This window comes from Pedobacter sp. B4-66 (genome assembly GCF_018492665.1).
Classification (GTDB): Bacteria; Bacteroidota; Bacteroidia; order Sphingobacteriales; family Sphingobacteriaceae; genus Pedobacter.
This window is the reverse complement of sequence record NZ_JAFVME010000005.1, coordinates 346029-403699: the sequence shown is the minus strand read 5'-3', so window position 1 is coordinate 403699 and position 57671 is coordinate 346029. Positions and strand designations below refer to the sequence as shown.

The window sequence follows — 57671 nt, the reverse complement described above, 5'->3', positions numbered from 1 at the left end:
CCAAGCAAAAAGTGACTTTTTGGGTATTTAGGATGCGTTCCTATATAGGGCAAACCATCCTTAGTTTCACCAAAAGTACCCGCCCAGCAAAAATCTTCAATGAACGAGCTATCAGGAAAATATTTTTTTAATGTTTTTTCTAATTCCTCCTTTTTTCTATTCAAAAGCAGATCTCTTCTCAGAGCATTCTTAAAATTTTCATCTTCTCCGCCCACAAGAAGTCTTCCGTCTGCTGTTGTCCTCATGTATAAATACGGGGAATCCGTATTCCAAAACAAAGTTTCTGCACATGCTTCAGAGTGTCGATCTCCCTTTTCACTAACCATTGCATAAGTGCTTTTTAATTGCACTATCTTCTCGGGCATCATATTTTGAGTTTCATATCCCGTGCAATAGATAATATGTCTGGAAGTAATTTCAGCCTCTGTACTTAACCTGATCTTTACAAAGTTTTTTTCATAGCTTACTTTTTTAAGTTCAGTTTTATCAAATACGCTCAATCCTCTTTTAGAATTATAGTGCAGCAAATCATGGGTTAAACAAAACGCATCCACACTTGCCCCATCTGCAGATAGAATTGCCCCTTCAGCATCAACGCCATAAATAGTCCTTATTTCCTTTTTATCTAGCCATTTCACCTCAATACCTGCCGATTTACGTTCTTCATATTCCCGTTTTAACCATTTAACATCTTTACTCTTCCCAGCAAAATAAAGAGATTCCTTTTTTTTAAATCCACATAGCGAGTCAATCTCTTTCACAAGGCTTTCCAACTTATAAATAGAATCTCTGCATGCTAGATAGCTCGCTATTGCTCCCTGCTCTCCTATCAATTCCTTCAATTTATATAATGGAATATCAATTTCATATTGAAGCATAGATGTGGTAGCAGAAGTACTCCCGTTAGCAATCTCTCTCTTATCAATTAATATAGTTTCATACCCGTTAGTTACACAAGCATGTGCCATCAAGGCACCTGTAATTCCTCCGCCAACGACCAACACGTCGCAACTCGAATCTGTCCTTAAGGACGGATAGGAATGGATTATCCCATTTTTTACCAGCCAAAACGGCTCATTTGACCGAACGTCCATAAGTTTCAATTAATCAAACTATAACAATCTTGTTTGATATGTGTTTTAAACTCACAAAATTTAAACTTTCCGTAAGTTTAGCCCTATATTGAAATTCTCTTTGCGGTTATTATGAAAAAGTATTTATTAATATTATTTCTTTTTGTTGCTGGTCCTGTTCTTTCACAGAACATCCACAATACCCGTAAAATGGTAAAGGAACTTACTTCAAAAGCCATGTGGGGAAGGGGTTATACCAATAATGGAATGGACAAAGCAGCAGATTTTATTTCTTCTGCTTTTAAGTCCTACGGACTCAGCCCAATGAGCGGAGCTGATTTTAAACAGCCATTTTCTTATCCCGTTAACACCTTTCCTGGAAAGATGCGGGTTACCATTAATGGTAAAAAACTTAGCCCCGGTAAAGATTTTATTGTAATGCCCCAAAGCATCGGAAAAATCGCCAAGGGGAAATTTGAACAAAAAGACAGCATTACTTTTGCCGACACTAGCCAGCGCGTAGTTGCTGTACTTAAGGATAAACTTACCTGGTCTCCAGCCATTCTCCAAGATGATTTCACTGGCATACAAATAAATAAAAAAGCGATAAAAGGTTACCCTATTAACTTTGAAATCAACATTGAAAATTCATTTATTCCTGAATTTAATGCTGCCAATATCTGTGGAATAGTAAAGGGAACAGAAAAACCAGACTCAGTATTAGTTATTACAGCACATTACGACCATTTAGGCGGAATGGGTAGCAAAACATATTTCCCAGGAGCCAATGACAATGCAAGCGGAATTTCCCTTCTATTGTCACTTGCAAAGTATTACGCCGCTAATCCCCAGCCCTACACTATTGCATTTATTTGCTTTGCCGGGGAAGAAGCAGGATTACTTGGCTCTAAGTATTTCACAGAACACCCGCTCCTGCCTCTTGAAAAGATTAGATTTTTAATCAATGTAGACATGGTGGGTACTGGTCAAACAGGCATTACTGTAGTAAATGCAACCATTCATCCTAAAGAGTTTTCAATACTAAATCAGCTTAACGACAATAAAAAATACCTTGTAAAAATCAATTCAAGAGGTAAGGCAGCTAACAGTGACCACTACTTTTTTACAGAAAAGAATGTTCCTGCATTCTTTATTTATACTACCGGAGGAATCGATGCATACCACGACATTTATGACCGGGCTAAAACCCTTCCTTTAACAGAATACCAGGACCTCTTCAAGCTCTTTGTTGATTTCAACGCGGCATTAATGAACAAATAACCCCTATTTTTCATTTTATTGGCTTTACTTTAAACCAAATTCGCTTAATTTCGTTTTATAATAAAAACAACAACTTATGTTCGATAAATTAATGGCAGCCCAGCAGAAGGCTGATGAAATAAAAAAAAGATTAGATACAATTTCTGTTTTTGGAGAAGTTGAAGGTGGAGCAATACGTGTTACTGCAACTGCAAACAAAGCAATCACGGCAGTAGAAATCAGTGAAGAATTCCACAAACAAGCGGACAGAGAAGAGCTTGAAGAATTGCTATTAACAGCTATCAATAAGGCATTAACACAAGCAGATCAGGTTAGCGCTACCGAAATGCAAGCAGCAACCAAAGATATGTTTGGTGGATTGGGCGGAATGTTTGGTCAGTAAAATACAAAGCCCCGTTAATATGAAAAATCATGTTAACGGGGCCTTTTATAAGTTAAGAGATTAATGGGCAGCTAACCAGTTATCTCCCTCACCAATCTCTACTTCAATTGGAACAGTCGTTTTAATAGCTGTCTTCATCCTATGAGAAATAATCTTTTTCATCGCTTCAACCTCAGTCCTTAACACATCAAAAACCAACTCATCATGCACTTGCATCGTCATTTTTGATTGAAGTTTCTGATCATGAATGTCCTTATGGATGTTAATCATTGCTACTTTAATCATATCTGCAGCAGAACCCTGTATAGGTGCATTGATCGCATTTCGCTCAGCAAAACCACGTACAGTTTGATTGGCCGAATTGATATCTCTTAAATACCTTCTTCTGCCTAGAATAGTTTCTACAAATCCATTCTCACGCGCAAAATTCATCGTATCAGACATATACTTTTTAATGCCCGGATATTGCTCAAAATACTGATCAATAATCGCAGCAGCTTCTTTACGTGGAATACCCAAATTTTGTGATAAGCCAAAAGCCGATTGACCATAGATAATCCCAAAGTTTACTGCCTTTGCATTTCTACGCTGTGTAGAATCAACTTCTTCAATTGAAATACCATATACTTTTGCCGCTGTAGCAGTGTGAATATCAATACCTTTATTAAAAGCATCCAGCATATTTTCTTCTTTACTGATCTCAGCGATAATACGAAGCTCTATCTGAGAATAATCCGCAGATAGCAAAACATGGTCGGCATCTCTTGCAATAAATGCTTTGCGCACCTCCCTACCCCTTTCTGTACGGATAGGAATATTCTGTAAGTTTGGATTATTTGAACTTAACCTTCCTGTTGCGGCAACAGCCTGATTGTATGAAGTATGAACACGCCCAGTTTTAGGATTAACAAGCAATGGCAATGCATCAACGTACGTAGACTTCAATTTTTGCAACTGTCTGAAATCTAAAATATCCTGAACAATATCGCTTTTATGAGCAAGCGCTAATAACACATCCTCACCGGTTTGGTATTGACCTGTCTTTGTTTTTTTTGCTTTAGGGTCTAACTGCAACTTATCAAAAAGAACCTCTCCAAGTTGCTTTGGTGATGCCAAATTGAACTTAATACCGCATTTATCATAAACATTTTGCTCAAACTTTCTGATGTCCAGCTCAAGTTCCTTTGAATAGTTAATCAAGGTATCCATATCGATCCTAACTCCCTCCTTTTCAATATCTGCAAGCACATAAATCAAAGGATTTTCAACTTCTGTGGCAAGTTTCTCCGCGTTGAGTTGTTGCAGCAATGGTTTAAACACATTAGCAAGCTGTAAGGTTATGTCTGCATCTTCTGCAGCATAATCTACCACCTGCTCAACAGGAACATCGCGCATATTTCCTTGCGACTTCCCTTTAGCACCAATAAGCTTAGTTATTGAAATGGGCGAATAACTCAAATAGTTTTCAGCCAGCACATCCATATTATGACGTGTATCAGGATCAATCAAATAATGCGCAAGCATGGTATCAAATAGTTTCCCTTTTACCGATACATCATACCATTTTAATACAAGCATATCGTATTTAATGTTCTGACCTATTTTGGCAATATTTTCATTTTCAAAAACTGGCCTAAATTCTTCAACTATAGACTGAGCATCTGCTCTTTCAGCAGGTACCGGAATATAATAACCCTCACCTGGCTTTATGCTAAATGACATTCCTACAAGGTCTGCAAGATTCGCATCAGTACCTGTTGTTTCAGTATCGAATGAAATACTTTCCTGCTTTAAGAGTAATGCTACAAGCTCCTTATAAAGCTCCGGAGTATTTACTAATTTATAGTCGTGTTCAGTATTTTCAATGGTTTTGGATGCCACAACTTGCTCAAACACTTCCGAAACCGCAACTGTCGGCTTCGATTTGCTTTCAGGTTGATCTACCGCGTTACCAAAAAGATCAATTTGTTGTGATCCCCCGGTTTTACCTTCGTTTACACTAAATCCATCCCCAAAAACACGTTTACCGATTGTCCTGAACTCTAGTTCTGCAAACAAAGGCTCCAGTAATTCTCTGCTAGGTTCTTCAAGTTCCAAAGCCTTTTCATCAAAAGGGACAGGAACATCAAGTATAATGGTTGCCAGTTTTTTAGAGATCATTCCCTGCTCGGCATAGGTCTCTACATTCTCACGCTGCTTTCCTTTAAGCTCATGTGAGTTTGCAATAATATTTTCTACAGAACCGTATTGCTTAATTAACGACTTAGCCGTTTTTTCTCCAATTCCAGGAATCCCAGGAATATTATCAACCGCATCACCCCACAAACCAAGGATATCAATTACCTGCTTAACGTTCTCGATCTCCCATTTAGCCAACACTTCTTTTACACCTAAAATCTCCATATCATTACCCATTCTGGCGGGTTTATAAATGAAGATATTTTCAGACACTAACTGTGCAAAATCCTTATCAGGAGTCATACAATACACCTGAAAACCAGCTTTCTCAGCTTCTTTAGCTAAAGTTCCAATGATATCATCAGCCTCATATCCATCTTTTGTAATTACCGGAATATTAAAACCCTCTATCAGTTTAAAAATATAAGGAAGCGCAGCAGAAAGGTCCTCAGGCATTGATTCCCTATGAGCTTTATATGCTTCAAACTCTATATGTCTTTCAGTGGGTGCTTCTGTATCAAATACAACCGCTATATGCGTTGGCTTTTCCTTTTTAAGTACTTCCAGTAAAGTATTTGTAAAGCCCATAACTGCCGAGGTATTCACTCCTGTAGAGGTAAACCTTGGGTTTTTACTTAGTGCAAAGTGAGCCCGGTAAATAAGCGCCATGCCATCAAGAAGGAAAAGTTTTTTCATTGGTATCTGATTCAATTAATGATTGTGAAAGTTACTACTTTCAACATATCTCAAAGTTAATAATAGAGATCGGATTAGATAACAAACACAAAAGAAATTCCGTTATTTGAGTAATTATGAACAGAGCACTTAAAACCTTCGCTTTATTGACAATGCTTTTAGCAGCTGCATTGCACTCATCTGCACAGGATGCGGTAGTTATTGCTTCAGGAAATTTTGTTAGAGGAACAATACAGGGGACTGATTTTTCGACGGTTATTCTTAAGAATGATGACGAAACCATCTCTCAGTATAAGGCTAGCGACATTAAAGAGTTTTTATGGAATGGCGAAACTTATGTTAGCAAACCCATCGTAATCAAAAAGAAAATGGAACATAGGTTCTTTAAAATCATAGAACAAGGTGCTGTAAATTTATACGCAATTGGTGGCACTACCAGTATTGAACACCCACAGCCAAAACGAGCACGCATTAGACCATCTGTTGGCATTGGAACAGGAACCGGTGGCTTTGGAGGAGTAGGCGGCGGTGTTGGCATCTCATTTGGAGGAGGCAGAAGAAATGATTCTGAACCAACCAATCGCAACCTTCCAACTGCATATTTTATTGAAAAATTTGGAACAGGGCCAATGCAGGAAATTCCTGCGGATGGTGGTAATTCAGAAGGAAAAACACAGCTCATAAAAAGCATTTTACTTCAAAAACTTACCAACGACGAAGATCTTGCAGAGCGCATAAAAGCAACAGAAACTTTTGATGCCAAATTGATTAAAGCTTTTGTTGCAGCATACAATGATATGCAGAAAAAATAATCTTAAACTATCTGCTTATACACCCCTCCACATGATCGTTTACCATTCCCGTAGCTTGCATATGGGCATAACAGATTGTTGTTCCAAAGAATTTAAAGCCTCTCTTCTTCATATCTTTGCTAATCAAGTCTGAAATCTCAGTTCTTGGAGGTACATCCCCTAAAGATTTAACAGGGTTAAGAATTGGTTTTCTATCTGGCAAAAAGCCCCACATATAGTCGGAAAATGAACCAAATTCTTTTTGTATCCCTATAAAAAGTTTTGCGTTGTTTATCGCAGCATTAACTTTCAGTCTGTTTCTAATGATACCGGCATCATTCATCAACCGTTCCACATCAGCTTCTGTAAAAGCAGCAACCTTTTCTACATCAAAGTCGGCAAAAGCTTGCTTATAGCCCTCTCTTCTTCTTAAAATAGTGATCCAGCTTAAGCCAGCCTGAGCACCTTCAAGAATTAGAAATTCGAATAAAGTTTTATCATCATAAACAGGCTTACCCCATTCTTCATCATGATATTTAACATACAAAGGATCAGTTCCACACCAACCACATCTAACTATTTCTGCCATCATTTATAAACTAAGTTCATCCCAATATTAGCTAAAGCTAGAATTTCAATCTTATAATTCAATTAGAGGATCCCAGAAATGCTGTTTGAAATTCTGGATTTTATCATTCTTAACTATCACCCCCTCTTTCTCAAGCATTTCCTGCATCAAGTTAGGCTCCGGGAAGTGAAATTTACCGGTCAGCAAACCACTACTATTAACCACTCTGTGCGCAGGTATTGCCGGATGGGCCAGATGAGCATTACTCATTGCATAACCCACCATTCGGGCTGAGCCTCCGGCTCCAAGGCTTTTAGCAATTGCTCCGTACGAAGTCACTCTCCCTTTCGGGATTAACCTTACTAATTCAAAAACCTGGTCATAAAATGATTGCTCCATCTAATCCATTTATATTCAACCCTATATCAATCAAAAGAGAACTGAATGTAATTTATGTTCTTGTCGTGTTTCAGATAAATCCTTTCATAATGCGTTTTGATTGCTAAAACAGCATCTGCGAATTCCGATTTATATAACTGATCTGTACTTTTATGACAAATCAATCCCAGTTCTTTAACCGTCTCCACAGTATAAAGATACAAACCATCATTATCAGTTTTCAAGTTTATTTTGCCCCCTGGCTTTAAAAAAGTTTTGTACCTATCTAAAAATCCGGGGAAGGTTAAACGCTTTTTCTCGCGACTATCTTGTGGTTGCGGATCAGGGAAGGTTATCCAGATTTCGTCTACTTCATGCTCACCAAAGAAGTCCACGATATCTTCAATCTGAATCCTTAAAAAAGCAAGATTCGATATCCCCTCATCAACTCCAGTACGCGCACCACGCCAAATCCTGTTTCCTTTAAGGTCAACGCCAATAAAGTTTTTCTCAGGAAACATCTTCGCCAATCCAACGGAATATTCGCCCTTGCCGCAAGCAAGTTCTAAAACAACCGGATTGTTATTTTTAAAATGCTGAGACGCCCACTTACCCTTCAATTCCTTACCCGCATCAAGCTGATAAACATTAGGAAAGGTGTCTATTTCTGCAAATTTTCTTAACTTGTCTTTACCCACTACTAAAATTATTTTTATACAAACTTAGGCAAATTGTTATTCCATACACATTGTCCTCCTGAATTTATTTCAAGATTACTCATTTACCTGGTTGCTTTTTTCTTGGGGGATTCTGATCACAAAGAAACTGCGAAGCAAAATAAACCCCCAATTAAAGCTTTAAACAAAATTATCATTGCGCCTTATTTTTATTTTTCTTATATTTAATTTTCCCTTTCAACAGGGTTCTATTGATAGGAAAAATTAAATAGGAACTGCTACTTACCTAAGTTCCTATTCACTAAATATTGGGTCGTAAAAATGGCCGATCGGGAACCGATATCATAGTCGTCCCTGTCACCACCTTTAAACGCACTTCGTTCGTACCTCGTTCGACCAGTGTCGAACAAGTACCGAATGAGATAGGTACAAAAACCGACTCAGTTTTAGAACCCAAAAAAAATGTCATTTCATCCTCTTAGCATTTCCAATTCTAAGCCTTCAGGATGACCGCAGGATTTCGTACTTTTGCAACAATCATTAAAAATACATTGGAAAAGAACGCAAAAATATATGTAGCTGGTCACCGAGGTATGGTAGGCTCAGCCATTTATCGTAAATTGATTAAGGAAGGTTTTACAAATCTGATCGCCAGAACTTCGGCAGAATTAGACTTGCGCAATCAACAGGCGGTAACTGATTTTTTTGAATCAGAAAAACCTGAGTATGTATTCCTGGCTGCTGCTAAAGTAGGCGGCATTATTGCCAACAATACCTACAGAGCTGATTTTCTTTACGAGAATCTTTGCATCCAAAACAATGTAATTCACCAATCATATAAAACCGGTGTAAAAAAGCTGATGTTTTTAGGCTCAAGTTGCATCTATCCGAAGCTTGCACCCCAGCCTTTAAAAGAAGATTATCTGCTTACAGGATTATTGGAAGAGACCAATGAACCTTATGCTATTGCTAAAATAGCAGGTATAAAAATGGCCGACGCTTATCGTTCGCAGTATGGCTGTGACTTTATCTCCGTAATGCCAACTAACTTGTATGGTTATAACGACAACTATCATCCACAAAACTCTCACGTACTGCCTGCTTTAATCCGCAAATTTCATGAAGCAAAAGTCAATGACGCTCAGGAAGTTAACATCTGGGGTTCTGGATCTCCAATGCGCGAATTTTTGTTTGCTGATGACCTGGCTAATGCTTGTTACTTTTTAATGCAGGAATACAACGAGCCTGGTTTTGTAAATATTGGAACCGGAAAAGACCTGACAATAAAAGACCTTGCGCTATTAATCAAACGCATCGTAGGATTTGAAGGCGAATTAACCTTTGACAGTAGTAAACCAGACGGCACACCTCGCAAATTAATGGATGTTTCTAAATTACACGCATTAGGCTGGAAGCATGAAATAGAGCTTGAAGAAGGAATTAAACTAGCTTATCAGGATTTTGTAGAGAAGCATAGTTAAAATTGATATATTTGCTAAAGAAAATAAACTTTAGCTATATGACCTTAGTTCAACTAGAATACATAGTAGCGGTAGATACTTACAGAAGTTTTGTAGGTGCCGCCGAGAAGTGCTTTGTTACCCAGCCTACACTCAGTATGCAGGTACAAAAACTTGAGGAAATGCTAAATGTAAAAATCTTTGATCGCAGCAAACAACCCATCATTCCGACAGAAATAGGGGCTCAGATTATCGAACAGGCGCGCTTAGTTCTTCAGGAAAGTCATAAAATTAAAGAGATAATTAGTAGTCAGCAGCAAGATGTTGTTGGCGAGCTTAAGGTGGGTATCATCCCCACGGTAGCACCTTACCTTTTACCAAGGGTAATTGCCTCAATGATGGAAAAATACCCCGAACTGAAACTCCTGATTTGGGAATATACCACCGAGGACATCATTCATCATTTAAAAACCGGAATACTTGACTGCGGAATACTAGCTACTCCGCTGGGAGATAATTCAGTAGAAGAAACCCCGATGTATTATGAAAACTTTGTTACTTACATCAGCAAGAACAGTAAGCTATATAAAAAGAAAACGATAGATGCTGACGACCTGGAAGATGAAAACATCTGGCTATTAAACGAAGGGCATTGCATGCGATCTCAGGTGCTAAATATTTGCAGATCTACTAAGCAAAATCGTCTTCAGGGACTAACTTACAATACAGGAAGTGTTGAAACGCTTATCCGTATGGTTGACATGAATAACGGAGCTACTCTGCTACCAGAGCTTGCATTAGAAGAGTTAAGCAACAAACAACTAAGCAAAGTAAGGCATTTCAAATCTCCTGAACCTGTTCGCGAGATCAGTTTGGTTACCCATAAAAACTTCATAAAAAAGAGAATGCTCAATGCACTTAAGGAAGAAATCTTAGCTATTATCCCTAAAACAATGCGCCAGAAAAAGAAAAAGGATGTAGTAGGGATCTAAAAATATCTTACTGCTCCTAGTTAGGCTTTTAAACAGAAGAGGCCGGTGATCAATATCACCGGCCTCTTGCTTTATCAGTTTTTAAAAAACTAATTATGCTTTTTTGAAACGTTCTGCAACTGCATCCCAGTTAACTACATTCCAGAATGCTGAAATATAATCAGGACGTCTGTTTTGATACTTCAAGTAATATGCATGTTCCCAAACATCCATACCTAAAATTGGAGTGCCTTTTACTTCAGCGATATCCATTAATGGATTATCTTGATTTGGAGTAGAAGAAACTACTAATTTTTTATCAGCACCAACGCTTAACCAAGCCCAACCTGAACCGAAACGAGTTGCACCAGCTTCAGCAAATTTAGTTTTGAAATCAGCAAAAGATCCAAAAGCTGCATTGATTGCTTCAGCTAATTCACCTTTAGGCTCACCACCTTTATTTGGACCAATAACTTCCCAGAACAAAGAGTGATTGTAATGACCACCGCCATTGTTTCTTACCGGAGCTGGAAATTTAGAGATATTTTTAACGATTTCTTCGATGCTTTGGCTAGCTTCTGGCTTGCCTTCTAAAGCTTTATTTAAGTTGGTAACGTAAGCCTGGTGATGTTTACCATGGTGAATTTCCATAGTTTGTTTATCGATATGCGGTTCTAATGCATCTGTTGCGTATGGTAACGCAGGTAATTCAAAAGCCATATTATTTATGATTTAAGTTTAAAAAATATTTTCGGACAATCTCGGCCAAATTGTATTTCAAAAGTTCAGGATTAAACGCTGAGAATAACTAAAAAACAATTCAACTGAGCAAATATAACATTCGGAGGTTAAGTTTTGTTCAATTATTTGTCAATATTAACCCCTTTTATTTATAAAAAACCGTTTCATCAAATCTCCGCACTGAAGAGCCAAAATATTTCCTTTTAAAATTGTTTTGGGATGTAACAAGGCTGCTCCTTTAGTTGTAAATCCTCTTTTGGGTTCTGGCGCTCCGTAAACTATGCGGCCTATCTGCGTCCAATAACTTGCACCAGCGCACATTACACAAGGCTCAACGGTTACATAAAGTGTGCAATCTTTTAAATACTTGCCTCCTAAGGTTTGAGAAGCTGCTGTAAACGCTTGCATTTCCGCATGTGCAGTAACGTCATTTAACTGCTCGGTTAAATTATGTCCGCGACCAATTATTCTGCCCTTACAAACCACTATCGCCCCAATTGGAATCTCATCTGCATCAAATGCTTTTTGAGCTTCCTGAAGTGCTAAAAGCATAAAATGCTCGTCTTCTGCTGCTGGGTTCTCTTCTTCTGAAAAATTATAATAACTCATTTAGCACAATTTACTGCCATTAGGCACTTTGCCATTTAAGGCCGTTAACACAATATCTCCATTTTCGTCGGCAAAACCGGTCACTAAAAACTCGGACATAAATTTTCCGATCTGTTTTTTAGGAAAGTTAACCACGCCCACTATTTGTTTGCCAACCAACTCTTCTTTAGTATAATGTGCAGTAATCTGCGCGCTGCTCATCCTAATTCCAAGATCTCCAAAATCTACCTTTACTTTGTAGGCCGGTTTCCTCGCCTCTGGAAAATCAAGAACTTCAAGAATAGTTCCTGCGCGAAGTTCTACTTTTTCAAAATCATTCCAGGTTATTTCTTCCATAAAATATCATTCTGTATCATCATTTACAAAAGCCGTAAATTTATTAAATTACTTCGCAATCTACTAACCTCTTCGCTTTCCTCCACTACTCACCTTATCCTTTTCAACCTACTTATCCCCCATGTTTCACCTCCCTTACTGACCTCCCTGCTTTCCAAAAATTAGTATCACAGAACAGGCATTGTCAGGTTGTGCCCTCTTCGGGCACCTAGCTGGCGCAGCCTGTGAAGAGATTACTAATTTTTTCTATTACTTTTGCACCATGATTGATGTAATACTCAAAAAAGGTAAAGAAAAAGCGGCCATACTTCGTCATCCATGGATTTTCTCTGGTGCAATCGATAAAGTTAAAGGTAAGCCTTTAAATGGCGAAATAGTATCCGTATGGTCGGCAGAGAAGGAATTTCTTGCCTATGCATATTACAACGACCAATCAAGAGTAGCCTTACGCTTGTTAGAATGGGATCAAAATACTGAAGTGAACAAGGCATGGTACCAGCAAAAGCTTAGAAGTGCAATTGCATCACGCAAACATGTATTAAGCGAAAACACCAATACTTGCAGGCTTGTATTTAGTGAGGCCGACTTTTTACCAGGATTAATTGTAGACAAATATGCTGATTTTCTGTCTCTGCAAATTTTAAGTGCAGGCATAGAAACAGTTAAAGAAGATATCATCGATATTTTAAGGGAAGAATTAAATCCAACTGGAATATTTGATAAAAGCGACGCAGGAGCACGCAAACACGAAAATCTGGAAGCTACCCAAGGGTTATTATGGGGAGAAACCCCTCCGGAATTTATTGAAGTAAAAGAGAACGGAGTCGTTTACCACATCAATATAGCAGATGGACAAAAATCAGGTTTCTATTGTGATCAACGCGACAACAGATTAATTCTTGCTGAATATACCAAGAACAAGACAGTATTGGACTGTTTCTGCTATAGCGGCGGTTTTTCGTTGAACAGCTTAAAGCAAGGTGCTTCTCATGTAACAAGTGTAGACAGTTCTGCTCTTGCTATAGAGACTTTACAGCATAACCTAAGTCTCAACGGACTTGATCAGGATAAACAAACTAGCATCCAATCAGATGTAAACAAACAACTTCGTGTGTTTAAGGAAGAAGGTAAAAAGTTTGATGTTTTAGTACTTGATCCACCAAAATATGCGCCATCACGCTCTGCATTAGACAGGGCTGCCCGTGCATACAAGGACTTAAACAGACTTGGAATGCTTCTTTTGGAAAGTGGTGGCATACTTGCTACCTTCTCCTGTTCAGGCGCTGTGGATCTTGAAACATTTAAACAGATCATCGCATGGGCTGCATTAGATGCTGGCAGAGAAGTACAAATCATTAAACAATTTAGCCAACCTGAAGATCACCCTGTACGTATTTCTTTCCCTGAAGGCGAGTATTTAAAGGGATTGCTTTTAAGAGTATTGTAATATTTAACTATCGTTCTGCTGAAATAAATTCAGCAGAACGATAGTCTCACTAGTCTTCTGGTAGCTTATCATACTCCCCTTTTAAAGCATAATAGCCAAAAACAACAAGGCCTGCACTGATAGGGATAAAAATAAATAAGATAATGCCCCACTGCAAAGCGGTGTTTGTTTTTGCCACTCCTTCGGGTGCAAGTCCTACTTTTTCAATAGCCTGCATAAACATAAATATGATGGATGCCGGACCAAGTATGATCCAGAATATTCCTAATGCTTTTTTTAATCCGTTCATCGTAAATTTCTCTTTTATTTGATTTTAATGATCAGCCTCGCCATGATCCGGCTTTTTGTTCGATAAATAAATGGCTCCTATTACAAAACTTAATGCCGCGATCCCAATTGGATACCACAAACCAGATAATGGCGTAGAGCCCGAGAAACTAGCTATAAGCGTTGCAATAAAAGGCACCAGCCCCCCGAACACTCCGTTACCAACGTGGTATGGCAGCGACATTGATGTATACCTTATTTTTGTTGGGAACAACTCAACCAAGAATGCTGCAATTGGCCCGTAAACCATAGTTACCAGCAAAATCTGGAAGAAAATCAGGAACACGAATTTCCAGAAAACCGGAGTAGAAAGCTTTTTATCCTTAAAAGCATCAGGAGCAATACTCGCTGGCTTACTCAAATCAGCATATTTAGTGTGCGCCTGTACCTTTGTAAACGACGCACCGCTTAGTAAAGTAACCTGAGAGGTGGTTGTAATTAAGCTGTCAGAAGTATTCTCAATCAAGGTTCTCGTAACAACAGGATTGGAAACCTCTTTAATATCATTTTGCGTAACCTGACTTACATCAGTATCGTCAAGGAATATCTGATATATCGGCCTGTAAAAGATAATCCCCAGCAGCATCCCTGTTAGCATAATCCATTTTCTACCCACCTTATCGCTCCATGAACCAAATACCACAAAGAAAGGGGTGGCAAAGGCTATACCCCACAAAAGAATGTATCTAGAGTCGTTAAAATCGACTTTACAGGTGTTTTCAATAAATGATTGAGCATAAAACTGACCTGTGTACCAAATAACCCCCTGTCCCATTGTGGCACCAAAAAGAGCCAGCAAAACCATTTTAAAGTTTGCCTTGTTACTAAAACTTTCTTTCAGTGGATTTTTAGAGATATTGCCCTCTGTTTTTAATTTGGTAAACATTGGCGACTCATGCATTTTCATTCTAATGTAAATGGAAACACCTACCAATAAAATAGATAGTAGAAACGGGATTCTCCATCCCCAGGCAGCAAAATCTTCTGCACCAAGAAGGTTTTTAGTCAATACAATTATCCCTAATGAAAGAAATAATCCACCCGTTGCAGTGGTCTGAATCCAACTTGTAAAGAAACCTCGTTTATTTGCAGGCGCATGTTCTGCCACGTAGGTTGCAGCCCCACCATACTCACCTCCTAGTGCAAGCCCCTGTATCAGGCGCAGAATCAAAACTAAAATTGGGGCGGCATAGCCAATACTAGAATAAGATGGGATAAGGCCAATAAGAAAGGTTGACCCACCCATAAGCACCAGGGTTAAAAGAAAAGTATATTTTCTACCAATAAGATCTCCCAAACGGCCAAAAACCAAGGCGCCAAAAGGGCGAACAATAAACCCTGCTGCAAATATTGCAAGGGTATTTATTAATGCTGAGGCTCCTGCATCTGCAGGGAAAAGTTGTGATCCTATAATAGTGGCAAGACTCCCAAAAATGTAGAAATCATACCATTCGATTAATGTGCCCAGGGACGATGCCCCGATTACTTTGAAAATGCTGTTCTTTTGCGGTTCAACGTTCATATATAGTTTAGAATATTTGGCTAACTACTAAACTACAATTATTATTAATTAACAGCCAAACATTTTAACTATAATGCTAAAAGTAATTACTCTTCCTCTCTGAAATAAACCTTATAGTAATTCATCGATTTATCATCATCGAAACCTTTTTCTATCAGTTCTTTATCGCCATGGATATAAATATGAAAGTTTTTATCCAGCTTAAGTACACTTTTAAAAACGCGGGCTTGTTTCTTTACCGCAGCACCAGAAATATCGAAGCTATCGGGAATAGGTGCATCAAACTCCTCTTCGTAACTTTTCTTATAATTTTTAAACGCTTCGATACCTTCTGAATTGCCAATAACCTCATTCGAGAACTCATCAATATCAAAGCTTTCTTTCTCTTTAAAGTACTTCATAGACTTGTTTAACAAATCTATTTTATCGGCTTTAGAGATATCAAAGTCTTGATCTAGCTTCTCGGTAACGAAATTTTTGTATACCCCCAGCACATTGTTTGTCTGATTGAAATTATCGTTTCTGGTTTTCAATTTCAAAAACTCATCCTTCCAGTATACAGCCTCTGCACTGCGATTGGTTTGATCTATTACGGCGACTCTATAGCCCTCTTCTTTGTCGGTATTAAAGATGAGGCAGCCTTTATCAAGCTTGTTGATATTAATTGCCTCCTGCTCATAGCTTAATCCAAACCCACTATTCTCAGGATACACCTTCAAATAAGTTTCTTTGGTTTCTGATTTAAAGATACCAATGGCATCATGAAGTTCTCCTTCAATCTGCACATTTTCAAAATAAGCAAGATAAAGTTCTCCTGATTTTATTTTCGGATGTCCTGATACATCATATAGATATTTGGCAAGCTCCTTACTATTTTCATGAAAGGTCTCTCCTTTTTCAAATATCTCTGATGCAAAATGATATACTTCATTTAAATTCAGATCTGAATTGGGATGAAAAAAACGGTAAATCTCGTTTACCTTTTCGTACGGGCTGAGAAAATATTGCTGCAACAGGTTACTCAACATATTGTCTTGTATTGCTACCGACTGTTCAGACAACACGTAAAATTCATCTTGCGATTTGTTTCCAATTCTATGAATGGAAAGCTCTGCAAGGGAAGCTTCAAAAAAAGAAATCATTAATGGTATTAGTTTTTAGTTTCCTCTTCGTGAGGTGTATTTCTCAACTCTATAGGTTTTTTCGCATTTTTCTTCATTTTCAAATTCAGCATCTCTACTAAAATTGAAAAAGCCATTGCAAAATAAATATATCCCTTAGGAATATGCTGGTCTAAGCCTTCGGCTAACAGCGAAACGCCAATTAGCAACAGGAAGGATAATGCAAGCATTTTTACTGTTGGGTGATTATTTACGAAATTACTTATCGCACTGGCCGAGACCATCATAATAATTACCGCAATAACAACCGCAGCAATCATTATTTCGACATGATCTGCCATACCTACGGCAGTAATTACTGAATCCAAAGAAAACACAATGTCTAAAAGTAATATTTGAACTATTACACCAGCAAAAGAGTGAACTTTTCCTTTTAGTTCCTTTTCTTCTTCACTTTCTAATTTATCATGTATTTCATGAGTACTCTTATAAATTAAAAATAGACCTCCTATAATGAGAATTAAATCACGCCCGGAAATTGATAATTTCTGCAACCATTCAGCATTAGAAACACCAATTAAATCTCCAAGATTAAACAGTTCTGATGTTAAAGTCATCACCCAGGTAAGTGACAATAATAAAAGAACACGGGTAATCATTGCAAGGGCCAAGCCTATCTGTCTGCCTTTTTTTTGCTGATCGGCTGGTAATTTACCTGACAAAATAGAGATAAAGATAATGTTGTCTATCCCTAAAACGATCTCTAAAACTGTCAGAGTCAGTAGTGATACCCAAGCTTCCGGACTGCTCAATAATTCCATATTATGTAAAATTTATTTTGGAGCTAAGATATAAAAAAAGCTTGCTGAATTTATCAACAAGCTTTAGTTGTGTTTGGTTTATTGTTTTATTTAAATGACACTGAACCGTAGTCGGAACTGATTTTCACTTTGGCTCCACCTCCGTTACCTATTTTACCTGTGTAATTTTTAGTGGTTGAATCTCTATCTCCTCCATCGATAATTCTGGCAGAAACCCTGTTACCATAGTTAAACGAAGCATAACTGGTATGAACATCGAAATCTGCGTTAAAGGAATTATTAAAATTAATACCTATTCCAAGGTACGCTCCATCAACAGTTAGCGATTTGCAACCATTGGTTACTTCATCAATACTTAACTTATTGTATTGCATATCAAACTTACCATCTCCTCTTAAGGTACCTATACTTGCGCTTACATATTGAGCATCCAGGTCTAAATTACCTACTGTAGAAATCGCTATATTATTGTATTGCTGGTTGATTTTAGCATTGCCTTTAATGGTATTGATGTTAACATTAGCGTACTGAACATCCAGATCCAGATTCTCAACGGAGCCTATAGTAAGTCCTGAGCCATATTGCTGTTTGACAACAGCATTCCCTTTAATATTAGTCACATTAACCGCGGTATACTGAGCATCAATATCAAGTGAATTAGCTGTCCCTATGGTTAACCCTGATCCATATTGCTGCTTAACCACTGCCTTATTTACTGCCTGAACATTAGTTTGCCCGTACTGCACAGAAATATAATTGTTTGTATTGCTTAAACTCTGCGCAGTAAAATTACCGTATTGAACTTTTACATAAAGTGGCCCATTTAAATCCCCCATATTCACATCACCATAATTTTGCGATACGGTTAATGAATTAGATGCAGGCATATAAACAACATAGTTTACTTTCACTTCTCTTCTCCATCTTCTACCGTTTCGACTTCCATTCCCCCAATTCCCATTCCTTTGCTCCATTTTGGTTTTAAAAATAACCTGATCTCCAGATTTACCGGCCTCTATGGTAATGTTGTCCAATAGTTTCTGAACGTCAGCATCATTACTACTGTACGCCTTAATGTCTACATCTACTTTCACTTCCTTTCTATCCCATATTTTAACCTGTATAGATCCGTATTGATTACCAAGTACAATTTTATCAGAATTATCTATAGCGAAGGTTTTGATAAACGTTTTTGATCGCATTGGATCATCGTCTCCCTCACTTCCATTCTGAGTAAAACTGATAGGCTCAATTGCTTCAATATTTGTTTTACTCGAAACATTAACTGCCACCTCCGTATTTATTGCGCTTTCAATATTTACAGATTGTGCATTGGCGATGCTTGCTAGAAGCAACAGAGATAGAATACCTCCTGTTAAATTTTTCATATTTTATTCTCCTTTTTATATTGACTAACCTCATTAATAATTGATAATTGCTGGTTTATTACCTGTAGCTGTAGCTCCAAATTTTTCACCATTGCCCTAACCACCAATTTCTGATTCGGACTATTTTGCAATTGTTTCTTTAAGTTTTCATAGTCAGCCCCCAACTTTTGTAAATCCGAGCTAAACTCACCGTACAACTTTGGATTTTCCTGCGCATAAACCATCAGGCTATCTTTTTTCTGTTCGATAAGACTGGCAAATTTCATTTCCTTTTGTGCATATATTGGATTTACATCCGCTATATCAACCCCTGTTTGTTTACTACGATAAGTATATATAAAAGTAATCGTCATCACCACGGTCAGGGATGCAGCTATAGCGAACCACAACGGCACCCTCAAAGGCTTTTTTACTTTTTCTTTGTCTAATGCTGTTTCAATTTTACTCCACAACTTATCTGAAGGTGTTCCAACATCAAAAGATTTTTTATGCTCTCTGATATACTCTTCTAACTTTTTGCTCATCTTATACTCCTCTCTTTTCTAATAAGCCATTCAACTTCATTTTGGCTCTCATGTATTGTGTACGTGATGTATTTTCTGATATTTTTAGAATATGAGATATTTCTTCGTGATCATATCCTTCAAATAAATACAGTGTTAACACCACTCTATAACCATCGGGAAGCCTGGCCACTGCCTCCCTGATTTCATTTACCTTTAATGCTAAATCTTCTTCATCCTCAGCAGCACTTTCCGGGATATCTATCTCATCAATATTTATAAATTCTGCTTTCCGCTTTCTTAACTGATTAATAGATTTATTAATGATGATCTGCTTTAGCCATAATCCGAACGTTGTTTCCCCCCTAAAGGTTTCTATTCTTGTAAAGGCATCTAAAAATCCCTCCTGCAAAACATCTTCTGCCTCAGCTTCATGATTAACTATCCTCAGAGCAACATTATACATAGCTTTTGCATACAATTTGTAAATTTCAAATTGCGCTTTCCGATTGCCTTTTCGGCAATCTTCAACTAGCTCCACGTGCTTATCTATGTATACTGTTTCCAATGTTTTTCTGATTCGTTTAATATGACAACTGCTTTTTTAAAACGTTGCATGCATGCTTAAAAAACTTTTCATTTTCTTTAGTTTATTAAAAACTTAAAGAGATAATAAATTAAATATAACAAGTAAAATCGCCAGGCTTTAAAATATGTGGTTCAAAATGAATATTTTTGCCGCTTAATTATTTTAAGAATGTTAAGAACAACTACTTGCGGCGCTTTAACCATTCAGAACTTAGGAGAAGATGTAATCCTTTGTGGTTGGGTACAGAAATCAAGAGATTTAGGAGGCATGACCTTTATAGATATCCGTGACAGATACGGGATTACCCAGTTGGTTTTCAATATGGATGATAATCGTGAATTATGTGAAGCTGCCCGGGGTCTAGGAAGAGAGTTTGTAATTAAAGCCAGTGGATTGGTAGTAGAACGTTCTAACAAGAACCTTAAAATGCCAACAGGTGAGGTTGAGATTAAAATTACTGCACTTGAAATATTGAATGCAGCAAAATTACCTCCTTTCTTAATAGACGACGAAACCGATGGCGGTGATGATTTACGCATGAAATATCGCTACCTGGATTTACGTAGAAATCCGGTTCGTAACAATATGATTTTACGCCACAAAATGGCTCAGGCTGTCCGCCGATATTTAGATGGGTTAGACTTTATTGAGGTTGAAACTCCTGTTCTTATTAAATCTACACCTGAAGGTGCAAGGGACTTTGTTGTTCCAAGTCGCATGAATGCAGGCGAGTTTTATGCATTACCTCAATCTCCTCAAACCTTTAAACAATTGTTAATGGTGTCTGGTTTCGACAGATACTTCCAAATTGTAAAGTGCTTTAGAGATGAGGATTTACGTGCTGACAGACAACCTGAATTTACTCAGATAGACTGTGAGATGTCTTTCATCGAGCAAGAAGATATATTAAACACCTTTGAAGGCTTAATCCGTACCTTATTTAAAGATATTAAGAACTTCGATTTACCTGAGGTACCAAGAATGCAATATGCCGATGCAATGCGTTTTTATGGTTCTGATAAGCCAGATACCCGTTTTGAAATGCAGTTTGTTGAAATCACTGACCTGGTTAAAGGAAAAGATTTCCCTGTATTTGATAACGCAGAACTGGTTGTTGGTATTAACGCAAAAGCTTGTGCAAATTATACCCGTAAACAGGTGGATGAGCTTACAGACTTTATTAAACGTCCGCAGATTGGTGCAACAGGTCTAATTTACCTAAGACACAATGAAGATGGTTCTTTAAAATCATCTGTAGATAAATTCTATAATGAAGATGAGCTAAAGAAATGGTCGGCAGCATTTAATACTGAGCCTGGCGACTTAGTATTGGTTATGGCAGGTCTTCAAGATAAAGTACGTAAACAATTAAGTGAACTACGTTTAGAAATGGGTAATCGTTTAGGATTACGCGATAAAAATAAATTCAGTGCGCTTTGGGTACTTGACTTCCCATTATTAGAATGGGATGAAGAATCTGAAAGATACCATGCGATGCACCATCCTTTCACCTCTCCTAAGCCTGAAGACATTGCACTTCTTGACTCTAAACCAGGCGAGGTAAGAGCTAATGCTTACGATATGGTAGTAAACGGAACTGAAATTGGTGGCGGTTCAATACGTATCCACGACAGAGCTTTACAGGCCCTAATGTTTAAACATTTAGGTTTTTCAGCTGAAGAAGCACAAAAGCAATTTGGTTTCTTAATGGATGCATTTGAATTCGGTGCACCTCCACATGGCGGTATCGCATTCGGTTTTGACAGGTTATGTTCTATTTTTGCCGGACTTGACTCAATTCGTGACGTAATTGCATTCCCTAAGAATAACTCTGGCAGAGACGTTATGATTGATAGCCCATCTACAATTGATGATAAACAATTGAATGAATTGAAAATAAAGACAACTGTTTAATACAAGAACCAGATTTAATATAAAATGCCTGCATCATGATTAATGGTGCAGGCATTTTTTTTGAAATTTCGGATGACGATGGTACTAACAGAACGCACTAGTATGTTTCACTATCAGGTGGAATGCCATAGTCAACATCCGCACCTTCTTTTGTTTTCTTTTTCTTAGAGCCTGTAAACCAAGATTTAACAGAATTAAAAATAGCCGACAAATGTTCTGCATCTAAGGTTTTACCTACCTTATTTGATGCCAATCCAATTAGCGTTTTTGTAAGAAACCCAGACCCTCTAAACAATGTAGTATTCATAATAAAAGGCAATACAAAAGACATCACACTACTACTCAGATTCAGTTTATCATCTATCTTAAGAAAAGCGGATGGAGTTGCATATTTCTTAACGAAGCCTCCTAAAGTAAACTGTCTGAAGTATACTTTCGTATCACTAAGCAATGCACCTTCCTGCATGGTATATTCAGCCTTTAGGCTAGCTACCTCAGCATGTAAGTCTTCAAGGTTGCGAATATTATATTTTCTTATCTTCTTCATCCTTATCCGCCAATTTGTTAAAGTAATTTCTGATAGTAAAGTTAATTATTGCCTTCTCGATGTATTTTTCTTTCGTGTAATAAACGATCAGTGCCAAAAAGACATAGATTAACGCCACGCAACCAAAACCTCTTGTATAGCTTCCAAGGAGGTCTGACAAGAACAAGGCTAATGTAAAAGTGCCGAACAAAAAAGCGAGCATAAAGCATATAGCCACTACAGCATTGGTTACTAAATCGGCAAAGATCTTTGATATTTTCTCTACAAGATATAGTCGCGTATACTCAACCCTGGTATCTAAATAACTTTTTGCATCTTCATATAAGTCCTCAATACCCTTCTCTTTATTTTCGTGATTTTCCTCCATGCTGTTCGTTTAAAACTTGATTATTAGGCGTGTTCTACATCGTCAACAAATTCCTCTTCAGATTGACGCAGTTTAGTTTTAACAGAATCTACAACCTTATCTTTTAAGCTGGTTAGGTTATTTATTTCATCTGCCGCTTTATCTCTAATAGAATCTGCAAGATCTTTTAATGATTGACTTAACTTATCTCTCGTATCACTTCCTTTTTCAGGCGCTAATAACAATCCCAATGCTGCACCCGCAGCCAACCCGGCTAAAAGCCCTACTAATACTTTTGAATTATCACTCATGACATTTTAATTTTATGTTTAACATTTATGTTTTATTTCCAGGATCTGTATTATTATAACTCGTCTTGCTCTAAAATTGTTTTAATTCTCTCCAATCTTTCAGATGTCACTGCACTAGTTTCATATATTTTATCAATAATACAAAATAAGATATCAATAATGGCCCAAAAACCAACCCCAATATTCCAAACAAAGTTATACCAATAACTACGCCAATCACAGTAACAATTAGGTGAATAAATTCGACCCCGTTCTTTAGTTTTTAAAACCAGAGTGTTCCCTCATGGTAAATTGGAATTCGGATTAGGAATAAACTTCCCTGAGCTAGTCTTTTAAGTTTGATTGAGCCATTATGTGTTGTTAATACGCGTTGAGCATGTGTAAGTCCTAAGCCACTAGCCCTCTTCTTCGTTGTAAAGAATGGTTCAAAGATCTTTTCTTGATTTTTAGGGTCCACACCAACCCCATTATCTTCAATTCCAATCTCATACATACCCCTATCAGCCGTACTTGTAATATGAATCATCTTCGGGTAACTCTGCATAGACTCCACCGCATTGTTAATCACACTAATCAGCGCATTTTTGATTTTAGGCTTATCAAGCAACACTTTTTGTTCCGACTGATGAAACTGGGTGGTCAACTTTATATTGTGCCCAACTATCAAATCCTCAACATCAGAAATAGCCTCTTCGATTACCGTTAAAATATTGTGCCTCTGAAGATTAAGCGTATTTGTTTCCGTACTGGAGATAAAGTTTTGCATCAACTGATTTACCCTATCGCAATTACTCTTTATAATCTCCAGGCAAGACTGAACAGTTTCATTAAAAACAATTGAAGGTTCTGCTGCCAGCTCATCTAATGCCAAGTTTATTGTACTTAAAGGGTCTCTGATCTCCTCGCCCAGCCCCTTGGCAATATGTTCAGAAATAGACATTTTACCTAAACTAACCGACCGCTCTTCTATATTTTTTCTATGACTAAGGTCGTGGATTATGGTATGGTAAACTTCTTTTACATTAACCATATCCGTTTGAATAAATGAGGATAAACTACAATAATACACCTCAGCTTTACTCGAAATTAATTCACACTCAAAGTCACTCAGAGACCCACTGCTCTCCATTAACTCTTTAAATTTCTCTCCATCTTCAGCATTGCTAAAAATGGAACTTGTATTTAGTTGGAGTATTTCTGACCGCTCGTAGCCAAGAAACTTTAATCCTGCACTGTTAATATCATAAATTTTCCCTGAATAATCAGACACTAGAATAGGATCTTTTGCCTGCTCAAAAATAGCCCTATACTTACTTTCGCTATCTTTCAGCGCCTTTGTTACACTCGCCTCCTTAATAGAATAGCGAATGCTACGATCCAATGAAGAGGGCTCTATTTCGTCCTTTATCAGGTAATCTGCCGCTCCTATGTTCATGGCTTGCTCGTCAATTGCTAAATCACCCTTACCTGTAAGTATGATTATTGGTTGCTCACATCCCGAGTTAATTGCTTCATTAAGCAAATCAATGCCAGTACCCTTTCCCAATCTATAATCTACCAGGTAAACATCAAATTGTTTCTTTAAAATAGAGCCAATCCCTTTCTCATAACTATTAACCCACGATAACTCATAAGACGACGAAATCTGATCAAACACCCCCTTAGTAAGGATGTAATCATCTTCATCATCATCAATTAATAAAACTTTTACCTGTCTCATTATTAAACTCTTTTCATTTGTTTTGTTTCTTTGGCAGAATAACCACAAAAACAGCCCCATTTCCGGGTCTGCTTTCTGCAGAAATAAATCCTGAATGGTTATCGGCTATCCTCTTACATATTGCCAACCCAATACCTGTACCCTCATAATCAGCACGCGAGTGCAAACGATGAAAAATATCAAATATTTTCAAAGTGTCCTCAGCTTCAAAGCCAATTCCATTGTCCTTAACTTCAACCACACAGTAGATATGATTTCTATTAGCCTCTGGTATATTCAAATCATGACCGTATTTCATACTACATGATATTTCTATACCAGGTGAATCATTTTGATTAGTGAATTTCAAAGAATTTCCAATTAGATTTTGAAAAAGCTGCATTAATTGACTTTCAACACCTTCTACTTCATCATCTTCAAGATTAATTTTTACCCTTGCTTTCTTGGTCTCTATTATAAAATCAAGATCACTTAATGTTTTACTTACAATGTCAGTCAATCTAAGTTTAGTGAAACTTTTATTCCCTCTTGTAAGCTTGGAAAACGTTAGGAGGTCATCGATTAAAGCACGCATTCTCTCGGATGCACCTCTCATTCTACTAATATAATCCTGGGCTTCTTCGTTCATCTGCCCTGCATATTTATCCTTTAAGCGATCACCAAAAGCCTGTATTTTTCTTAAAGGCTCTTGTAAATCATGTGATGCTACATAAGCAAACTGCTCCAAATCCTGATTGGAACGATTCAGCTCAACTACCTTTTCTTCAAGCTGCACCTGCGCCTCTCTTAACTGTGTTACATCCTGTGTGTTACCAATATAAGCATAGTTATTATTAAGGCCAATTCTTTTATATTCGGCAGTTGTAAGTACATGCCTGATCTCTCCGGAAGGAAGTACAATCCTGTAATTTATCTTAAAGAGTGTTTTATCCTGCTTGGCTTTATAAAAATTACCCATAAAGAACTGAATATCATCTTCATGAACAAGTGTTTTATAAAACGCGAAATTAACAAAGACCGAATGGGGTAGAAACCCATGTATGTTATACATCTCATCGGACCAGAGAATAAACTCTTTCCCATCAACCCATTCCCAGCTTCCACTGTGCGACACCATTTCCGCTTCTCTTAACAGAGATTCGTTTATTTTAAGCTTTAACACCGCTTCTTTAAGCTCTGTAACATCTTGTATAGTACCAACAAGCTTAGCCTCCCCTTCGATGTAAAACCCTTGCCCCAGCACATACTTTCTTGCACCTGATGGGTGTATAATTTGGTATTCTACAGCAAAAGAGGTTTTATTTTCAACAGCAGATTTTAACTCTTTAGCTACCTTTTCTCTATACTCCGGAGCAATAACCTGCTCATTGATCGAGGTGTCCGGCAAAAAGTCATCATTCTTAAAGCCATACACCCTGTATAACTCTTCGGACCATTTAACTTGTCCGCTTTCTACAAAAACCTCCCAGCTACCAAGGTGAGTAATACGTTCCGCCAGGTTAAGCACTTCAACACGTTCATTTAGATACTTGTTCTGCTTTTGTAGCACTGCAGCCTCAGCCTTTAGTCCATTAACTACCGACATACTCCTAAAAAGGAAATATGCCAGCACCAATAGTCCGATAAAGATGATAGTAGCTACCAATAACACTCTATGTATCCAAATTAATCGCTCTCATTTTATTGTACAATGTTTTCCTATCGATATTGAGAATTTTTGCCGCCTTGGTTTTATTAAAGTTTACTTCTCTTAAAACTTTCAAAATGGCATCATATTCTGCTTCCAGGGCTGCATTTTTTAAATCCCTTGGTTTTTCGATACGTGAAATTGAGCTTTCAATAGCTGAAGCCTTAGCATAAGTAGAAATTTCAAGCGGAAGTGCTTTAAGTTGTATTTCCTGACTTTCAGTAAGCAAAGTAGCTCTTCTCACTACATTTTTAAGTTCCCTTACATTTCCTGGCCAGTTATAGGTTAAGAAACAATCTACAACTTCTTCAGAAAAGCCCTGAACATTCCTTGAAAGCTCTTGATTTGCTACATCTAAAAATGTATATGCGAAAACCATGATATCATCACCACGCTGACTTAAAGGTGGTAAGCCAATAGAAAACTCATTAAACCTATGATAAAGATCTTCTCTAAACTTTCCTTTCTGAATAGCATTCGAAAGATTTTCATTGGTTGCAACAATAATCCTTACATCTAAATCAATCTCTTTAGTACTACCGATTCTTTTGATTTTACGCTCTTGTACAGTTCTAAGTAAAGCCGCTTGAATATCATAAGAAAGGTTTCCAACCTCATCTAAAAATAACGTACCGCCATTAGCCATTTCAAAATGACCAATTTTTGTATAAAGCGCACCTGTAAACGATCCTTTCTCGTGACCAAAGAACTCACTACCGGCCAATTCCTTTGTTAAGGACCCACAATCCATAGCAACAAAAGGGCGGTCTTTCCTTGGGCTATTTAAATGGATTGCTTTGGCAACAGATTCTTTCCCTGTACCACTTTCTCCAGTTAAAATCACACTATATGATGTTGGCGCAACCAACTGAATTTGCTTTAAGAGTTCCTTTGAAGCAGGACTTTGTCCGGCTACGAAGTTATCTACTTGTTTATATGCTTGTTTGGCTGCTTTTTGTTTAGGCGTTTCAGATGAAGTTTCAGATTGATTTGTATTTAATGCAATCTGCGTTTCTATCGCTTTATTTATCGTGTTTAAAATTTCATCCGGATATAAAGGCTTGGTGATATAGTCATATGCTCCCAGCTTAATCAACTCTACAGCCAGCTTAATATCTGAATAGCCGGTTATAATGATTACACCTGTACTAGGATAACTTTCCTTTATTTTAATTAACATCTCTCTTCCGTCTGTATCCTCTAGCCTATAATCACATAAAACAAGATCATAAGCCTCTTTAGCCAGATAATCCATTGCTGCAACTCCACTTGTTGCTGTTGACACACTAAATGAATTCCTGGTTAAAAATTTGGACAATAGCACTCCGATGTTTACCTCATCGTCAACAATTAATATTTTTCTCATATTACCTAAAAATTAGAGCGCATTATTATGAAATAAATATAACTAGTTTTTTTTACCTGGGAAATATTTTCTACAGTTTTATAGAAAAAGTATACAATTTTTTTCACACATCACAGCAAAGCCCCATAAATCCTCAAAAAAGATTCGATGGGGCTTTTCTATTTGAGGACTTTATTTCCCGATAAACACCGGTTTTCTCTTTTCAAGAAAAGCCGTAGTCCCTTCCTTAAAATCCAAAGTATCAAAGCATTTACCAAATTCTTTGATCTCAGTTTCGAAGCCATCAACATCATATTGTAATGATGCATTTATAGACTTAATAGCACTAGCGACGGCCAATGGCGCCCTTAGCTTTATTTTATTCAAAATTTCTTCCGATTTAGTAATGAGCTCTGTTTGGGGAACAGTATAATTTACCAATCCTATTTTTTCTGCCTGAGCAGCGGTAATCATATCAGCAGTTGTAATCATCTCAATCGCCTTGCCTTTACCAACTAACTGAGTTAATCTTTGCGTACCTCCGTATCCAGGAATTAATCCCAGACTAACCTCTGGCAAGCCCAGTTTTGCATTATCTGAGGCAATACGAATATGGCAAGCCATTGCCAACTCAAGTCCGCCACCCAAAGCAAATCCGTTTATAGCGGCAATCACAGGCTTAGGGCAGCTTTCAATAGCATCAAACACGTTTTTATGCCCAGCTCGCGCAAGCTCCTCACCCTCTTCAATACTATAATTAGAAAACTCCGAAATATCAGCTCCGGCAACAAAAGCTTTCTCTCCTGCTCCCGTAAGCAAAACTCCTCGCACCTCGTCATTATTCGCCGCAAGCTCAATTGCTTCCGCCAATTCAGTCAAGGTATCTTTATTTAAAGCATTTAACTTGTGCTCACGGTTTATGGTAACATAAAGGACATTGTCCCTTATTTCCGATAAGATATTTTGATTAGCCATAATCTAGAAATTTCTGTTTTCAGCAACCCAATTTTTAATATAATCTACTATTGTCACCATTGTAGTCCCAGGAGCAAATAACTCCCCAACACCAATCTCCTTAAGCTTTTTCATGTCGCTTTCCGGGATAATCCCTCCGCCTGTAAGCAAAACATCGGTCAATTGCTTTTGCTTCATAATCTCTACAATTTTAGGAAAAACAGTCATATGAGCACCCGATAAGATGGAAATTCCAATCGCATCAACATCTTCCTGCAAGGCGGTATTTACAACCATCTCAGGAGTTTGTCTCAATCCTGTATAAATTACTTCCATACCGGCATCCCGTAAGGATGTTGCAATAACTTTTGCGCCTCTGTCATGACCATCCAACCCAACCTTTGCCACTAAAACCCTTATCGGCCTGTTTAACGTTTTGCTCATAATTTATACTAATAGTAGGTGGTAAATGTAAGTAAATTAGCGCTTTTATGTTAACTTTGGCACTAAATTTACAGTTTTTATGAGTGAAGAAAGATCATTGAACTTCATTGAAGAAATCATTGAGAACGATTTAAATAGCGGAAAATACGAAACACTAATCACCCGTTTCCCACCAGAACCGAATGGATATTTGCATATAGGCCACGCAAAAGCTATATGTCTAAACTTTGGATTAACAAAAAAATACGGCGGCTACACAAACCTTAGGTTTGACGACACCAATCCGGTTACTGAAAAAACTGAATATGTAGACAGTCAACAGGCAGATATTAAGTGGCTTGGCTTTGAATGGAAAAACGAATTATATACTTCTGATTATTTCGATTCACTATATGAATTTGCCGTAACTCTTATTAAAAAAGGTTTGGCATATGTAGATGATAGTACTGCTGAGGAAATTGCCGAATTAAAAGGAACACCTACTGAAGCAGGTAAAGACAGTCCATACAGAAACCGCAGCATTGAGGACAATCTTGATCTTTTCAGCAGAATGAAAAGTGGAGAGTTTCCTGACGGAACTTGTACCCTGCGTGCGAAAATAGACATGACCAGCCCTAATATGATTATGAGGGACCCTGTTATCTATCGTATTAAACATGCAGAACATCACAGAACCGGCAACAAATGGTGCATCTACCCGATGTACGATTTTGCACACGGACAAAGCGATAGCATTGAAAGCATTACACATTCGATCTGTACCCTTGAGTATGTGGCCCATCGCGAATTGTACGATTGGCTAATTGAGAAACTCGAAATATTCCCTTCTAAACAATACGAATTTGCCCGTTTAAACCTTTCTTATACGGTTATGAGTAAGCGTAAGCTACTTCAATTGGTAAACGAAGGTGTGGTAAGCGGATGGGATGACCCTCGTATGCCTACAATAAGCGGATTAAGACGCCGTGGTTATACTCCGGAAAGTATCAGAGAGTTTTGTGAAAGAATCGGAATTGCTAAAAGAGAGAACCTTATTGAACTTAGTCTTTTAGAGTTCTGTGTTCGTGAACACTTAAATAAAACTGCAAACAGGGTTATGGCGGTATTAGATCCTATCAAAATGATCATTACCAATTATCCTGAAGGACAAAACGATATCCTCATTGGTGAAAACAACCCTGAAGCAGAAGATAAAGGAGGAACAAGAGAAATCCCTTTCAGCAATGAACTATGGATTGAGCGCGAAGACTTCATGGAAGAGCCTGCAAAAAAATGGTTCAGACTAGCTCCGGGAGCAATGGTAAGACTTAAACACGCTTACATTGTGAAATGTGAAGACTTTAAGAAAGATGCTGATGGTAATGTAACTGAAATATACTGCACTTATATTCCTGAATCTAAGAGTGGAGAAGATACAAGCGGCATCAACGTTAAAGGCACTATTCATTGGGTTAGCAGCAAACACGCTAAAAGCGCCGAGATAAGAATGTACGATCGTCTATTTACTTCTGAATCTCCAGATGCTGAAGAGGGCGATTTCAAAGATTATCTGAACCCAGACAGCATTGAAATCATAAAACAAGCATATATAGAGCCTTACTTAGCAAATGCAGATAAGAATGCTCGTTATCAGTTTATCAGAAAAGGATACTACTGCTTAGATAAAGATTCTACTCCGGAAATCCTGGTATTTAACCGTACCGTTTCCCTTAAGGATGCCTGGGCGAAAGCCAATAAATAGGCAGGATTATTATCCTAATGACTAAAAAATGGTCGGATCATTCGAATGATCCGGCCATTTTTTACATATACTTTTTATGCAAATTAAACAGAATCAGCTTAACTGCCGGTGTCAATTCCGGTGTTACATCTGTTTGTACAAAGTGGATCTTAAACGCCACAATTGCAGCTGGAACATTACTAACGTCATATCCAATAATCTTCAACGCCAACGTTGTATCAAAGTTATCTGGAGGCATTACAAGCACGCTATCATACCACAATCCATACCCTTTTTCTGCGAATCTTTTCCATGGAAAATTAGCCGGATCAACCTTTCTTCTTGGCGCCACATCTGAATGACCGATAAAGTTTGCCGTTGGAATTTTATACCTTGTTTTTAATGTAGAAAGCAAAGTCATCAAGCTTTGTAGCTGAACCTCAGAATAAGGCTCAGTACCGGAATTATCAATCTCAATTCCAATAGAAGAAGAGTTTAAATCCGTATCGTTACCCCACTTGCCAACACCTGCATGGTTAGCTCTTAAATAATCATTTACCATTTGAATTACCTTACCGTCTCTTCCAACCACATAATGTGCACTCACCTCTGTTTTGGCAATTGTAAAGGTTTTTATAGTTTGGTCAGAAGATTTCTGAGCAGTATGATGAAGAATTACAAAATTAGGTCTGCGTATTCCAAAATTAACGGATCCAACCCACGACTGAAGCGCCGGATCAGGAAGTGCGGCTCCCTGATTTGTGGGAGGCATTGATTTTATAATCTCTGCAAACTCCCCCGCCTTTTTCTTATACACCTTATTAGTAGCAGCATATTTCCCTGTAGAACAGGACGCAAGCATAAGAATAGCAAAAATATAGAGGTAGCTTTTTTTAAATTTGATCTGATGTATCATAATGAAAAGATAGAGGGTGTGAAATTACTATTTTTTACTACTTTAGTCGCAATTAAATCTGTGCTACCAAACCTGCTTTGCCTAATGCAGGCCATGTAGTCATAAAAACACTAACTAAAACATGAAACTATTATAAGCCTTATTTGCTTATATAACTAACGTATAATTGCTTATGATAGCTTCACAGGTGCAAAAAAAATCATATATGAAAAACATTAGCAAAGCAAGTCTTTTTATTGCTGGATGCTCAATAATTGCAGGAATCGCTTCATGTGGCGGTCCCCAAGACAAAAACACAAACGGTAAAGAAAAAATAACTTCATCAAACGATAGCTTACAGAATTATGTAAATGAGCGTATTGATATCTACGAAAAGGTAAAGCTAACCAGCAATCTAAATGACCTAACCATTAATGAGCGTAAAATACTTCCTCTATTGATACAATCTGCTCAAATAATGGATGAGTTGTTTTGGAAGCAAGCCTACCCTCAAAGAGACAGTTTATTAAACACGATAAAGGATGAGAAAACAAAGTCTTTTATATGGATTAACTATGGCCCATGGGATAGGCTTAATGGAGATAAACCGTTTGTAGCAGGTATTGGCCCTAAGCCAGACGCCGCCAGCTTTTATCCTGCGGGTATGACCAAAGAAGAGCTTAAAAACTCTGATGTAAAGGATAAATACGGGCAATATTCTGTTGTAAAAAAGGATAGCACAGGCAAATTAACGTCAATCCCTTACCATATACTTTTTGCTGCCGAGCTTCAAAAAGCTTCTAACCTTTTAAAGCAAGCTGCATTACTTGCTGAAGACGCCGGACTGAAGAAATACTTAACACTACGTGCAGATGCTCTGGTAACTGACAACTATACTGCCAGTGATTACGCATGGCTAGACATGAAAACCAATAATCTTGATATTATAATTGGCCCTATTGAGAATTATGAAGACAAATTATTCAATGCACGCGCGTCTTACGAGGCCTATGTGTTGATAAAAGATAAAGTATGGAGCAAGCGATTAGCAAAATATGTAAGTATGCTTCCGCAGCTACAACAAGGTTTGCCTGTTGATGCTAAATACAAGAAAGAGAAACCGGGTACAGACTCTGAATTAAATGCGTATGATGTAGTTTATTACGCCGGTGATTGCAATGCAGGGTCAAAAACAATAGCTGTAAACCTTCCAAATGACGAGATTATTCAGCAAAAGAAAGGTACAAGGCGCTCACAGTTGAAAAACGCGATGAAAGCCAAATTTGACAAAATTCTTATCCCGATTGCAAAAGAACTTATTGATAAAGATCAGCAGCAATACATCAATTTTGATGCATTCTTTGCGAATGTAATGTTCCATGAAGTTGCTCATGGTTTAGGAATCAAAAAAACAATTACAGGCAAAGGATTTGTAAAAGAAGCTTTGCAAGAACAATATTCATGGCTTGAAGAAGGCAAAGCCGATGTTTTAGGCCTTTACATGGTTACCGGGCTACTTAAAAAAGGGGAACTGGAAGGTGATATAAAACAGTTTTATACTACTTACATGGCTGGCATTCTTCGTTCTGTAAGGTTTGGAGCAGCAAGCGCGCATGGTAAAGCCAATATGCAATGCTTCAATTTCTTTAAAGAGAATGGAGCTTTCATCAGAAATGAAAACGGCACTTACAAAGTCGATTTTGCTAAGTTTGAAACTGCAATGAACAAGCTAAGTAACTTAATTATAACCCTTCAAGGAAATGGAGACAAAGCTGCCGTAGAGAAAACGCAAAAAGAAAACGCAGTTATCTCTACAGAACTTCAAGCAGATTTAGATAAATTAACTAAAAAGGGAATCCCTGTTGACATCATCTTTGAACAGGGAGTTGATGTATTAGGTGTAAAATAACCTAAGCGGAATACATACTAAAATGCCCTGCATCATAACTTGATACAGGGCATTTTAGTATGTATCTCTTTTTTAAACAGCTAGGTGCTTGCTAATAATATCTTCCAGTTCCTGAATATCAAATGGCTTCGATAGATAACCATCAGCTCCTGCTTCCGCAGCTAAAGCTTTTACGTCGTTATTAGCAGAGAAATAGATTACCGGAATACTTTTCAGTGTTTCGTGTCCCTTAAGCTCTTTGGTGGCGTCTATACCCCCCACATCAGGAAGCCAATTGTCCATAAAAATAATGTCCGGCACATAAGATAACACCTGGTCTATAATATTATTAGACGTCGACGACGTCTTAATATCATAACCTGCGTCTTCCAGAATAATTGTGCACAATTCTAAAATTTCTGCATTATCATCAAACAGGAACACTCTTTTATTCTTCTCCATTTTGAGGCTATGGTTAACTATAAAGTTTAAGATAACAAATTTATAAATTCTGCAATATCTTCTATACTTAAAACGCTATCTATTTTCACATTAGCTTGCGCTTGCGCCGGCATGTAAGCTACCTGAGCAGTCTTTGGATCCTGAATTAAAGCTGTACCACCCCATAGTTTTACGCTTTTCAATCCATTTACCCCATCAGAGTTCGACCCAGATAACAGAAGACAGGCCAATTTTTCTTTATAGACCTCTGCAGCAGTTTGAAACGTAACGTCGATTGCAGGTCTCGAATAGTTGATTTTCTCTGAATAATCTAATGAAAATGTTCTATCCTGCTCTATCAATAAGTGATAATCCGAAGGAGCGATGTATATCGTCCCGGCACTTATCGGCTCCTTTTCATCTACCTCTTTAACTTTAAGTTTAGTACGGCTCGACAATAAATCAGGCAATAAAGAATCCGTTCCGTGCTTACGATGTATAACAATAACGATCGGGAATTTTATTGCAGCATTAATCAGTGGCAGTATTTTTAAAAGTACATCCAAACTCCCCGCAGACCCTCCTATAATAAATGCTTCACACTTTTTCATCGTTCTATTTTCCTCCAGATTTTCTCCGAATCCAACCGTTTATACTTGTCAGTAATTCCTGAAAAGTTAATTGTTTCCTTACTCCCAAGTGCCAAATAACCCAATTCTTCGAGACTCTCATCAAAAAGATTTAATACTTTCTGCTGCAGTTCCCTATCAAAATAGATCAGCACATTTCTACATAAAATGAGTTGAAACTCATTAAATGAGTAATCCGAAACCAAATTATGCGTTGAAAATATAATCTTGCTTTTTAGTTCGTCATCAAACTTTGCCAATGAATAATTAGCTGTATAATAGCTAGAAAAGTCTTTTAACCCGCCCGACAAGATATAATTCTCAGAATACTGCTTCATACTATTCATCCCGAACATACCTTGCGCAGCCTTCTCCAATACAATCGGATTTAAATCTGTAGCGTAGATCAAAGACTTATGAAGCAGGTTAAGCTCTTTCAAAATAATAGAAATTGAATATGCTTCCTCTCCTGTTGAACAGCCTGCAAGCCAAATCCTGATAAATGGGTATGTTCCGAGCTTTGGCAATACTACATCTCTTAATGTTTTAAAAAAAGAGGGATCTCTAAACATTTCTGTTACATTAACTGTAATCTGTTCTACAAACCGCTTAAAGTATAAACTATCATTATTTATCTTATATCTGAACTCTGCAAAACTTACCGCCCTATCCAGACTGTATAACCGTGCAATTCTTCTCTTTAAAGACGCTTTTGAATACCCTGTAAAATCATACCCATACTGCTCCAGTAGGTCTGAGAGTAAAATCTCAACATGATCGTCGTTAATTACAGAGAGTTCCAATTCAGTTAAATATACTTTATGAGCAAACTTGTTAACTCTTCAACATTAATGGGTTTAGAAACATAACCAACCGCACCAGCATTAAGACACCGCTCTCTATCACCAACCATAGCCTGCGCAGTAACCGCTATTACAGGGATATGCTTAATCTCAGGACTTTCATCTATTTTGGCAATAGCTTCGTATCCGTCCATCCCAGGCATCATCATATCCATCAATACCACTGCAATCTCTTTATTCTCTTTAAGCAGATCTATACCCTCTTCGCCGCCAGTTGCTGTTAAACATTGATAGCCTTTTGCTTTTAAAACAGCTGACAAGGCAAAAATGTTCCTATTATCATCATCAATTATTAAAACTTTTTTCGCCATATAGTTACACTTTATTGTAAAGCCAAACACGCAATAATGAGATCAGCTGATCAATGTCAACAGGTTTCGAGATGTAATCTGATGCACCTGCTGCAATGCATTTCTCCCTGTCGCCCATCATTGCCTTGGCAGTAACAGCCAAAACCGGTAAATATTTATATGCAGGAATCTTTCTGATTTCCTTTGTGCTTTCATATCCGTCCATTTCAGGCATCATCATGTCCATTAGCACAATATCTATCAATGGATTCTCTTTAAGCATTTGTAGCGCTTCTTTTCCGTCGGTAGCTGCTAAAACTTTCATTTTATGTTGTTCCAGTGCTTTTGTTAATGAGAATATATTTCTTACATCATCATCAGCAATCAGAACGGTTTTGTTATTCAGGACTTCGTATAACCCCCCAAGCTTTTCAGAAGCTTGCTTTTTATGCTTGCCATCCTGTTCCTTTTCTTCTATAAGGTGTAAAAACAGACCGGCCTCATCTAATATCCGCTGATAAGAATGAGCTGTCTTAACCACAATTGAGTCTGCGTACTGCCTAATTCTGCTTTCTTCTCCTTTGGATAAGTTTTTCCCGGTAAAAATGATGATAGGCAAGTTCTCCAATCCCTCACTTTTCTTTATGGTTTCCAAGGTCTCGTATGCATTTTTATCAGGGATTCCCATATCCAGAATCACGCAATCCACCTCTTTTTCTTGTAAAGCACCAATCCCTTCGGTAACATTATTAGCTACCTGAGTATTGATATTGTAGTTGCTTAAGAAATAGCTCAAAGCCTGTGCATGCTGCTTATTTTCTTCCACAATAAGTACTTTTTTAGGCCCCTTGGTTAAGGCATGTTCAAGCTTTTGGAAAATCTGAGCCATATGCTCAAGAGCAACCGGTTTATTGATAAAATCTACCGCTCCCTTCAATAAGCTTTCCTTTTTAACCTCAAGTGATGACATGATATGAACAGGAATATGCTTGGTTTTAGGATTAGATTTTAACTCCTCCATTACCTGCCAGCCATCTTTAACAGGAAGTTGAATATCCAATAAAATAGCCAGAGGCTTATAATGATTGGCCAATTCTATTCCCACATCTCCTCTTACCGCTACAATGCCTTTATAATTCCTTTTACGTGTAAAATTTAAAAGGGTCTTAGCGAAACCCGTATCATCTTCAACAATTAAGATTACTTTATCATCTTCATTAATGTTGTCCCTATCATCGGCTATTTCTTGCGGAATGCGATCAACAGTAAATCGTTCCAGAACAACTTCTTTTTGCTTTTCTACCTGAGCTAAAGTCTCTTCCGCGTGTAATTCTTCCTCTTTAACTACAGCTAATCGATCCACGGGCAAAGAAAAAGTAAACTCACTGCCCACATTTTCCTTACTGGTCAACTCAATTTCGCCACCCAAAAGCTTAGCCAACTCTCTACTTATAGAAAGGCCAAGTCCTGTACCACCAAACTTCCTTCTGGTCGAACCATCAGCCTGCTGAAAGGCTTCGAATATCAGCCCAAGTTTATCACCAGGAATACCGATGCCTGTATCGGTAACTTTAAACAGGGTGTACTTATTCGCTTCATCTCTGGAAACTGTTAGTGAAACCTTACCATGACTTGTAAACTTAATTGCGTTAGAAAGCAAGTTCTTTAAGATCTGCTCTAACCGCATTTTATCGGTATTAATGGTATTTATATTTTGGTCTACATCAATAACAAGATCTAGCCCCTTACTCTTAGCCAATGGATCAAATAATGAGCGCATATCTGTTACAACCTCATTAATACTGATGTCATCAAATTCCAGCTTCATTTTACCAGCCTCAATTTTAGATAAATCGAGTATTTCATCAATCAATCCCAGTAACCCTTGTCCAGAGCTTTGAATCACGTCTGCATATTCTACGTATTCTTTGTCTAGCTCTTTATTCTCCGACATCAATTTAGACAGCAACAGTATCGAGTTTAACGGGGTACGCAGCTCGTGCGACATATTGGCCAGAAACTCCGATTTATACTTGGTACTTTGCTCCAATTGCTCTGCTTTCTGCTGTATATCTAAGTTTCTCTCCTGTATCAGCTGGTTCTTTTCTTCAAGCAAACTGGTTCTTTCTTCAAGCTCCTGGTTGCTTTGCAATAATTCCTCCTGCTGTACCCTTAACTCCTCCTCAGAAGTTTGTATTTTTTGTGTTTGAGCTTCCAATTCGGCATTTAATCCTTCCAATTCACTATGCTGAGCCTGCAATTCTTCTGCCTGTGCCTGAGTTTCTTCTAAAAGCTCCTGCAGTTTTTTACGATTCTGCGCTACATGTATTGCAACGCCAATATTGCTGGAAGTACTATTAAAGAATTCCAATTGCAATGGACTATATGCACCTAAAGAGCCCAATTCCATCACTCCTATCACCTCATTGTGTCTAATTATAGGAAATGCAACAATATTACGGGGCTTGGTAGTTCCGGCGGTGAAGCTAATGGTCATTTCGCCTTCGGGGATGTCATTGATCAATATTTGCTTACCAGATTTAAACACCTGTCCAACAAGACCATCTCCAACGTCTAATCTTTCTTTTGCCTCATTTGTTGCCAACGAATAACTTCCTGTAAGATGCAATCGTTCATCATCTTCTAGTAAGTAGCAGGCACCTACTGTACTATTCGTATGTGCTATAATGTCCTCAATGATGTCGTTTGTCAGCTCCTCAACACTCTTTTCTCCCACCATTTTATCATTAAGAGAAGCAATACTCGATTGAAGCCATTCCTTATCTGCTAAAAGTGCAAAAGAATACTGAAGCGATTCGGCCATTGAATTCAATGAACCGGATAAACTACCCAAGCCATCTTTCTGCTCATCATTCATCCTGATCTGATAGTTTCCACTAGAAACCTGAGCTGCAATCTCCTGAATAACCTCAATTCTATTGTCCATCTCATCCTTCTTTTCCTGCAATTCTCTCTGCAATCTCCTTCGGGTATTAAAATCTGATGAAACTCTTCTATAAAAAAACACAGTAATTAAAATGGCAAAAAAAGCGGCAATAAGAATCAAAATGGGAGTATAACCTGCCAGTTTATTCATACTGGCCGTCCTGTTGTCAAGCAATCTCTTTTCTTCGGCCTGCATTTTCTTTATGGTGGTCCTGGCTTTATCCATATACACCTTTCCATCCAGCAACTGGCCTGTGCTAACGCTCCCTCCCTTACCTTTTAAATCAATGGTATTGTCAATAATGTCTAGCCTGCCTTCAATAATATCTTGCAACTCTTTAGCGCCTTTCTGTTGAAATGGATTGTCTCTTGTATCAGAGCTAATTTTGTTCAATAGGTTAATCGCAGTTTCCCTTGCGCCTCTATATGGTTCCAGAAAAACCTTGTCGCCGGTTAGCAAATAGCCTCTTTGCCCGGTTTCCGCGTCCTTTAGTGTCGATATTACACCGTCCAGATCGGTCATAACCACATTGCTATGCGAAACCATTTCTGCATTCTGAATAAGGTTCTTTATGCTTACAAAAGATGCCATCGAGGAGATAAAAAGTATCAATAACGATAGCCCTAAGCCAAATCGGAGATTATTTCTTAAAGATTCTTCTTTCATAAAATTAATGTCTTTTAATCTGTTTCAGCTAGTCTGTCTCAGCACCAGAATTTATAGGTAAAATGAAATAAAACTCAGATCCCTCACCGGGAGTACTTTTCACGCCAACCTCCCCCCCGTGCCTTTTTATGATTTCGGCAGAGATAAATAGTCCAATGCCTAAGCCCTGAAAATGTATTGCCGTTTCTTCAACCCTATAAAACTTATCGAATACTGATTTTTGCTGATCTGGCGCAATCCCAATCCCAAAATCGCGAACCCCCACATAAACCTTTTCACCAATCACATTTACGTTGATCTGTATTTCGCTGGTGCCCGGCGAATACTTAATGGCGTTCGTCAAAAAGTTAATAATTACCTGTTCAATCCGCATTTCATCGGCATAAACTTCCAAGACTATTTTCTCTTTTCTAAGGATATTGAATTCGGGGTTAGTCTGGCGAATAATGTCAATTACACTATCCAGCAGTTCATCAATTGAGAAACACTTCTTATTAAACTTAAGCTTCCCGCTCTCAATTTTTGAGATATCCAGTAAATCTGCAATCAGCTCATTTAGCTTCTCTAACTGAATCTGCGCTTTCTCCAGGTGTTTTTTTACAGTTGGGATGTCGCCTTTTTCAACGCTTCTTCCCAACAATTGCATATAGCCCTTAACGCTGGTTAGCGGAGTCTTTAATTCATGACTGGCAATGCTGATAAATTCATCCTTTTTACGTTCTGCCTGCTTTCTATATTCAATTTCATCCAGCAATGCCTTTTGAATTTCAATCAGCTTTCTGCTTTGCTCATAAATCCGGTAAAACGTTTTTACTTTCAAAAGCAAAATATCCATATCAACGGGCTTGGTAATGTAATCAAGCCCTCCCGATGAATACCCTTTAGTAATAAACTTAAGCTCTTTATTTACTGCTGATAAAAAGATGATGGCTGTTTCTTTGGCCTTACTATACCCTGAAATGGCCTCTGCAACTTCAAAGCCGTCCATTCCCGGCATCTGTACATCCAGAATAATCAGGACGTATTCGTTCTTAAGAACTTTTTTTAAAGCCTCTTCACCTGAGGATGCGGTATCAACTTCAAAATTATGCCTTTCAAGAACCCTTTTTAAAGAAATCAGGTTCTCTGGAGTATCATCTACAATTAATATCATTAGTAAAGAGGAATAAGCTTCTAATTAGCATTAGCAAATAATTTGTATAGTAGTTTTGATCTAAAGTTAAACAACTTCAGAGAATATTGAGCGTTTAAACTTATATATCTTAAAGGAATAACAAACTAATAGGCTTATTTATAATTGATTTGAACTAAAAGTATCCCCTTGATTAATGTCTCCAGTCTCAAAACCCTTTTTAAACCAATACATTCTTTGTGCAGATGTTCCATGGGTAAAAGCATCAGGAACAACCTCTCCCTGGGCTTGCTTTTGCAATTTATCATCCCCAATAGCATTTGCCGCATTTAACGCTTCTTCTATATCGCCTTCATCTAATCTAAAATCTTTTAGATTTTGAGCATGATGCGCCCAAAGTCCGGCAAAGAAATCTGCCTGTAATTCTAATTTCACAGATAAGCGGTTGTACTCAACCTCACTTAACCGCCCTCTGGCCCTCTGCATTTTATCAGAAATGCCTAATAAATTCTGTACATGGTGACCAACCTCATGAGCAATTACATAAGCCTGAGCAAAGTCGCCGGCTGCGCCGAATCTATTTTTTAAGTCCTGATAAAAGGACAAATCAATATATACCTGATGATCTCCCGGGCAGTAGAATGGCCCTACAGCAGAACTTGCATTTCCGCAGGCCGATTGCACCATATTGGTAAACAATACCATCCTCGGTTTCTCGTATTCCTTACCTAAGCTTTGGAACTGCTGCTCCCAAACCTGGTTTGTTGATTCCAGAACGCCATCAACAAATTTACCCTCTGCATCAGTCGGGTCGCCTTGTTTACCTTCAGCTTGGGTAACGTTATTTACGGGAAGTTGACTAACCAACCCTGTTAGATCTTTTCCAAAAAGAAGACCTAAAACTACAATGATAATACCAACACCACCACCTATGGTGCCACCACTCATTCCTCTTCTATCGTCGATATTACCGCTTCCTTTTCCGAACCATTGCATATAATTATTCTTTAATTTGGTATGACAAGAACCTAAGACAATTGTCATACCAATTTACGAATAATTAGTTAAAAGCAGTTACTGCATTCTTTATTCTTTGTACAGTTTCCGCAGCGCCTAAAGCAACTGCAATATCAAATACTCCAGGACCAAATTTACCGCCAACAAGCATTATTCTAAGTGGCAACATTAGCTCGCCCGGCTTAAATTGATGAGTTCCTGCAAGCTCTTTAAATTTCTCTTCTAACTCCACTGCTGTAGCATTATCAGTTATCATTGAGGTGTAAGCATCAAAAAATGCAGCTTTCTCTGCTGTCCATTTTGGTTTTACCGCAGCCAAATCATACTCAACAGGAGCCACAAAAAAGTAAGCGCCCTGTGCAACAAAATCGCCTAACAGGTTACACCTATCCTTAACCAAATTGATTACGTTCAACAAAGCAGCATCATCTTTAATTTCGATGCTTTGCTCAGCAAATGCAGCCTTTACAGTTGGCAATAATTTTTCAGCATCCGCATTTTTAATCCACTCGTGATTATACCATTTGGCCTTTTCGAAATCAAACTTAGCACCCGCTTTACTGATACGCTCAACAGAGAATTTCTCAATTAGCTCTGGTAAAGAGAACAATTCCTGATCTGTACCATCGTTCCAACCAAGCATGGCCAATAGATTCACAAAAGCCTCCGGCATAAAGCCAAGCTCTTTAAATCCTTTGGTTAAATCTCCAGTTTTAGGATCAGTCCAGTTTTGTGCATAAACCGGGAAACCTAATCTGTCACCATCACGCTTGCTTAGCTTTCCATTTCCATCTGGTTTTAATATCAGAGGCAAATGAACCCACTGAGGCATAATGTCTTCCCATCCAAGGTAACGCCACAATAAAATATGTATTGGTGCAGATGGAAGCCATTCTTCCCCTCTAAAAATATGACTGATTTCCATTGCCTTATCATCAGCCACAACAGCTAAGTGATAGGTTGGCATGCCATCAGCCTTTAATAAAACTTTATCATCAACAAGATTTGTATCAAAACTTACATGGCCTCTAATCAGATCCGTAAAAGAAACCAATTCGTCTTTAGGCATTTTAATACGCACAACATGCGGCGTGTTATTGGCCAAAAGTTCAGCTACTTCGCCTTCGCTCAAAGTAAGTGAATTGCGCATTCCTTCGCGAGTCGACAATCCGTAAGTGAAATTAGGAATCTCCTTACGTTTAGCATCCAACTCTTCCGGGGTATCAAAAGCGTAGTAAGCGTAACCATCAGCAATTAACTGATCTGCATATTGTTTATAGGTCGCTTTACGCTCACTTTGACGGTAAGGGCCAAATTCTCCACCTTTCTGTGGACTCTCATCCGGAGCCATTCCACACCATTCCAAACAAGAAACAATGTATTCTTCTGCTCCTTCTACAAAACGAGTCTGATCGGTATCTTCAACACGTAAAACGAATGTTCCATTGTGCTTTTTAGCAAACAGATAATTAAACAAAGCGGTACGCACACCACCTAAATGCAGCCCTCCTGTCGGACTAGGGGCAAATCTTACTCTTACTTTCTTTTCCATAATAACACTGCAAAGATATATTTTTGTAATTTGCCTTTTTCATAATCTATGAATCCTTACGAGAAAAAACGACGATGGAAGTTCTTTTTGCTGTTCTTTGCCATTATTATTGGAACAGCATCTGTTTTTTATAGCGACTTCTTTATTAAAAAAATGGAGCGCGAAGAGCAATTAAAGCTTCAGCTTTATGTAAAAGTAACAGAACAGTCGCTTATTATGTACGATGACGACCGCTATACCAGTTTAATAGAGCTCATTAGAACCAACACTAAGCTGCCTATTATCATGACGGACTCCTCCAAGATGAAAATCCTTAGTTCTCTGGGTTTAGATTCAACCAAAACCAATTATGATCTTGAAAAAAAGGTAAACGTAACCTATGATCCTGCCTATTTCGCCCGCGAATTAAGAAAGATGAAAGAGCAGCACCCTCCAACCCCAATTACCGGTTTGGATGGCACACGGTGGTGGATTTTCTATAAAGATTCTCCTACTTTAACGCAGCTCCGTTACTTCCCTTATATACAATTAGGCGTAATAGCCCTGTTTCTACTTACAGCATATGTGGCTTTTAGCTCGGCCCGTAAAGCAGAGCAAGATCAGGTATGGGTGGGTATGGCTAAAGAAACCGCCCATCAGCTTGGCACCCCAATCTCGTCTCTCATGGCCTGGGTTGAGCTGATAAAATCAAGATTTGATGCCGAAGACGATCCGCTAATAGCCGAAATGGAGAACGACATTAAGCGTTTAGAGGTAATTACAGATCGCTTTTCAAAAATAGGATCCAAACCAATCGTAGAAGATCATGTGGTGTACACCGTAATCTACAATTTTGTTGAGTATTTTAAATTACGCACCTCCGACAAGATCATTTTCACTATCAGCGGCGATGAACAGGTTCGTGCATTATTAAATGTCCCTCTTTTCGACTGGGTAATAGAGAATCTCCTTAAAAACGCGGCTAATGCCATAGAAAACGAGGGTACTATTGCTATAAACATCATTGAAAACTTAGCCAAAGAGGAAGTTCTTATTGATGTAACCGACACTGGAAAAGGTATTGCCAGATCTAAATTTGATGCCGTTTTCCAACCCGGTTATACTACCCGAAAACGCGGATGGGGCTTAGGGTTATCCCTTACCAAACGTATTATCGAAAACTACCATAGCGGACAAATATTCGTTAAAGAATCAGAACTTGGTAAAGGCACAACATTTCGTATAGTTTTAAAAAGCAGCATAACTTATGAACCGACCTCAAACACATGAGTACCCCGTATGGGCTGAAACATACATTAAGCTTGTTGGCGATGATGTAATGGAACAACTGGAGAAACAGGCAACAGAATTTCCAGATTTTATCAATTCCTTAATAGAAAAGGCAGATTTCGCCTATGCTCCCGGAAAATGGACCATCAAAGAATTAATTGGTCATATCATCGACTCCGAGCGTGTATTCGTATATCGCCTAACGTGTTTTGCCCGTGGCGAGCAACATGCGCTACCTGGCTTTGAGGAGGACGATTATGTAGCTAACGCACATTTTTCAGACAGAAGTTTACTGAGCCTATCAGAAGAGTTTGCCCTTTTACGAAAGTCGAATCTGTATTTATTCAAGTCTCTAACAGAAAAGGAGCTTAACCGAAGCGGAACTGCTTCTGAAAGACAGATTACTGTTAGGGCAATCCTGTTCGTTATGGCGGGCCATATTATGCATCATTTAGGAATCATTAAAGAACGATATCTATGATCTGGTTTACTGAATTTTCTCCGGCAAAACTAAATAACCGTCCTAAAAACCACATGGGAGGCTTTTTAGACATACAGTTCACTGAGGTGGGCGAAGACTTTTTAACTGCAACCATGCCAGTTGACGAGCGTACCCATCAACCGGCGGGAATATTACATGGCGGTGCTTCGGTTGTATTGGCCGAAACCCTTGGCAGTGTTGCTTCCTACATGTGTATCGACCCTGAAAAGTACGTGGCTGTTGGTTTAGAAGTAAACGCAAATCATTTGCGCCCGGTAAAGAGCGGCCTGGTAACGGGTATTTGCAAGGCTCTGCATATTGGTGCGAAAACCCATGTCTGGGAAATCAAGATTTATAGTGATAAAGGCAAAATGAATTGTGTAAGCAGGCTTACTGTAGCAGTTATAAATAAGCCTTAATTTTTATAGCAATTAGAGATTAAATTATACACAGATAAAATAAATCAATATCTTTGCGGCCTAAGTATTTATTATAATGACTGAACAAGAAAACAACAACAGTTTTGACTGGGTTTATTACATTTTAGGTATGTTCTTTGGAATTTTAACAGCTGTTATTACAACCGGTAGTTTCGGAGCTGCTATTTTAGGAGGCATCGTTGGCTTTATTTTTGGCGCCATTTTCTTAAATGGAATCGTAAAAGGACGCGAATACTAAACCACGGTTTTCTTAACCACACCTTCTCTCTATGAAGAAATTATTGGTTTTTGCCTTATTTGCGATACTTGCCGGCAAAACAATGGCTCAGGATGTAAAATTCCCTGCTGTTGATTCTAGCCCAGCGGATATTGCATATTTCCCGACTAATGTTGCGAAAGCAAAAGACGATTCGGCTCCTCTAATCAAGGTAGTCTATTCTCGTCCTGCTAAAAAAGGACGCGAAATTTTTGGTGTGCTTGAACAGTTTGGCAAAGTATGGCGTGTGGGTGCAAATGAATCTACAGAGATTAAATTCTTTAAGCCTGTGGTTATTGGTGGCAAAAAGATAAAAGCTGGTTCTTATAGCTTATTTGCTATTCCAAATAAAGACATCTGGACGCTGATCATCAATAAACAGACTGATAAATGGGGTTTATTCTACAATCAGGATAAAGACTTGGTAAGAGTTGATATTCCGGTAAAAGCACTAGCCAGTACTGTTGAATCGTTATGCATTACCTTTACAGCGCAGGACAAAGGGGCAAATTTAATCATTGCCTGGGATAAAACTTTCGTTGAGCTTCCTATAGAGATAAAATAGTTTTTTAAAGGGCTTTAGCCCTTTTTCTTCTTAGGATGCTATCAAAGTATATCAATGCTATAATAACATCAATAAACAGGAAAGCAATTAAAAACCCTGGGGTTAAAGTCTTATCAACGACTCCGCTAAGGTCCATTTTTACCTCTGGCAATTTATAGGTAACGCTGGTATTAGCTATTGCATATATAAAAACGCCAACAATAAAGGCCACAAAAATAGCAGCGATACCATAGATAATTCGGTTATCGACGCGTGTTTTTAATGATATTGGAGCCCTCTCAAGCTTAACCTGCTCCATTACATTACGTGTGAACGACATAGATGGCTCTTCCAACTCCATGTCTCTCAATATCTTGGTTAATTCTTCGTCGTTTAGTTCCATAACAATTCCTTTACCTCATCTTTTAATAAAAATTCTAATCGCTCTTTAAGCTTTGCTCTTGCTCTGTGCAGTCTGATTTTGACTGTATTTGCAGGCATATTTAATGCCTGGGCAATCTCTTCTAAGCTCTGCTCTCCTTTATAAAATAGCGTAACAATCATTACATCATCGGGCTGAAGCGTATTGATTGCCTCATCGAGATACTTGTTGGTCGACCTGCTTTCTGCTAAATTACTACTTAGATCAGATTTATGCCCTTCTAATTGCAGCTCATTTTCTTCGCCATGTATGGATTGCGTTTCAATCCGTTTTTTGCGTAAAAAAGACATCGCTGTCGTGTAGGTTATGGTATATAACCATGTAGAGAACTTAGAGGTTTGCTTAAATGTACCAAGTGCCCGGTATGCTTTTACAAAGCAGTCCTGAGCTATTTCTTCTGCATCTTCTCTGTTTTTAGCAAAGCGAATGGCAAGGGTAAATACAAAGCGCTGATGGCGCTTTACCAACTCCGAGTAGGAAGCGGTATTACCCATCAGGACTTCAGTAATTAAGTCTTGGTCTGTTTGCTTTTGCTGCATGTACAGGCTATGACGCTAGTGCATGCCTGTAGGTTACAGGAATTTCACTAAATGTTGCATCGACACGTCATACTGAGAGCCTAGCATTAGAAGAAATGCAAAAAAGGGGTAATGACGATTTAATGGCTTCCTGCAAAGAACTTCAACCCTAATATCGACCCAATCAGCGTTACAATAAAAAATATACGCCAGAAATTAGCTGGCTCTTGAAAGTATACAATCCCAACTATTACCGTACCTACAGCACCTATACCCGTCCAAACAGCGTATGCAGTTCCCATTGGCAAGGTTTGAGTTGCCTTATTTAAAAAGTAAAAGCTTAACGTAATACAAACGGCAAAGGCAACACTCCATTTAATGTTAGTAAAGTTATTGGATAGCTTTAAACAAGTGGTAAATCCAACTTCAAACAATCCGGCAATAATTAAAATGATCCAGTTCATAATTTTTTTTCTGCAAAATTAGGGTGATTAAGCTGCCGATCACTTTACATATGATAAAAAATGAGCTGCTGCTTAAATAAAGATGAAATATCTGCTAGAAACATTTTTTTTAAATTCTGTGTAACCGGATAAATTTTGATGTAGTCATAGTACACAGAACACGAATTCGGAATAACAAAACGTAATAGAACACTAAATATAGAATAATATGGGACCAGAATTAGTATTTATAAGCCTTTTTGTTTGCGCAACAGCGATGGTATTTGGCATAAGATACATGTCGAACAAAGAAAAAATGGCAATGATAGAACGAGGAATAGATCCGGGAATCGCAAAAGCCAGACAAAGTGCCCCTACTCCTTTTTTAAGCTTAAAATTTGGATTATTAATGGTTGGCTTAGGTTTAGGGTTACTAACTGCATTATTCATTGTGATGCAAACAAGCATAGAGGATGAACAAGCAGTGGCGCTGTTTTTTGGATTGATCTTCATTTTTGGCGGCTTTGGGTTAATTATCTCTTATGTTGTAGAGAAGAAGTGGCTTGATCAGCAAAATGGATAGGTTTACAAAAAGCAAAGGTAAAAGGGCTTGATTCAGTATGAATCAAGCCCTTTTTTTTCGTCATTAACAGCCCGAGCCCGTCATCCGAATTAAAAAATCCCCTTTACAAATTGACTTTTGTCAACTCAAAGTCAACAAACATTGCCTCAATAAAAATAGCCATAAATTAATCAATCGATTGATTAATTTTGCTGTCACAATTTGATTACATGGAAAAAGCAGATAAGAGATCGAACATTTTAGAGGCAGCTTCAAAACTGTTCTCGGAACTAGGGTATGAAGGAGCCTCAACACGTCAGATTGCGAAAGAGGCAGGCGCAAATATGGCTATGATTAACTACTATTTTGGCTCAAAAGAAGGCGTATTCGTTGAAATGATGAATATGCGGATACAAGGATTCAAAGAAGAGCTTAATAGCATTAGCAAAGACAAACTATCCGGCATGGAAAAGCTACTAAAAGTTGTAGATGGATATGCCACCCGCATCCTTTGCAATCACGCTTTCCATAAAATGATGCACAGAGAGCTGTCTTTATCGCAAAGACCTGAAATGTTTATCACCATAAAAAATGCAATGGCCGAAAATCTTTTGGTCATTCAACATATTATAGAAGACGGAATTGAAGATGGAAGCTTCAGAAATGTAGACGTTAAAATGCTTATTGCCACCGTTATGGGCACCATTAGTTATGTCGCCATCTCCCCTTCTAAAATAACCTCAGGAACGACACTGGACTTCAACAACAAAGAAGATCGAAAAGTCATTACCGACCGCTTGATTACCCATCTGAAAGGCCTCATCACCATTTATCTAACACCCCAACAATGATACACAACACCATTAAATTAAGTTTTGTGGCATTTCTGCTTCCCGGAATGCTGTATGCACAAAACATAAAAAAGCTTGGCCTGCAGGAGGCAATTGAGCTAGGTATAACCAACAGCAAGAATTTAAAGCTCTCGCAGAGTAAAATTGATGAGGCTGTTGCTAAGCTCGAATCAGTTAAAGACAACGCATTACCCACTGCCACCACTTCATTTTTATACTCCCACGCAGAAATCCCTACGAACAAATTGAGCCTGGGTAGCGCAGATCCAATTCACCTACCAAATAGAGCAGATGCCTTTGTAGGTACAGCGACAGTAGAACAGATCGTATACGGAGGTGGTAAATTGAAATATGCAGAGGCATCTACAAAATTGCTTACGGATGTTGCTCGCCTTGATGCGGATAAAAACAGGGAAGAAGTGAGCTACGCAGTGATAAACACCTATTATTCATTATTTAAGGTTTTGCAAAGCAAAAAAGTTGTGGCGCAGAATCTGGAATCTATAGCCGGACAATTAAAGCAATCGCAACGCTTTTTTGAGCAGGGTATAGTTACTAAAAACGATGTTCTAAGGTTCCAATTACAACAAGCGAATATTTCGCTAACCGAAATGGAGATTGAAAACAACAGAAAAGTAATTAACTACAACCTTGATATTTTATTAGGACTTGATGAAGCCACAGATATAGAAATTGCCGATCCTGATAATGCTTTAAAGACTGTTTCACCATTATCATCTTATATGGATTTGGCCCTATCTAACCGTCAGGAATTAAAACAGATTGATTTACAGAACAAGGTCGCTGACATAAACATCAAATCTATCCAGGCCAGTACAATGCCTACAGTTGGTGTTGGCGCTAACTTATACTACATCAATCCAAGTGGTAAATTTATTCCTCCTACCAACCAATATATAGTCCCTATGACTCTTGGGGCCAATATCTCATGGAACATTGGAAGCTTATGGACTACTAAGAATAAGGTAACAGAAGCGAGGATTCAACAGAAAAACGTAAACATTCAGAAAGATATTTTATCGGATCAGGTAAAAACAGAGATCAATAAAAACTATCAGGATTACCAGTTGACTTTAAGCAAAATTAAGGTGCTTGAAACTTCAATTGCTCAGGCCACTGAAAACGACAACTTATTGGCTTCGAAATATAAAAACAACGTTGCCTCTGCTATAGACCGTATTGATGCCGAAACCTTATTGTATCAAGCTAAAATCAATTTAGAACTGGCCAAAGCAGATGCCGGACTTGCCTATTACACATTATTAAAATCAACAGGAAAAATCTCCCAATAACTACCATAACAAATTACTGCAATGACAACTGAAAAGAAAAAGAAAAACAAAGTTATACCAATCATATTAGGGGTATTAATTATAATTGGAGCCATATTTGGCACCAAAGAATATATTTATTACAGCAAACACGTAGATACGGATGATGCGCAGATTGACGGCGATATCAGCCCTGTGGTTGCTCGTGTTGGGGGGTATGTAAAGGAGATTAAATTTGAAGAAAACACCCCTGTAAAAGAAGGTGATGTTCTGGTAACACTTGATGATAGCGATTACAAAGTGAAGCTGGAACAAGCGATGGCAGGACAAAAAGGTGCAAGTGCAGGAGTTGGTGTTTCGGAGTCGCAAATTGCGGCTACTGCCGCCAATACAAGTACTGCAAAGGCTAATATTGAAGCTGCTAAAGTAAAGTTGTCATTAGCTCAGAAAGATTACGAGCGCTATGCAAACCTAATTAAAGATGGCTCAATTACGCAACAGCAATTTGACCAGTCTAAAGCACAGAAAGAATCGGCACAGGCTGCTTTTACTGCTGCCAACGACCAATACAATGCCGCAGTTAAGCAAGTTGGAACTACTCAATCGCAATTAATTGTAAGCAATACCGGAGTTACTCAGCATCAGTCGGAAGTAGATTTTGCTAAATTACAGCTGTCATACACCGACATAAAAGCGCCTGCAACAGGAATCGTTTCTAAAAAGAATGTTCAAAAAGGACAGTTGGTACAAGCTGGTCAGTCGTTGTTTTCTATTGTAAATGACAACAGCATCTATGTTACTGCAAACTTTAAAGAAACCCAACTTGAGGACATCAAACCGGGGTTAAAAGTTAAAGTTGAAGTTGATGCTTATCCTAGTGCTGAAGTTGAAGGTGAGGTTTACAACTTTGCTCCTATTACCGGTGCAAAAGGATCGTTATTACCTCCTGATAATGCTACAGGTAACTTTGTAAAAGTAGTACAACGTGTTCCGGTAAAAATAAAAATCACGAAAGCACCTAAAGATATTATGGAAAGATTACGTCCTGGTATGAGTGTTAAGGTTTCTGTTTCTATAAAAGACTAAAAATGGCCGAAAAAGGTTTAAAAAAGTGGATAATAACCTTTACAGTGATCACAGCTTCGTTGTTGGAGCTGATTGATACCACTATTGTAAACGTTGCTATACCCCAAATACAAGGTAACCTGGGCGCCACCCTCGAGGATGTTGCCTGGTTATCCACCGGCTATGCCGTGGCCAACGTAATCGTATTACCTATGTCGGGATGGCTTGGTAGTAGATTTGGCCGAAAAAACTATTTCCTTTTCTCTATCATTCTATTTACCATCGCATCTTTCCTTTGTGGAAACGCGACCAATCTCGAAGAGCTGATCATGTTCCGTATATTACAGGGACTAGCCGGAGGGGGCTTAATCTCGACTGCTCAGGCCATATTAATTGAAACCTGGCCTCGTGAAGATGTTGGTATTGCTACTGCCTTATTTGGACTTGGTGCCGTTGTAGGACCAACAGTAGGGCCAACAATTGGTGGGTATTTATTGGAGATCAGTTCATGGCCTTTAATTTTTTACGTAAACATTCCCGTCGGGATTTTGGCAGCCTACTGTACTTACATGTTTGTGCAAGAGACGCCTAAGGACGGAAAAGGGATGCCTGTAGACTGGTGGGGTATTGCATTACTTGCAATTGCTGTTGGAAGTTTACAGACCGTACTTGAAAAAGGCGAAAGTGAAGATTGGTTTGCCACCCCTTACATCACAGGGCTTGCAATTACATCCGTACTTGGTTTGCTGCTGTTTATTTGGCGAGAATTGAGTACCGACCACCCTATTGTGAACTTTAAGATTATGCGCCACAGGAGTTTCTCTGTAGGTATGTTTACCTCGTTTATTTTAGGTTTCGGGCTTTATGGATCCGTTTTCGTGTTCCCGGTATTTTGTCAGAATCTGTTAGGCTTTTCTGCATTGCAAACAGGAGAACTGCTATTCCCTGGAGGTCTATGTACCATCGTAATGATGCCATTTATCGGGATATTCCTTAAAAAAGGTATTCCAGCACAGTTTATGGCCACTATTGGAATGTTCCTGTTCTTCGTATTCTGTTCAATGCTGAGCAAATCGACATTGCAATCGGGAACTAACGACTTCTTTCTACCGTTGATGATAAGAGGTGTTGGTATGGCTTTATTGTTTGTTCCGCTCACCACTTTGGCCATCCAGGATTTAAAAGGTGCTGAGATAGGACAAGGTTCAGGTTTGAACAACATGATGAGACAACTTGGAGGTTCTTTTGGTATCGCAGCATTAACTACTTTGATACATGTTCGCCAAGGTTTTCACCGCAGTAATTTACTAGTAAATATTAATGAATATAACCCTGCATTTACCGATCGCTTTAATAGCTTTATAAAGAATTTTATGGCCAAGGGATATAACTATTTAGACGCAAAATCTTTGTCCATAAAAGCCATCGAAGGAACGGTTACCAAACAGTCATTATTGCTTACCTATAGTGACGCATATTGGGTGGCCGGTTTGATACTTTTGTGCTCGATTCCGCTGTTGTACCTTCAAAAATTCAAAAAGAATGTTGAAGTTCCGGCAGATTTACATTAAACAAAATAGCCGTTAAGAAAATCTTAACGGCTATTTTACCCCAAAAAATTAACAATTAAATTGCTTGATTTATTGCGTTTCCGCACTCAAATAAGCACATAAGTTTAAAAGGATTTGTTTAACCTCTATGGTACTAAGTTAGTTTTTTTTGGAAAAAAATCAAAATTAAATTAATAGCACTTTTGGGTCTTTTTTTTGAATCATTTTTGGTAGCTTAAGCGCGAAAAAATACCCTTTAAATATGATGCAGAAACAACGCGCAAAAGGTCAGAGAGAATCAGTATTTAACAACGAAGTAGTATCCAGATTTGAACTCTATAACAGCCTTTTCCTTACCCTTCCTTTTTACAAAATTAAAGACACCGGCACCCTATTGCCGCTGTTTATAAAGTACTGTGAAGATGGTGTAAATAACCATGAAACTCCGGCGGAAATTATCAATGCTTTTTTTAAGAAGTACACGCAAAATAACGGAGCCAAGGACGTGATTGATCTACTGTTCAGATTTATCCAATACATAGAGCGCCAGGTTGTATTATTTGATGCTGTTGAAGATGCATCTTTTAATAAACTTAACGCTTCTGACGAACATAACGCTTTATTAGCTTATCTAAAAAAAGGAATTGATGATAGTTCTTTAAATCAGAAAATAGAAAAACTGATTGAAGAATTCTCTTTAAGATTGGTATTGACCGCACACCCTACTCAGTTTTATCCTGGTAGCGTACTGTCGATCATTACAGACCTTACCGCAGCTATTAAGATAAATGACATCACCAGCATCCACCTTTTGCTTCAACAATTAGGTAAAACACCGTTTTTCAATAAAAAATCGCCAACCCCGGTTGATGAGGCTCTGAGCTTGGCGTGGTATCTTGAAAATGTGTTCTATTTTGCAGCAGCAAACATCCAATCGGAAATAGACAAAAGCTTGAATGACTACAACCTGGAGTCTAAAAAGATTATAGAATTGGGTTTTTGGCCAGGTGGCGATAGAGACGGCAACCCGAATGTACACACTGAATCGACAGTTCAAGTATCAAAAATGCTTCGCCAGATATTGTTCAGATGCTACTACCGCGACTTCAGAAACCTAAAGAGACGCATCACCTTTAGAGGTGTTGATGAGCCTATTTCGGTAGTTCATGATGTGTTGTATAAAAACGCATTCGATCCAAATATTGAAATGGAAAACATTTCGGACTTTTTGATTGAACACCTCAATAAAATTAAAAATACGCTTATTGATAGCCATGATGGCCTGTTTGCTGATATTGTTTCTGACCTGATTCGTAAGGTTGAACTTTATGGTAGCCACTTTGCTTCTCTTGACATCAGACAAGATAGCCGAGTTTTAAGGGACGTTCATTCTTATTGCAGACAAAGCAAACCGATCAATTCTATGTTCCCTGAGAACTACGATAGCTTATCGGAAGAAGAGAAAATTAAAGCCCTTACCTTTAAAAGCGCCAGAGTTACGTATAGCGACAAGGCTGATTCATTGGTTCAGGACACGTTGCAAACCATTACTGAGGTTAAGCAAATACAACAAAGTAATGGAGAACTTGCTTGTCATCGTTTCATTATCAGTAACTGCCAGCAAGCGAGCGATATTTTGCAATTAATGGAGCTTTTCTTGTGGAATGGATGGGAAGAAGACAATCTTTCTATCGATTTCGTTCCGCTATTTGAAACTGTACATGACCTTGCTGATGCTGCCGCAATTATGGAAACTTTGTATGCTCATCCGGTTTACAAAAAGCATTTGCAGAAGAGAGGCAACAAGCAAGATATTATGCTTGGTTTCTCTGACAGCACAAAAGACGGCGGTTATCTAATGGCTAACTGGTCTATTTTTAACGCCAAAGTTGCCTTAACTGAGACAGCAAACAAACACAATATTCAACTTGCATTTTTTGATGGCCGCGGTGGTCCACCATCAAGAGGTGGAGGTAAAACGCACCGTTTCTATGCCTCTATGGGTAAAGAGATTGCGAACAAAAACATTCAACTTACCATTCAAGGACAGACAATCAGTTCTCAGTATGGTTCTATTGACAGTGCTGAATTTAACATTGAACAATTGATAAACGCAGGTATTTCGGCAGGCGTTAAGGAAAGACACAATATTTTATTAGATCCGGTCCACAAGAACCTTTTGGATATAATGGCGCAGGAAAGCTATGAATCGTTTGTAGCGCTACGTAAACATCCATTGTTTTTAAGTTACCTGGAGAAATTCTCGCCACTAACATTGTTGTCGAAAATTACAATCAGCAGCAGACCGGTTAAGAGAAATGCTGGTGGCGCATTAAAGCTGGAAGACTTAAGAGCGATTAGCTTTGTTACGGCATGGAGTCAGCTTAAACAGAACATTCCAGGGTTTTATGGTATGGGTACGGCATTGAAGAGTCAGGAACAAGCTGGTAACTGGGATAAGGTTGTTAAAACCTATCAGGAATCTGGTTACTTTAAAACAATCATTGATAACTGTATGATGTCGATGAGTAAATCAGATTTTGCGGTTACTGCTCACTTTATAAACGACAAAGAGTACGGAGCTTTCTGGAAGATTCTATTTGATGAATTTACACTTTCTAAGGAGATGCTTTTAAAGTTAGCGGGTCATGAGACATTAATGGAGAATTACCCTGTAGAGAAGCGTTCTATTGCCGTTAGAGAGAAGATTGTACTGCCTTTGGTACTTATTCAGCATTATGCGCTAGAGCAGCTACAAAACGAGCTAACAGAAGAAGAGAAACAAGCTTATGAGAAGCTTGCTATCAGAACGGTGTATGGTATTGTAAATGCAGGGCGTAATTTGGCTTAAAACCTTAACCAATAAAAAAGGGGATCTCGTTGAGATCCCCTTTTTTATTATGTTACTAAATTGATACCTATCGATCAATAGATCCCATTACCTTCTGTCCAAATGCATTTAATGCATCTTTCTCAGCTGCTCCTGCTTGTACGTTCGCATGAACCTCAAGCGCTCCGCAGATATTGGTGATCATCTCTCCTGCTACATCAATTTCTTCCTCACTTACCCCTCTGAATTCACAAAAAGCTTCTAAAACAGTTAAAGTTGCTTCAAGATTTTCTGGAGTACTATTTTGGAATAGCTGTCTTATAACCGGAATTTTCATTACTTTATTTTATTAAATAATTCATTTAATACTTCTGCTTTGTTTGTTTGAACCTGCTCTACCAAAACGCCACCTTCAAAGGCTGCAAAAGTTGGTAAATTGTCCACTGTTGCCAGTTTGCGTGAATCCGGAAGTTTTTCGGCATCCACAATCAAGAAAGCAACATCTTCGTTTTCAGCAGCTAGTTTCTTAAACTTCGGCTTCATGATTCGACAGTTACCGCACCAAGATGCAGCGTACTGAACCATTACTTTCTTGTTTTCAGCAACATATTGTTGAAGGTTATCTTCTGTTAATTCTAAAAACATAATTTTTATTTATTGATTAGTTAGCGCTTAAGTACTCAGCTACGCCAGTTCTGTTTGCATTCATTGCTTCTTTACCTTCTTCCCAGTTTGCAGGACAAACTTCGCCGTGTTTCTGAACGTGAGCATAAGCATCAATTAAGCGTAAATATTCTTTAACGTTTCTACCTACTGGCATATCGTTAACGCTTTCGTGGAATACTTTACCGGTTTCGTCGATTAAGTAAGTTGCTCTGTAAGTAACGTTTGAACCAGTGAATGACTCATTTCCTTCTTCATCATATTCAACTTCTTGCTCAACAATACCTAAGATATTAGATAAATGTCTGTGAGTATCAGCTAAAATCGGGTAAGTTACACCTTCAATACCGCCGTTATCTTTTGGAGTGTTTAACCATGCGAAGTGAACTTCGTTTGTATCGCATGATGCACCAATTACAATTGTGTTTCTTTTTTCAAAGTCAGGTAACGCTGCTTGAAAAGCGTGTAATTCTGTTGGACAAACAAAAGTAAAATCTTTTGGATACCAGAATAATAAAACCTTTTTTCCTTTGCTTACTGCTTCTTCAAATACATTGATCTTTAAATCGTCACCCATTTCTGACATCGCATCGATACTAACACTTGGGAATTTTTTTCCTACTATAGCCATAATTATAATTTGTATTTATTGTTCTTTTTTGATGGTGCAAAGGTAAGGCTATCGCGACTCAAAAACAACCATATTCAAGATATAACAGATACTTAATCTTGATAGGCACATAGACGCAATCTATAACTCAGAATAAAAAATTAGTTTTTATCTATTTTCTGTTTTTACCTCAATACCCTTCCAGATTTATCGATATTAACCCCAAATGGTTTTAAATAATCATTTACCAGAACGGCAAATTCTCTTCGTGTAATGTTGCGCTTTGGATCGTACTCAGTTTTAAACTTATATACCTTACTCCAATTCTTTTTAATCTCGTCCTCGGTGTTTTTAGGGGATTTCCCCCCTACATAACAAACTAGGCTCAGGGTAGACCCAAGGGTCATTTGAGGCTCTTTATTATCATCAAACCAGATCTGCGCTTTATAATAATACTCCTTAATTGGCTCCTTTATTTCTGCCGTTGAAACCAATTGTTCGGGTTTGAAATTAGCACTTCCATTTACAATATCGGCTTTCAGAAAGCCAGAAAGCCCTAGGAACTGAATGGATTTCCAGTTGGAATCTATTAGCTTAATGTCTGCAAATGGCATAGGTGATAACTGGTACCTAATTAATTCCCCCTGGATCTCTTTTAAAGGCGCCTGAGAAATCTTTGTTTTGAAAA

General features: G+C 38.2%; 59 protein-coding genes (2 of these 59 cut by a window edge). 20 read left to right on the top strand and 39 right to left on the bottom strand.

Annotated elements, in window-relative coordinates; genetic code table 11:
• Positions 1–1094, bottom strand: partial view of an NAD(P)/FAD-dependent oxidoreductase gene (locus tag J1905_RS11215; protein ID WP_214227335.1) — the 5' portion only. It extends 109 nt beyond the left edge of the window; only the first 1094 of its 1203 coding nucleotides appear in the window; it begins with the start codon at positions 1092–1094; its stop codon lies off the left edge, out of view.
• 111 nt (positions 1095–1205) lie between these two features.
• Here J1905_RS11215 and J1905_RS11210 point away from each other — a divergent pair, with 111 nt between their 5' ends.
• Together J1905_RS11210 and J1905_RS11205 are read left to right on the top strand one after the other, a co-directional pair.
• Positions 1206–2354 (top strand): M28 family metallopeptidase, encoded by a 1149-nt coding sequence (locus J1905_RS11210; RefSeq protein WP_214227334.1) that lies wholly within the window; start codon positions 1206–1208, stop codon positions 2352–2354.
• A 76-nt stretch (positions 2355–2430) separates the two neighbouring features.
• The gene (locus J1905_RS11205; protein WP_048908217.1) at positions 2431–2736 is read left to right on the top strand and encodes a YbaB/EbfC family nucleoid-associated protein; all 306 of its coding nucleotides are present in this window, start codon (positions 2431–2433) and stop codon (positions 2734–2736) included.
• Positions 2737–2796: 60 nt separating this feature from the next.
• On the opposite strand, the gene polA is transcribed toward J1905_RS11205, so the two are convergent.
• Entirely contained in the window at positions 2797–5610 is a 2814-nt protein-coding gene (gene polA, locus J1905_RS11200) for a DNA polymerase I (protein WP_214227333.1), read from the bottom strand.
• Positions 5611–5726: 116 nt separating this feature from the next.
• Here polA and J1905_RS11195 point away from each other — a divergent pair, with 116 nt between their 5' ends.
• Positions 5727–6422: a hypothetical protein gene (locus J1905_RS11195; protein ID WP_214227332.1), complete on the top strand. Its 696-nt coding sequence runs from the start codon at positions 5727–5729 to the stop codon at positions 6420–6422.
• Between the two features lie 7 nt (positions 6423–6429).
• Here J1905_RS11195 and J1905_RS11190 read toward each other — a convergent pair whose 3' ends face one another.
• The 3 genes from J1905_RS11190 to trmB are packed head-to-tail and all read right to left on the bottom strand — an operon-like array spanning position 6430 to position 8045.
• Positions 6430–6993 (bottom strand): DNA-3-methyladenine glycosylase I, encoded by a 564-nt coding sequence (locus J1905_RS11190; RefSeq protein ID WP_502928729.1) that lies wholly within the window; start codon positions 6991–6993, stop codon positions 6430–6432.
• Between the two features lie 48 nt (positions 6994–7041).
• Entirely contained in the window at positions 7042–7368 is a 327-nt protein-coding gene (locus J1905_RS11185) for an MGMT family protein (protein WP_214227331.1), read from the bottom strand.
• Positions 7369–7394: 26 nt separating this feature from the next.
• On the bottom strand, positions 7395–8045 hold the full coding sequence (trmB, locus tag J1905_RS11180; RefSeq protein ID WP_214227330.1) for a tRNA (guanosine(46)-N7)-methyltransferase TrmB: 651 nt from the start codon (positions 8043–8045) through the stop codon (positions 7395–7397).
• A gap of 530 nt (positions 8046–8575) precedes the next feature.
• Here trmB and fcl point away from each other — a divergent pair.
• Both fcl and J1905_RS11170 read left to right on the top strand, forming a co-directional pair.
• A complete protein-coding gene (fcl, locus tag J1905_RS11175; protein ID WP_284445104.1) occupies positions 8576–9505 on the top strand; it encodes a GDP-L-fucose synthase in 930 nt (309 codons plus the stop codon).
• Between the two features lie 38 nt (positions 9506–9543).
• On the top strand, positions 9544–10476 hold the full coding sequence (locus J1905_RS11170) for a hydrogen peroxide-inducible genes activator (RefSeq protein WP_214227328.1): 933 nt from the start codon (positions 9544–9546) through the stop codon (positions 10474–10476).
• A gap of 93 nt (positions 10477–10569) precedes the next feature.
• Here the strand turns inward: J1905_RS11170 and J1905_RS11165 are convergent, their stop codons facing one another.
• From J1905_RS11165 to J1905_RS11155, 3 genes are all read right to left on the bottom strand, one after another.
• A complete protein-coding gene (locus J1905_RS11165) occupies positions 10570–11175 on the bottom strand; it encodes a superoxide dismutase (RefSeq protein ID WP_173094338.1) in 606 nt (201 codons plus the stop codon).
• A gap of 156 nt (positions 11176–11331) precedes the next feature.
• Complete coding sequence (locus J1905_RS11160; protein ID WP_214227327.1) at positions 11332–11805, bottom strand: nucleoside deaminase; 474 nt, start codon at positions 11803–11805, stop codon at positions 11332–11334.
• Positions 11806–12141 carry a tRNA-binding protein gene (locus tag J1905_RS11155; RefSeq protein ID WP_214227326.1) on the bottom strand — a complete coding sequence of 112 codons (336 nt, stop codon included), beginning with the start codon at positions 12139–12141 and terminating at the stop codon, positions 11806–11808. It lies immediately after the preceding gene.
• Positions 12142–12403: 262 nt separating this feature from the next.
• Here J1905_RS11155 and J1905_RS11150 point away from each other — a divergent pair, with 262 nt between their 5' ends.
• Positions 12404–13588, top strand: coding sequence for a class I SAM-dependent rRNA methyltransferase (locus J1905_RS11150; protein WP_214227325.1), 1185 nt, complete (start codon positions 12404–12406; stop codon positions 13586–13588).
• A 49-nt stretch (positions 13589–13637) separates the two neighbouring features.
• Here J1905_RS11150 and J1905_RS11145 read toward each other — a convergent pair whose 3' ends face one another.
• The 7 genes from J1905_RS11145 to J1905_RS11115 form a co-directional block, all read right to left on the bottom strand.
• Positions 13638–13877, bottom strand: coding sequence for a DUF6814 family protein (locus tag J1905_RS11145; RefSeq protein ID WP_108204590.1), 240 nt, complete (start codon positions 13875–13877; stop codon positions 13638–13640).
• A 24-nt stretch (positions 13878–13901) separates the two neighbouring features.
• On the bottom strand, positions 13902–15437 hold the full coding sequence (locus J1905_RS11140; RefSeq protein ID WP_214227324.1) for an MFS transporter: 1536 nt from the start codon (positions 15435–15437) through the stop codon (positions 13902–13904).
• Positions 15438–15523: 86 nt separating this feature from the next.
• Complete coding sequence (locus J1905_RS11135; protein WP_108204592.1) at positions 15524–16579, bottom strand: nucleoid-associated protein; 1056 nt, start codon at positions 16577–16579, stop codon at positions 15524–15526.
• Positions 16580–16587: 8 nt separating this feature from the next.
• Positions 16588–17379 (bottom strand): TerC family protein, encoded by a 792-nt coding sequence (locus J1905_RS11130; RefSeq protein ID WP_214227323.1) that lies wholly within the window; start codon positions 17377–17379, stop codon positions 16588–16590.
• 86 nt (positions 17380–17465) lie between these two features.
• Positions 17466–18767 carry a hypothetical protein gene (locus tag J1905_RS11125; RefSeq protein WP_214227322.1) on the bottom strand — a complete coding sequence of 434 codons (1302 nt, stop codon included), beginning with the start codon at positions 18765–18767 and terminating at the stop codon, positions 17466–17468.
• On the bottom strand, positions 18764–19291 hold the full coding sequence (locus J1905_RS11120; RefSeq protein WP_214227321.1) for a hypothetical protein: 528 nt from the start codon (positions 19289–19291) through the stop codon (positions 18764–18766). Before J1905_RS11120 ends, J1905_RS11125 begins: the two co-directional genes overlap by 4 nt.
• Before the next feature lies 1 nt (position 19292).
• Positions 19293–19838: an RNA polymerase sigma factor gene (locus tag J1905_RS11115; RefSeq protein WP_214227320.1), complete on the bottom strand. Its 546-nt coding sequence runs from the start codon at positions 19836–19838 to the stop codon at positions 19293–19295.
• Positions 19839–20027: 189 nt separating this feature from the next.
• On the opposite strand from J1905_RS11115, the gene aspS reads away from it, so the two are divergent.
• Positions 20028–21773, top strand: coding sequence for an aspartate--tRNA ligase (gene aspS / locus J1905_RS11110; protein ID WP_214227319.1), 1746 nt, complete (start codon positions 20028–20030; stop codon positions 21771–21773).
• 97 nt (positions 21774–21870) lie between these two features.
• Here aspS and J1905_RS11105 read toward each other — a convergent pair whose 3' ends face one another.
• The 8 genes from J1905_RS11105 to J1905_RS11070 form a co-directional block, all read right to left on the bottom strand.
• Positions 21871–22320: a hypothetical protein gene (locus tag J1905_RS11105; RefSeq protein WP_214227318.1), complete on the bottom strand. Its 450-nt coding sequence runs from the start codon at positions 22318–22320 to the stop codon at positions 21871–21873.
• Positions 22298–22687, bottom strand: a complete 390-nt coding sequence (locus J1905_RS11100; RefSeq protein ID WP_214227317.1) for a phage holin family protein — start codon at positions 22685–22687, stop codon at positions 22298–22300. The genes J1905_RS11105 and J1905_RS11100 overlap by 23 nt, the downstream gene beginning before the upstream one ends.
• A gap of 23 nt (positions 22688–22710) precedes the next feature.
• Entirely contained in the window at positions 22711–22977 is a 267-nt protein-coding gene (locus J1905_RS11095) for a YtxH domain-containing protein (RefSeq protein ID WP_214227316.1), read from the bottom strand.
• A gap of 262 nt (positions 22978–23239) precedes the next feature.
• Positions 23240–24697, bottom strand: a complete 1458-nt coding sequence (locus J1905_RS11090) for an ATP-binding response regulator (protein ID WP_214227315.1) — start codon at positions 24695–24697, stop codon at positions 23240–23242.
• A 13-nt stretch (positions 24698–24710) separates the two neighbouring features.
• Positions 24711–26342, bottom strand: a complete 1632-nt coding sequence (locus J1905_RS11085) for a sensor histidine kinase (RefSeq protein ID WP_214227314.1) — start codon at positions 26340–26342, stop codon at positions 24711–24713.
• A 7-nt stretch (positions 26343–26349) separates the two neighbouring features.
• A complete protein-coding gene (locus J1905_RS11080) occupies positions 26350–27750 on the bottom strand; it encodes a sigma-54-dependent transcriptional regulator (RefSeq protein ID WP_173094360.1) in 1401 nt (466 codons plus the stop codon).
• Between the two features lie 171 nt (positions 27751–27921).
• A complete protein-coding gene (locus J1905_RS11075; RefSeq protein ID WP_214227313.1) occupies positions 27922–28704 on the bottom strand; it encodes an enoyl-CoA hydratase/isomerase family protein in 783 nt (260 codons plus the stop codon).
• Positions 28705–28707: 3 nt separating this feature from the next.
• Complete coding sequence (locus J1905_RS11070) at positions 28708–29127, bottom strand: cobalamin B12-binding domain-containing protein (RefSeq protein ID WP_173094363.1); 420 nt, start codon at positions 29125–29127, stop codon at positions 28708–28710.
• 79 nt (positions 29128–29206) lie between these two features.
• On the opposite strand from J1905_RS11070, the gene J1905_RS11065 reads away from it, so the two are divergent.
• On the top strand, positions 29207–30868 hold the full coding sequence (locus tag J1905_RS11065) for a glutamine--tRNA ligase/YqeY domain fusion protein (RefSeq protein ID WP_214227312.1): 1662 nt from the start codon (positions 29207–29209) through the stop codon (positions 30866–30868).
• Between the two features lie 61 nt (positions 30869–30929).
• Here the strand turns inward: J1905_RS11065 and J1905_RS11060 are convergent, their stop codons facing one another.
• Positions 30930–31763, bottom strand: coding sequence for an N-acetylmuramoyl-L-alanine amidase (locus J1905_RS11060; protein ID WP_214227311.1), 834 nt, complete (start codon positions 31761–31763; stop codon positions 30930–30932).
• Positions 31764–31968: 205 nt separating this feature from the next.
• Between J1905_RS11060 and J1905_RS11055 the strand changes: the two genes are divergently transcribed.
• On the top strand, positions 31969–33651 hold the full coding sequence (locus tag J1905_RS11055) for a DUF8614 domain-containing protein (protein ID WP_250318076.1): 1683 nt from the start codon (positions 31969–31971) through the stop codon (positions 33649–33651).
• 72 nt (positions 33652–33723) lie between these two features.
• Here J1905_RS11055 and J1905_RS11050 read toward each other — a convergent pair whose 3' ends face one another.
• The 8 genes from J1905_RS11050 to gltX form a co-directional block, all read right to left on the bottom strand.
• The gene (locus tag J1905_RS11050; protein WP_173094367.1) at positions 33724–34092 is read right to left on the bottom strand and encodes a response regulator; all 369 of its coding nucleotides are present in this window, start codon (positions 34090–34092) and stop codon (positions 33724–33726) included.
• A gap of 26 nt (positions 34093–34118) precedes the next feature.
• Complete coding sequence (locus J1905_RS11045) at positions 34119–34682, bottom strand: chemotaxis protein CheB (RefSeq protein WP_214227309.1); 564 nt, start codon at positions 34680–34682, stop codon at positions 34119–34121.
• Positions 34679–35503 (bottom strand): CheR family methyltransferase, encoded by an 825-nt coding sequence (locus tag J1905_RS11040; RefSeq protein ID WP_214227308.1) that lies wholly within the window; start codon positions 35501–35503, stop codon positions 34679–34681. The genes J1905_RS11045 and J1905_RS11040 overlap by 4 nt, the downstream gene beginning before the upstream one ends.
• Positions 35504–35508: 5 nt before the next feature.
• Positions 35509–35874: a response regulator gene (locus tag J1905_RS11035; protein WP_214227307.1), complete on the bottom strand. Its 366-nt coding sequence runs from the start codon at positions 35872–35874 to the stop codon at positions 35509–35511.
• Positions 35875–35878: 4 nt separating this feature from the next.
• The gene (locus J1905_RS11030; protein WP_214227306.1) at positions 35879–39466 is read right to left on the bottom strand and encodes a response regulator; all 3588 of its coding nucleotides are present in this window, start codon (positions 39464–39466) and stop codon (positions 35879–35881) included.
• Between the two features lie 28 nt (positions 39467–39494).
• Positions 39495–40619, bottom strand: a complete 1125-nt coding sequence (locus tag J1905_RS11025) for a hybrid sensor histidine kinase/response regulator (protein WP_214227305.1) — start codon at positions 40617–40619, stop codon at positions 39495–39497.
• 138 nt (positions 40620–40757) lie between these two features.
• Positions 40758–41594: a KPN_02809 family neutral zinc metallopeptidase gene (gene ypfJ, locus J1905_RS11020; RefSeq protein ID WP_214227437.1), complete on the bottom strand. Its 837-nt coding sequence runs from the start codon at positions 41592–41594 to the stop codon at positions 40758–40760.
• Between the two features lie 64 nt (positions 41595–41658).
• Positions 41659–43167: a glutamate--tRNA ligase gene (gltX, locus tag J1905_RS11015; RefSeq protein WP_214227304.1), complete on the bottom strand. Its 1509-nt coding sequence runs from the start codon at positions 43165–43167 to the stop codon at positions 41659–41661.
• Between the two features lie 48 nt (positions 43168–43215).
• On the opposite strand from gltX, the gene J1905_RS11010 reads away from it, so the two are divergent.
• The 5 genes from J1905_RS11010 (at position 43216) to J1905_RS10990 (ending at position 46178) form a co-directional block, all read left to right on the top strand.
• Positions 43216–44436 (top strand): sensor histidine kinase, encoded by a 1221-nt coding sequence (locus J1905_RS11010; RefSeq protein WP_214227303.1) that lies wholly within the window; start codon positions 43216–43218, stop codon positions 44434–44436.
• The gene (locus tag J1905_RS11005) at positions 44414–44917 is read left to right on the top strand and encodes a DinB family protein (RefSeq protein WP_214227302.1); all 504 of its coding nucleotides are present in this window, start codon (positions 44414–44416) and stop codon (positions 44915–44917) included. The genes J1905_RS11010 and J1905_RS11005 overlap by 23 nt, the downstream gene beginning before the upstream one ends.
• Positions 44914–45336, top strand: coding sequence for a hotdog fold thioesterase (locus tag J1905_RS11000; protein ID WP_173094380.1), 423 nt, complete (start codon positions 44914–44916; stop codon positions 45334–45336). The genes J1905_RS11005 and J1905_RS11000 overlap by 4 nt, the downstream gene beginning before the upstream one ends.
• Before the next feature lie 76 nt (positions 45337–45412).
• Positions 45413–45595: a hypothetical protein gene (locus J1905_RS10995; RefSeq protein WP_173094381.1), complete on the top strand. Its 183-nt coding sequence runs from the start codon at positions 45413–45415 to the stop codon at positions 45593–45595.
• A 31-nt stretch (positions 45596–45626) separates the two neighbouring features.
• Complete coding sequence (locus tag J1905_RS10990; RefSeq protein ID WP_214227301.1) at positions 45627–46178, top strand: DUF2911 domain-containing protein; 552 nt, start codon at positions 45627–45629, stop codon at positions 46176–46178.
• A gap of 4 nt (positions 46179–46182) precedes the next feature.
• On the opposite strand, the gene J1905_RS10985 is transcribed toward J1905_RS10990, so the two are convergent.
• The 3 genes from J1905_RS10985 to J1905_RS10975 form a co-directional block, all read right to left on the bottom strand.
• Positions 46183–46560 carry a hypothetical protein gene (locus J1905_RS10985; protein WP_214227300.1) on the bottom strand — a complete coding sequence of 126 codons (378 nt, stop codon included), beginning with the start codon at positions 46558–46560 and terminating at the stop codon, positions 46183–46185.
• Positions 46551–47138, bottom strand: coding sequence for an RNA polymerase sigma factor (locus tag J1905_RS10980; protein ID WP_214227299.1), 588 nt, complete (start codon positions 47136–47138; stop codon positions 46551–46553). The genes J1905_RS10985 and J1905_RS10980 overlap by 10 nt, the downstream gene beginning before the upstream one ends.
• Positions 47139–47257: 119 nt before the next feature.
• Positions 47258–47581: a DMT family transporter gene (locus tag J1905_RS10975; protein WP_214227298.1), complete on the bottom strand. Its 324-nt coding sequence runs from the start codon at positions 47579–47581 to the stop codon at positions 47258–47260.
• A gap of 208 nt (positions 47582–47789) precedes the next feature.
• Here J1905_RS10975 and J1905_RS10970 point away from each other — a divergent pair, with 208 nt between their 5' ends.
• The 6 genes from J1905_RS10970 to J1905_RS10945 all read left to right on the top strand — a co-directional run bounded on the left by J1905_RS10970 (position 47790) and on the right by J1905_RS10945 (position 55731).
• The gene (locus tag J1905_RS10970) at positions 47790–48143 is read left to right on the top strand and encodes a DUF6249 domain-containing protein (protein ID WP_214227297.1); all 354 of its coding nucleotides are present in this window, start codon (positions 47790–47792) and stop codon (positions 48141–48143) included.
• Between the two features lie 209 nt (positions 48144–48352).
• Positions 48353–48973 carry a TetR/AcrR family transcriptional regulator gene (locus tag J1905_RS10965; RefSeq protein WP_214227296.1) on the top strand — a complete coding sequence of 207 codons (621 nt, stop codon included), beginning with the start codon at positions 48353–48355 and terminating at the stop codon, positions 48971–48973.
• Entirely contained in the window at positions 48970–50286 is a 1317-nt protein-coding gene (locus J1905_RS10960; protein WP_214227295.1) for a TolC family protein, read from the top strand. Before J1905_RS10965 ends, J1905_RS10960 begins: the two co-directional genes overlap by 4 nt.
• Positions 50287–50307: 21 nt before the next feature.
• A complete protein-coding gene (locus J1905_RS10955; RefSeq protein ID WP_214227294.1) occupies positions 50308–51351 on the top strand; it encodes an HlyD family secretion protein in 1044 nt (347 codons plus the stop codon).
• Positions 51352–51353: 2 nt separating this feature from the next.
• Positions 51354–52901, top strand: coding sequence for a DHA2 family efflux MFS transporter permease subunit (locus J1905_RS10950; RefSeq protein WP_214227293.1), 1548 nt, complete (start codon positions 51354–51356; stop codon positions 52899–52901).
• A gap of 241 nt (positions 52902–53142) precedes the next feature.
• Positions 53143–55731: a phosphoenolpyruvate carboxylase gene (locus J1905_RS10945; protein WP_214227292.1), complete on the top strand. Its 2589-nt coding sequence runs from the start codon at positions 53143–53145 to the stop codon at positions 55729–55731.
• Between the two features lie 67 nt (positions 55732–55798).
• Here J1905_RS10945 and J1905_RS10940 read toward each other — a convergent pair whose 3' ends face one another.
• The 4 genes from J1905_RS10940 to J1905_RS10925 all read right to left on the bottom strand — a co-directional run.
• Positions 55799–56047, bottom strand: a complete 249-nt coding sequence (locus tag J1905_RS10940) for a DUF6952 family protein (protein WP_173089595.1) — start codon at positions 56045–56047, stop codon at positions 55799–55801.
• Positions 56047–56355 carry a thioredoxin family protein gene (locus tag J1905_RS10935; protein WP_173089596.1) on the bottom strand — a complete coding sequence of 103 codons (309 nt, stop codon included), beginning with the start codon at positions 56353–56355 and terminating at the stop codon, positions 56047–56049. Before J1905_RS10935 ends, J1905_RS10940 begins: the two co-directional genes overlap by 1 nt.
• Before the next feature lie 16 nt (positions 56356–56371).
• Positions 56372–57004 (bottom strand): peroxiredoxin, encoded by a 633-nt coding sequence (locus J1905_RS10930; RefSeq protein ID WP_173089597.1) that lies wholly within the window; start codon positions 57002–57004, stop codon positions 56372–56374.
• Positions 57005–57168: 164 nt separating this feature from the next.
• Positions 57169–57671, bottom strand: partial view of an FAD-dependent oxidoreductase gene (locus J1905_RS10925; RefSeq protein ID WP_214227291.1) — the 3' portion only. Its footprint extends 703 nt past the window's final position; only the last 503 of its 1206 coding nucleotides appear in the window; its start codon lies off the right edge, out of view — the gene reads right to left on this strand; its stop codon occupies positions 57169–57171.

Bases quoted from the DNA above. Each gene is read 5' to 3' on its own strand.
- J1905_RS11210 (WP_214227334.1), top strand. From the start codon at position 1,206: ATGAAAAAGTATTTATTAATATTATTTCTTTTTGTTGCTGGTCCTGTT.
- J1905_RS11205 (WP_048908217.1), top strand. From the start codon at position 2,431: ATGTTCGATAAATTAATGGCAGCCCAGCAGAAGGCTGATGAAATAAAA.
- polA (WP_214227333.1), bottom strand. From the start codon at position 5,610: ATGAAAAAACTTTTCCTTCTTGATGGCATGGCGCTTATTTACCGGGCT.
- J1905_RS11195 (WP_214227332.1), top strand. From the start codon at position 5,727: ATGAACAGAGCACTTAAAACCTTCGCTTTATTGACAATGCTTTTAGCA.
- J1905_RS11190 (WP_502928729.1), bottom strand. From the start codon at position 6,993: ATGATGGCAGAAATAGTTAGATGTGGTTGGTGTGGAACTGATCCTTTG.
- J1905_RS11185 (WP_214227331.1), bottom strand. From the start codon at position 7,368: ATGGAGCAATCATTTTATGACCAGGTTTTTGAATTAGTAAGGTTAATC.
- J1905_RS11170 (WP_214227328.1), top strand. From the start codon at position 9,544: ATGACCTTAGTTCAACTAGAATACATAGTAGCGGTAGATACTTACAGA.
- J1905_RS11165 (WP_173094338.1), bottom strand. From the start codon at position 11,175: ATGGCTTTTGAATTACCTGCGTTACCATACGCAACAGATGCATTAGAA.
- J1905_RS11160 (WP_214227327.1), bottom strand. From the start codon at position 11,805: ATGAGTTATTATAATTTTTCAGAAGAAGAGAACCCAGCAGCAGAAGAC.
- J1905_RS11155 (WP_214227326.1), bottom strand. From the start codon at position 12,141: ATGGAAGAAATAACCTGGAATGATTTTGAAAAAGTAGAACTTCGCGCA.
- J1905_RS11150 (WP_214227325.1), top strand. From the start codon at position 12,404: ATGATTGATGTAATACTCAAAAAAGGTAAAGAAAAAGCGGCCATACTT.
- J1905_RS11145 (WP_108204590.1), bottom strand. From the start codon at position 13,877: ATGAACGGATTAAAAAAAGCATTAGGAATATTCTGGATCATACTTGGT.
- J1905_RS11140 (WP_214227324.1), bottom strand. From the start codon at position 15,437: ATGAACGTTGAACCGCAAAAGAACAGCATTTTCAAAGTAATCGGGGCA.
- J1905_RS11135 (WP_108204592.1), bottom strand. From the start codon at position 16,579: ATGATTTCTTTTTTTGAAGCTTCCCTTGCAGAGCTTTCCATTCATAGA.
- J1905_RS11130 (WP_214227323.1), bottom strand. From the start codon at position 17,379: ATGGAATTATTGAGCAGTCCGGAAGCTTGGGTATCACTACTGACTCTG.
- J1905_RS11125 (WP_214227322.1), bottom strand. From the start codon at position 18,767: ATGAAAAATTTAACAGGAGGTATTCTATCTCTGTTGCTTCTAGCAAGC.
- J1905_RS11120 (WP_214227321.1), bottom strand. From the start codon at position 19,291: ATGAGCAAAAAGTTAGAAGAGTATATCAGAGAGCATAAAAAATCTTTT.
- aspS (WP_214227319.1), top strand. From the start codon at position 20,028: ATGTTAAGAACAACTACTTGCGGCGCTTTAACCATTCAGAACTTAGGA.
- J1905_RS11105 (WP_214227318.1), bottom strand. From the start codon at position 22,320: ATGAAGAAGATAAGAAAATATAATATTCGCAACCTTGAAGACTTACAT.
- J1905_RS11100 (WP_214227317.1), bottom strand. From the start codon at position 22,687: ATGGAGGAAAATCACGAAAATAAAGAGAAGGGTATTGAGGACTTATAT.
- J1905_RS11095 (WP_214227316.1), bottom strand. From the start codon at position 22,977: ATGAGTGATAATTCAAAAGTATTAGTAGGGCTTTTAGCCGGGTTGGCT.
- J1905_RS11090 (WP_214227315.1), bottom strand. From the start codon at position 24,697: ATGAGACAGGTAAAAGTTTTATTAATTGATGATGATGAAGATGATTAC.
- J1905_RS11080 (WP_173094360.1), bottom strand. From the start codon at position 27,750: ATGAGAAAAATATTAATTGTTGACGATGAGGTAAACATCGGAGTGCTA.
- J1905_RS11075 (WP_214227313.1), bottom strand. From the start codon at position 28,704: ATGGCTAATCAAAATATCTTATCGGAAATAAGGGACAATGTCCTTTAT.
- J1905_RS11070 (WP_173094363.1), bottom strand. From the start codon at position 29,127: ATGAGCAAAACGTTAAACAGGCCGATAAGGGTTTTAGTGGCAAAGGTT.
- J1905_RS11065 (WP_214227312.1), top strand. From the start codon at position 29,207: ATGAGTGAAGAAAGATCATTGAACTTCATTGAAGAAATCATTGAGAAC.
- J1905_RS11060 (WP_214227311.1), bottom strand. From the start codon at position 31,763: ATGATACATCAGATCAAATTTAAAAAAAGCTACCTCTATATTTTTGCT.
- J1905_RS11055 (WP_250318076.1), top strand. From the start codon at position 31,969: ATGAAAAACATTAGCAAAGCAAGTCTTTTTATTGCTGGATGCTCAATA.
- J1905_RS11050 (WP_173094367.1), bottom strand. From the start codon at position 34,092: ATGGAGAAGAATAAAAGAGTGTTCCTGTTTGATGATAATGCAGAAATT.
- J1905_RS11045 (WP_214227309.1), bottom strand. From the start codon at position 34,682: ATGAAAAAGTGTGAAGCATTTATTATAGGAGGGTCTGCGGGGAGTTTG.
- J1905_RS11035 (WP_214227307.1), bottom strand. From the start codon at position 35,874: ATGGCGAAAAAAGTTTTAATAATTGATGATGATAATAGGAACATTTTT.
- J1905_RS11030 (WP_214227306.1), bottom strand. From the start codon at position 39,466: ATGAAAGAAGAATCTTTAAGAAATAATCTCCGATTTGGCTTAGGGCTA.
- J1905_RS11025 (WP_214227305.1), bottom strand. From the start codon at position 40,619: ATGATATTAATTGTAGATGATACTCCAGAGAACCTGATTTCTTTAAAA.
- ypfJ (WP_214227437.1), bottom strand. From the start codon at position 41,594: ATGCAATGGTTCGGAAAAGGAAGCGGTAATATCGACGATAGAAGAGGA.
- gltX (WP_214227304.1), bottom strand. From the start codon at position 43,167: ATGGAAAAGAAAGTAAGAGTAAGATTTGCCCCTAGTCCGACAGGAGGG.
- J1905_RS11010 (WP_214227303.1), top strand. From the start codon at position 43,216: ATGAATCCTTACGAGAAAAAACGACGATGGAAGTTCTTTTTGCTGTTC.
- J1905_RS11005 (WP_214227302.1), top strand. From the start codon at position 44,414: ATGAACCGACCTCAAACACATGAGTACCCCGTATGGGCTGAAACATAC.
- J1905_RS11000 (WP_173094380.1), top strand. From the start codon at position 44,914: ATGATCTGGTTTACTGAATTTTCTCCGGCAAAACTAAATAACCGTCCT.
- J1905_RS10995 (WP_173094381.1), top strand. From the start codon at position 45,413: ATGACTGAACAAGAAAACAACAACAGTTTTGACTGGGTTTATTACATT.
- J1905_RS10990 (WP_214227301.1), top strand. From the start codon at position 45,627: ATGAAGAAATTATTGGTTTTTGCCTTATTTGCGATACTTGCCGGCAAA.
- J1905_RS10985 (WP_214227300.1), bottom strand. From the start codon at position 46,560: ATGGAACTAAACGACGAAGAATTAACCAAGATATTGAGAGACATGGAG.
- J1905_RS10980 (WP_214227299.1), bottom strand. From the start codon at position 47,138: ATGCAGCAAAAGCAAACAGACCAAGACTTAATTACTGAAGTCCTGATG.
- J1905_RS10975 (WP_214227298.1), bottom strand. From the start codon at position 47,581: ATGAACTGGATCATTTTAATTATTGCCGGATTGTTTGAAGTTGGATTT.
- J1905_RS10970 (WP_214227297.1), top strand. From the start codon at position 47,790: ATGGGACCAGAATTAGTATTTATAAGCCTTTTTGTTTGCGCAACAGCG.
- J1905_RS10965 (WP_214227296.1), top strand. From the start codon at position 48,353: ATGGAAAAAGCAGATAAGAGATCGAACATTTTAGAGGCAGCTTCAAAA.
- J1905_RS10960 (WP_214227295.1), top strand. From the start codon at position 48,970: ATGATACACAACACCATTAAATTAAGTTTTGTGGCATTTCTGCTTCCC.
- J1905_RS10955 (WP_214227294.1), top strand. From the start codon at position 50,308: ATGACAACTGAAAAGAAAAAGAAAAACAAAGTTATACCAATCATATTA.
- J1905_RS10950 (WP_214227293.1), top strand. From the start codon at position 51,354: ATGGCCGAAAAAGGTTTAAAAAAGTGGATAATAACCTTTACAGTGATC.
- J1905_RS10945 (WP_214227292.1), top strand. From the start codon at position 53,143: ATGATGCAGAAACAACGCGCAAAAGGTCAGAGAGAATCAGTATTTAAC.
- J1905_RS10940 (WP_173089595.1), bottom strand. From the start codon at position 56,047: ATGAAAATTCCGGTTATAAGACAGCTATTCCAAAATAGTACTCCAGAA.
- J1905_RS10935 (WP_173089596.1), bottom strand. From the start codon at position 56,355: ATGTTTTTAGAATTAACAGAAGATAACCTTCAACAATATGTTGCTGAA.
- J1905_RS10930 (WP_173089597.1), bottom strand. From the start codon at position 57,004: ATGGCTATAGTAGGAAAAAAATTCCCAAGTGTTAGTATCGATGCGATG.